Raw genomic sequence first — 55447 nt, 5'->3', positions numbered from 1 at the left:
CCGTCCTGCCAGAGGGGGACTTCCGACTGATTCCCGGTGGCTGGCACGACCTGCAAAACACCACACCAGAGGAGTTCGTCGATCTCGTCGAGACCTTCATCACAGACCGGATCAGCTCTGTCACGGTCAATGGGTGAGGCCTTCGTGAGGATGGCCATGCGTGGTGAGGCCGACCTACGACCGTGAGGACCTCGTCGACCGTCGGCGACCACATCCTCCGCATGGACGGACGAGAACTGATGGAGTTGGGTCCTCGGGTCAGTGGCCCTGAAAGGTGGCCTTTCCGGGGCCGTCGCGCAGGAAAGAAGCAATAGCGGCGGTGAGATCGTCGGTGACGAAGAGGGCGCCGGAGACGGCGGCAACCTCTGCGTCGGCTGCTCGTACACCCTCGCGTACGGCAGTGGTGACCAGACGCTTGGTGGCGGCGTGAGCGCATGTCGGGCCCGCAGCGAGCCGACGGACGTGCTCTCGCACCGCCTCCGCGAATCCCTCGTCGGGCAGGAGCTTGTTGACCACGTTCCAGCGTTCGAGGGCCCGAGCCGGGTAGCGCTCTCCCGAGTAGATGAGCTCCTTCGCCCGTGCGGGGCCGGCTCGTTCCGCCAGGCGTTGCGGCCCACCCATCGAGGGGGTGAGGCCGACCACGGTCTCGACCAGGCCGAACGAAGCGCCTTCGGCGGCGATCAGGAGGTCACAGGCCAGGGCCAGTTCGAAGGCGGCCGTGAGCGTCAGACCGTGAGCGGCGAAGACAGTGGGGACGGGCAACTCCTCGATGGTCTGCACGATGCGCAGCAGGCGCTCCCACAACGCGCCAGCCGTGACCACGGAATCGGGGCCCGCGGCGATCTCGGCGAACATTGAAACGTCCACCCCGGCCGATACGATCTTGCCACGCGCCTCGATCAGGACGGCCCGAGCGCGGCCGTCCCGGGCGGGATCCGTCAGCGCCACGAGTTCGCCGACCGTGCGTTCCCACGCGGCGAACACCTCCTCGTCGAAGAGGTTGAGCGGCGGATTGTCGAGGACGACGACGGCCACATCGGCGTCCCGTTCCATGCGTACTGCGGACATGTGTCTGAGCCTGTTCATAGGAAGAGGTCGGTTTCGAGATTCTCCTCGGTGGCTCCGTCGTGGAGGTAGCGCGACAGATCGGAGACACCTGCGGCACGCAGCACGTCCTCGTCGACGTAGCACTGCCCGTTGACTTCCGCCGTGGGAAGAGTGAGGACCACGGCCGCCGCGTCGGCCATGATCTCCGGTCGGCGGGACGCTCGCATCCCGCCGTCGCCGCCCACGATGTTCTGTACGGCGGCGGTGGCGACCAGCGTCCGTGGCCACAGGCAGCCGGCGCCGATGCCCTGATCCCGGTACTGCTCGGCCACACCGAGCGTCAGCATGGTCATCGCGTACTTGCTGACGGTGTAGGGCGCGTGGCGGGCCAGCCAGCGGCGGTCGAGGTTGAGCGGCGGCGAGAGGGTGAGGACGCGTGGCGCCGACGAGTTGAGGAGATGCGGCAGTGCGGCCGATGTGAGGGCGAAGGTGCCGCGTGCGTTGATGTCCTGCATCAAGTCGTAGCGCTTGAGCGGCAGTTCGCCGATGCCGGTGAGGGCGATCGCCGAGGCGTTGTTGACGACGATGTCGATCCCGCCGAAGCGGTCGACTGTCCTGGCCACCGCACCGGCGATGACATCGTCGTCGCGGATGTCCCCGACGATCGGCAGGACCTGACCGCCGGCGGCCTCGATTTCCGCGGCCGCGGTGTGGACCGTGCCCGGCAGCCGGGGGTCGGGGGCGGCGGTCTTGGCGATGAAGGCGATGTTCGCGCCGTCTCGCGCGGCTCGGACGGCGATGGCGAGGCCTATTCCGCGGCTGCCCCCGGACATCAACAGTGTGCGGCCGGCCAGAGAGCGGTGCGTGGACATGGTCATCCTTCTCTGCGATGGGGGTGACCGATCGCGAGGCTCGATTCGGCAGGGGAGTGAGCGGCTGGTTCTCGCCTGCTCGCCGCTCCGTTCCCAGACCGCCAGTTGGAGATCACCGACGTCCTGCGAACGTGGTTGAGGAGTCGAGCAGAGGGGCGCTTCTCACCTTGGTCGCGAGGTCGCGTCCTTCTCGGGTGCTCTCTCGCGGAGTTCGCGGCGCAGAATCTTGCCGGTGGCGGTCTTGGGCAGTTCGTCGACGATCTCGACCAGGCGCGGGTACTTGTAGGCGGCCATGTTGTCTTTGCCGTACTGGATGAGTTCTTCCGCCGTTGCCGTCGCCCCGGGGTGGAGAGAGACGAAGGCCTTGACGGTTTCGCCGCGGTAGGGGTCGGGAACTCCGACGACGGCTGCTTCCCGGATCGCCGGGTGGGTGTACAGCAGGTCTTCGACTTCTCGTGGCCACACCTTGTACCCGGAGGCGTTGATCATGTCCTTCTTACGGTCGACGAGGTAGAACCAGCCCTGTTCGTCCATGAAGCCCACGTCGCCGGTGCGCAGTTCGCCGCCCGGCAACGCGGCGGCCGACACCTCGGGCTGGTTCCAGTAGCCGGGGATGACCTGCGGCCCGCTGATCGCGATCTCGCCGACCTGGCCGACCGGGGCCTCCCGGCCGTCCTCGTCAAGGACGCGGGCAACGGTGCCGAAGACCGGCACACCGACGGACAGTGCCCCCGAGGCGGGGTCGACGGGTGCCGCGGTGTTCAGCGGCGTGGCGTGGGTGGGAGAGTTCGTCTCGGTCAAACCGTAGATGTTGTGGATATAGATCCCGGTCCTGGCCTGGAAGGCCTCGTTGACGGCGGGGGCGATCGGCGCGCCTCCGGAGTACACGATGCGCAGGGACGAGAAGTCCTCCGCCGGTCGGTCGGAGTCTTCGGCGAGCCGGGTGAGCGCGGTGATGGCAGCGACCGTGAAGGTCGGTCTGTGCTCGCGCAGAGCATCCAGCATGACGGCGGGATGGAAGCGGTGCGCGAGCACGAGCGGGCATGGCAAGAGCAGGGACAGCCCGACATGGCCGACCAGCCCGGTGATGTGGAACAGCGGGGCGATGCCGAGCACACTGTCGTGCGAGGTGAGCCCGAGCCAGTCGCGGAAGTTGTAACAGCCGTGCACCATCGTGCCGTGGGTGTTCATCGCACCCTTCGGCCGGCCGGTGGTCCCCGACGTGTAGGTCAGCACCGCGACGTCGTCCGGCTTCGGGGGTGCGACATCGGGGCTGCGCCCATCGTGGGCGGACACAATGGAAAGCAGGTCGAGAGTGCCCTCGGTGACGGGCAGGCGCGGCGTCTGCACCACACGCGTGTCGTCGCGGGTCTGCCAGTCCAGCTCCGAGGTGGTGATCACGGTGTCCACGCTCGTCCGCCCGGACGCGATGACGTCCCGCGCCACAGTTGGGTACAGGCTGTCCAGGCACAGCAGTGCCGTGGCACCTGAGTCGGAGAGCAGGAAGCCGAGTTCGCGGCCCTTGTTCATGGGGTTGATCGCGACCGCACTGCCGCCGGCCTTCCATGCGCCGAGCAGCCCGATGACGAATCCCGGGTTGTTCTGCACATAGACGGCCAGCCGCTCGCCCTGCTGGAAACCTTCCTCCAGCAGGGCGAGCGCCAGTGCGTCGGAGGCGTGGTCGAGCTGTCCGAGGGTGAACTCACCGTCGAAGTAGCGGAGCGCGACGTGGCCGGGTGCCCGTTCCACCGCGGCGCGGAACACCTCCAGCATGGTGTGACACTCGGGCTCGATGTCGGCCGGCTGGCCTTCGCGATAACGGGCAAGCCACGGGCGGCTGCGGTATCTGCTCACCTGAGAACTCGCTTTCTGCGTCGCATCGTTGCGGTGCCTCGCGTCACTGTCTGAACGCGGCCGGCCGACAGAGTGTCAGCCAAGAGGGGGCCGTAGGTTTCCCGAACGGGTTCGACGCGCAACCGGGTGGATCACGGGAACCCGACGCGTCGGCCGATCCTCAGTGATGGTGCTGCGCGTAGTGCTGGCTGAGCAGGTCCTTGCCATAGTCACCACCGTTCGGTGTGCGGACGATGGTGTGCACGTGGAAGGGCTCGGGCTCGTCGTTGTCCAGGAAGATGCCTGGGTGGTTGTCGTACTCGACGAGCAGGACCGGGCTGTGGAGACGGTAGTAGAAGGGGGCTCCCTCCTCCCACGTGCCGATCCAGCCCAGATGGGTCTCGTCGAGGTAGCGCTCGACCTGGGCCCGTCGATGCGCCCGCGGTCCATCCGGCAGGTTCGCCAGATACGGGTCGGCCAACGCCAGCAGCAGCTCGCGCTGCCCGGGCCGCAGGTTCTCCCCGGGCAGTCCGACGTACGGCAGGACGATGTTGTCCCGGCCCGCGGCACCCTTGTGCCGGCCGTCCACCACACCAGCCAGCTCGGGAGGGAGGTCGGCGGAGAGCATCGACCCGTAGAGCAGAGCACGGTCGCGCTGGGCGGCATCGAGCGAGTCCATCAGCTCCCGGGCCCGGCGCCGGTGCTCGGTGAACAGTTTGTCGCCGTCGAACTCCACCCCCACGAAGGCCGGTGTCAGCACGACCTGACCGCCGAGGAACAGACAGTGCAGGTCGACATGGTGTCCCTGGAGCTGCCAGCCCCACGGGCCCTCCGGGGACGGTTCACCGAAGACGGTGAACCAATAGCAGTACTCGGTCAGGGTGTCAGGGTAGGCCCCGACGAGCTCCCCGAGCGCAGCGTTCAGCTTCATCGCCTCACGCGCCTGCTCGTAGCCGGCTGAACTCAGCGACGCCTCCATGATCGCCAGCGCGGCCTTGCGCTGGCCGTCGGTGACTTCCGTGAGCAGCAGCCCGTGCTCGGGGAAGGTGAGCATCGCGTTGCTCCACATCTGCCACTCAGCTGCGTCCACCGGCAGTGCCGCCTTGGGCCGCTGCCGCGCGTCAAGACCGGCGAGGTACGCGTGGGCGGCCTCGGCGGCCTCGGCCCCCCGCGCACCCTCGTCGCCGAGCAGGAACAGCCCTTGCACCGGCCGTCCGTCCGTGGTGATGCCGGTGAACGGCTCGGCGGCCGTGCGCTCCACCGGGGGCAGTTCGGCGCCACCGACCAGTTGGAGCATTGCGCCGACTCCGGCCTCGTCGGTGAAGTCGACCGTGCCGCGCTTGAGCGGAAGTACCGGTGGCCGCGGCCGGTAACCGCGATACAGCCCCGTCATGACGCCGGGACGAGCTTGTGGTCGGCCGTGGTGACGCCGACGTGATCCTCACCGTTGACGCGGAACTCCACTCCGCGGTCCCAGGGGCGCTCGGCCTCCGGTGCCGGGGCGAGGATCGTCAGGTGCTTCTCCACCGAGTCGCCGCCGTTGTACTGCCGATGGGGAACTCCGGCGGGGAGGATGACCAGGGTGTCCGGCCCCACCGTATGCTTTTCCAGCGCCACCTCGACCGTCAGCTCACCTTCGAGGACGAAGTAGTACTGGTCGAACTCATGGACGTGGGTACCCGGACCGGCGCTGCCGGGGCTCAACTCGGCGTAACTGATTGCAGTGTTCGACGAGCCGGACGCGGGGTCGGCGAGCGGCAGGATCTTGAACCCGGGCATCGGCTCGGCGATGCAGGTCAGGTCGACCGATTCGACAAAGCCGGGCCGGTCGTTGCGCCGCTCGGCCGGAACGTCCTCCGGGGAGTCGACGAGCAGCGCGATCTGGGCTCCCGGTGTGGGCGCCGGGACGATGATCTCAAAGTGGGTCTCGGTGTCCGGCCCGTCGTTCCAGTTGCAGTGAGCCAGCCCCGCCGGGATGAACACGAGGGTCCCGGCGTCGATCTTGTGCGTCTCGTCTCCGAGCCGCACGTTCATCGATCCGCGGACCAGGTAGTACAGCTGGTCACTGTGGTGGTAGTGCAGGCCGGGCCCGCAACCGCCGGACTCGATGTGGCTGGCGACGATCAGCGCGCTCTCGAGGTGCGAGACGAACTGTGCCCGGTAACCGGGGAACCCGGTGTCGAAGGTCTTGGCCTCGTCGAACGGGCGTATGTACTGCATACGAGCCATATGTGGCCTCCGGGGTGGCCGAAAGAATCGGGGTGAGGACCGCAGCACGTCACGAGCCGGAAACGGCGGGCGGCTCAGGCCGGTGCGCAGGGCGAGTACGGTCTGCGTCCTAACATAGCTTCTGAAATGTCATAAGAGCAACGGGTGTCGACTGCGTTACAAGCCCTCGTCCGCCGACGCTCGCCCAAGGGGCTCCCGCGGAGACATGCCGGCTTGCTCCGTACGCGCTTGGGAGCTGGGAAAACACCCTTCTCGTCCCTCTGCTGAGGGTGGACCCGGCGTTCGGCGTCGGACTGCAACCGTCCTTGGGTTGATCGGTTGACAAGGGCATCCGTGCAGTGGATATTGCAGAAACAAGGCTGAAATTTCTCTGGGTGGGGACGCCCGGGAGGACCTACATGACCACGACAGAAGAAGAAGCCATGGCAACGTCTGGAGTCGCTCCGCTCCTGGACGCAGAGGCGGAACGGAGCAGGCAACTCGTTGCCCCGTTGATCGCCAAGCTGGACGAGCTGGCGCCGGCGCTGGAGCAGGAGGCACCGGGTAACGAGCAGGCGGGCAAGCTTAGCGAACGAACCCTCGAGCTGCTCCGCGAAGCGAACATCCCGTCGCTGCTCATACCGGAGTCCCTGGGTGGGCTCGGGATGTTCCCGAGGGATGCACTGGCGGTCCTGGAGCGCCTCGGCCGCATTGATGGCGCGATCAGCTGGATCGGCGGAATCTGGTCGATTTCCGGCCTGACGCTGCCCTACTACGAGGTGGATGTAGCGCGCCAGCTTCTGGGAGGAGGCCAGCCACTGTTCGGTTCGTCCGGCGCACCGAGCGGGCGCGCGATGCCGGTCGAGGGCGGCTTCCGTCTGTCAGGCGCCTGGTCCTTCGGCAGCGGCGACCTCCAGGCGGACTACGTCCTCTGCAACGCCGTCCAGCTGGATTCCGACAGCCGGCCAGCCAAGGACCCCCTGGGCAACCCTCTTATGCGCATGTACACGGTGCGGGGCTCGGACATCAAGCCGCAGGGCAACTGGGACACCCTCGGGCTGCGCGCCACGGGAAGCATCGACTTCGCCGTTGAGGACGTCTTCGTTCCCGACAACCTCGCCATCGACATCCTCGGTGATCTGGCGATCCCCGGCCGGCAACAGGCGGGCGGGTTCATGATCGGCATTTTCATGCTGCACACCGCCTTCGGGCTCGGCGCGAGCCGGCGCCTGCTCGACGAACTGACCGCCTTCGCGCACCGCCCGAGCTCGCGGGGCACGCAGTTGGCCGACAACGTCGTGTTCCGGGCCGAGATGGCGCGGCAGGAGGTGGCTGTGCGCAGCGCACGTGCGTACGTGTACGAGGCATGGGACGCAACCGACGCGCTGTTGAAGGCGGGCCGGCCGGTCACCCGCCGGAGCCTGACGGAGCTGCGAGCCGCGATGGTCCACCTGCACCAGGTCGCCCGCGATGCGGCCGAGTTCGTCTTTGCGAAGGCCAGCGGTACGTCGCTGCGCGCCGGCAGCCTCCAGCGCTGGGTGCGCGACACCCTCTCGGGATGCCAGCACATCATCGTCCAGGACTCGGTCTACCCCGACGTGGCGTGGGAGCTGATGGGCGCCCCCGACAACATGGTGTGGGGTCCCTACAGCCTCTTGTCGATCGGATGACTGGCGGGCGCCGTCCACCGGGCCCGACACGAACCGACCGGGCTGCCCCCGGAACCCATGCGTTCACAGCCGTCCGCCGCACCCGATCGGCGCACGTGAACGGCGGTGCACGCAAGTCCACCGAGTGTGTCCCTCGTCGGTGACACCCCGATCTGCGTCATCGACGAGGTCGGTCGATCGTCCTGCGGGATGACGAGAACAGGAGATAAACATGTTTGAAGCCCCCGGCGCCGCATTCCGCCGCGGCGTCGTCAACGCCGGTGAGTTCACCCTGGACTACGCGGAGGCAGGCCCCGTCGGTCCACGGGCAACCATCGTCTCGCTGCCCGGTTCGGCGGGTCTGGAGATGTCCACGGCGAAGGACCTCCTCGCTGCCGAGTACCGGGTCATCGAGATCAACCCCCCGGGTTGGGGCGGCAAGACGGACCTGAACCGCCCCATGGCGCAGAGCGAACTGGGCACGCTCCTCGCAGAGGCCGCCACCAAGCTCGTCGACGGGCCCTTCGTCGTGCTCGGCACGTCGATGGGCGGCATCAACGCCCTCTACCTCGCCGCCCAGGAGAAGGAGCGTGTACTGGGGGTCGTACTTGACGCATCGATGGGACCCTCGACCGCCGAGGACCTCATTGCACCGCCGGTCGACCCGGGCGCGGAGATCCCCTTGCCGCCGACGCACCCGAAGAAGCCCTGGGCCGACAGAGACTACCTGGCCGCTCAGATGGCCAACAGGTTTGCCATGTTCCGCTGGACCGCCCCGGACTTCCCGGCCGCCACCGCCATCGCAGCGCTGCGGGAGCACGCGACCCCGGTACTGGCACTGCTCGGGGAGGACGACGAATTCCTGCATCCCACTCAGGAGAAGACCTTCCGCGAGGTCCTTCCGCAGGCCGACTTCCGAATCGTTCCCGAGGGCACGCACGACCTTCAGAACACCGTGCCTGACGTGTTCGTCGCGCTCGTCCGGACCTTCGTATCGGGGCTCGGTACCCGGCCGGGGACGCCGAACGCCGACTGACACAGTACTTACACTCCAGCAGCAGTTCGGTTTCGTCAGGCCGGGTGCGCATCCGGCGGGTGAGGTTGCTGACCAGGAAGGTCATCTTGCGGCCGCACAGGTCGGATGTGCGTCCGCCGAGCAGCGGGCTGCCAAAGGTGAGCGCGTCGGGACGACCCATTGACGAATCCGCCGACGCGGCGGCCAGGGGCCGAAGAGCGACGTGCGCAAGGCCGATGCGACCCCGCTTCGACGAGCGAGCGGTTCGACCGCTGACGTTGCCGCGGGCAGCGGATCACCAGGATCTTGACCCCCCAGCCGGGATCCGAGTGCCGGCCGTCACCAGTCGCCGCCGGGGCTTGTGACGAGAACAGATCTAAAGATATTTCAGTAGAGAAGGCCATTGGAGAACCTCATGACGAAAACGGAGCCCCGTCCCGACGCAGCGAGCAGCATGCCTCTGCGCTCCGCGTTCCGCGAGGTGATGGCGGGCGTGTGCGCTCCGGTGTCCGTGGTCACCGCGATGGCCGACGGCCTGCCGAACGGCACAACCGTCAGCGCCTTCGCCTCCCTCTCCATGGACCCGCCTATGGTGCTCGTCTCACTCGACCGCTCCTCGAACCTGCTGGAGGTGATTCGTGAAACCCGCACCTTCGGACTCAACGTTCTCAGCAGTAGCCAGTCGGCCCTGGCCCTGAGGTTCGCTCGCAAGGGCGTGGAGAAGTTCGCGGGCGTCGAGTGGTATGCGGATTCCGGTGTCCCGCGGCTGCCTGGGGCAGGAGGATTCCTGGCCTGCGACGTCACAGACCTCGTGACGGGCGGGGACCACGTCATCGTCCTCGGCCTCGTCCGCGCCGCCGACTCGGAGGTCAGCCCGCCGTTGACCTATCACGCCCGAGTCTTCGGAACCCACGCATCGCTCGTCGAGACGTCGGCGTGAGTCGACCGAGTAGGGCTTCGGTGCGGTCGTTGTGCCGCGAGAGCTGTGTGACCGCAGCGGGCATGGCCACGGGTCTGGAGCGTATTCCTTCGGCAACCCTCCCTTGAAAGGAACGAACACATGAAGCTCGCCACAGTGCGCGTGGACGGACGGACCGAAGCGGTCCGGGTGGACGACACGGCGGCCGTCGAGTTGGGCTTTCCCGATGTCGGCACCCTTCTGCGACACGAGGACTGGCAGCAGAGGGCGGAGGAAGCCACCGGCGCACTGCACGACACAGCGGCGCTGGACTACGCGCCGTTGGTACCGCGGCCCTCGAAGATCATCTGTGTGGGCCTCAACTACCGCGCCCACATTCTTGAGGTCGGTCAGTCGCTTCCCGAGTACCCGACGCTGTTCGCCAAGTTCGCGCCGGCGCTGATCGGCGCCTTCGACGACATCCGCCTCCCGGATGTGGCCGAGCAGATGGACTGGGAGGCCGAGCTCTGCGTAGTCGTGGGCGCCAACGCGTACCTGGTGAACGAGACCCGGGCGAAGTCGGCGATCGCCGGATACACGGTGGCCAACGACGTCTCCGCGCGCGACTGGCAGATGCGTACTACGGAGTGGCTGCAGGGCAAGACCTTCGCCCGCACCACTCCCGTCGGCCCCTGCCTCGTGACCCCCGACGAGGCCGGTCCGGCCCATGAGATCACCTGTGAAGTAGGCGGCAAGACGATGCAGAAGGCCACCACCGGTGACCTCGTCTTCGGACCGGCGGAACTCGTCTCCTACATCTCGACCATCCTGCCACTCGAGCCCGGTGACCTGATCATGACGGGTACACCGAGCGGCGTCGGCTTCGCGCTGTCGCCACAGCGCTTCCTCACCGACGGCGAAGAGGTCGTCACCCGGATCAGCGGCGTCGGCGAATGCCGCAACACCTGCAGGCGTGCCTGACGGCTGTCGGGCAGGCGCGGGCCAAACTGGTTCCGGCCGGCCCGCTGCTCGGCACAGATGTCCTTCATCTGTCCGCAGCTGCCGAACCCGAGGCGCTCTGCGAGTCGCCGACCGCCAGGCACTTCACGGAGTCGTGACATTTCTTGTCCGTGGTCCTAGCCTGGCGTGCAGCAAGTTCCACCTGTCGGATCGGCCGATGAACCACCGGGCCCGACCGGGTTGGGGCGCCGACCGGCAGAGAGGCTGGGCCATGGCGGGCGTGTGGAGGACGAGCACGGGGGGCGCTTCGTCGACGACGGCGTATCACACGCTGCGCGATCGCATCCTGACCTGCGAGCTTGGTCCCGGCGACCGGCTCACCGAGCGGCAGATCACTGCGGAGCTCGGATTGGGTCTGTTTCCCGTCCGCGACGCAATGAACCGGCTCGTACAGGACGGCCTGGTGCAGGTGAGACCCCGAACCGGCTACCGAGTCGCCCCACTCACCATGAAGGCGGTCGACGACCTGTTCGGCGTCTGGACACTGCTCGGTCCGGAGATAACCCGGCTCGGCGTCACCCGAGCCGGGGCCGAGCAAATGGACGCGCTGAGGCGGCTGACGGCCGAACTGGACCAGGTCCTCGGCATGGCCCCCGCCCATGACCGCATCAGACAATCTCTGGCCCTGGCCGACGAGATGTTCCATCTCCTCGCGCTCGCGAGCGACAACCCACGGTTGCTGGAGGTCTACCGGTCGCTGGAGGACACGATGATGCGGGCATGGTCCGTCCTCCTCCTGGCCGCCTCTGACCAGGGCGTGCTGCAGACCGCGCGCATCAGCTGGCAGCAGGCCGTCGACCGCCGTGACGGTACCTTGGCCGCAGAGGTCACCCGTAGGTTCGTCGAGACGTCTCGTGCCCTTGCCGTACGTGTCCTTCAGAAACCGCACGAGCACCGGGATGTGGTCGTACCGCTGCGACCGTGATCCCGGGACATCTTGGCCGGATGATCCCAGCAGGTCCCACTCAGTTCGCGGTAGTCTGGGAACAGTGGTATTTCACAGGGTTGGACGAGCTACAGGAGCGAGCCATCGTGTCAGTCCCCGCGACACAACACACGTCCTTGGGTGAGGCCGCCTACCAGCGGTTGCGCTCCGACATCGTGTCCTGTCGACTGGCCCCGGGCGAGCGGCTCACGGAGCGTGCGCTCTGCGACGGCACCGGGTTCGGGATGGCGCCCATCCGCGATGCGCTGACCCGCCTCGACCACGAGGGCCTCGTACGTACGTTGCCGCGCAAGGGCTACCAGGTCGCGCCGCTCACCCTGAAGTCGGTCGACGATCTCTTCGCCATCTGGCAGATCGTCGGCCCTGCGATCGCTCTCCAGGGCGTGCGTGAGGCGAACACCGACCAGCGACAACGAGCGGTGGCCGCGCTCACGGCGATGATCGAGCTGCGCAAGTCGGGGCCCACGGACGGTCGCGATCGCATCCTGCGGATGACCGAGCTCGACGCCGAGTTGTTCGACCTCTTCGCGGCCGCCACTGACAACGCCCACCTCATCGCCATCAACGCGCGCATTCGGAGCGAGATGGCTCGGGTATGGGTCCTGGTGTCCGAGGCAGACGTCCCCCTGCCCGCCCTTGACGCCGACGACGAGTGGATCGACATCGTGCGCCGTGGAGATGGCGCGGCGGCATCGGCACGCGTCCAAGCCGTCAGCGCCGAGGCTCACGGTCGCATCCTTCGGATTCTCAGCCGCTGGCCGTCAATCGTCTCCAACGAGATCACCTCATTGCGCAGCTGAGCACACGGCCGTTAGGCCGGCAATTCCCCCGTCAGGATGGTCGGGAGCTAGGGTCTGTTGCGAAAGCGGATCTTGTTCGTTGATGATCATGTCGCATGGGGCGTGGGGATCTGACGAATGGCCAGTGGGCCCGACTTGAGCCGTTGTTGCCTCGAGGCATCAAGTCGGGCCGTCCGCCGGTATGGACGCGGCGGCAGTCGATAGACGGCATACGGTGGCGGACGCGAACCGGTGCCCCCTGGCGTGACGTGCCGGAACGCTACGGGCCGTGGGAGCGGTCCTATGACCTGTTCCGGCGCTGGCAGCGCGATGGCACCTGGGCCCGGGTCGTCACTCAGCTGCAGGCCGAGGCCGATGCCAAGGGCCTGATCACCTGGACCGTGAAACGTACGTCGCCCGCCGCGCCAGCTAGGGCAAAGGCCCCCGCGATGCACAACGGTGCCTCAAGCGCAACATCTGCAGCCAGGTCTTCAATATTCTCGAACGAACGTACCGGTCGAATGCGGAAGAACTCCTTCAAGTGGCTTGGCACACAGAGCAACTTCGGAGGTGACTCAGGGCTGGACGGAGTTCCCTCGGTCGTAGGCGGCGAGGCCCGGCCGGTAGGACTTGTCGTCGAGGAACTGCTCCAGGCCGGCCTTGCGGCCGCTCTCGCGGTCGAGGAACTGCGACGGCTCCAGCTTGGCGTAGAGATAGTCGTCGGCCAGTTCCCAGGGCGTCAGGCGGGACTTGCGGAAACCGATTGCACGCCATCACCCCCCTGCCCGTGCCCGCGCTGCGCGCGCTGGCACGGGCGGGTTTCAGGCTGCCGCCCGCGCTCGCCAACAACGGGTGGCGAGAGCCACGCGCGCCTCCGCCGGCTGGTCACGCGTTTCTTCAACGCCGACTGCATGGCCGCGGCCGTACCGCTGGTCGAGCGGACGGCGCGCGAGATGCTGACCGGCCTGCGAGAGCGCTATGAGTCAGGTCGACCTCGCCGCCCATACGCGCGGCTCCTGCCCTGCCGGGTGATGATGCGGCTCCTCGGTATCACGAACGTGCCCGACACCGTGCTGGTCGATTTGGAGCGACGCGGCACTGGAGCTGATCTACGGCCGGCCACCGGCCGACCGGCAGGCCCAGCCCTGACCGCGCGCCACCACGACGAGCTCATTCCCTCGCCGGAGGCGGCGCCCCCTCCGTGACGCACATCTGCTCGCGGAACGAGGTCGCACCGACCCGGTACATCGGGTCGGTGCGCCCCTGGACACCGTTGGAGTTTCCGGCTGTCACCCGGTATGGACGTAGGGACACGGCGGCCCTTGTCCGGGTCTCACATGTGGACGACTGGTGCGGCGTCGGGGTCCTGCTCAGGTACTCCGCGCCGGTAGAGGACGATGCTGACAACCAGGCCGACGGCGAAGAAGGCCGCGGACCACCAGTAGGCGGTGGAGTAACCCTCCAGGCTGGCTTGGGCGAGAACGGCGGGGTCCTTGGGGTTTCGGCCGTCGAGGTAGGTGGTGACGGCGCTGGTGGAGAGGGTGTTGAGCAGGGCGGTGCCGAGGGAGCCGCCGACCTGCTGCATGGTGTTGACGGCCGCGGAGGCGACGCCGGCGTCGTGTGCGTCCACGCCGGCGGTGGCCAGGCTCATGGCGGGGGCCATCACCAGGCCGAGGCCGAGGCCCGCGACGACCAGCGGCGGCATGATGTCCGTGGCGTAGCTGCTGCTCAGGTCGAGGCCGGTCAGCCAGACCATGCCGGAGGCGGCCAGCCCCATGCCCAGGGGCACGATCACCTTCGGCCCGATGCGGGGGATCAGCATGGTGGTGGCGAGGGTGGAGGCGAGCATGAGGCCGGCGACCATGGGCAGGAAGGCAAGCCCGGTCTTGATGGGGGTGTAGCCCAGGTTCTGCTGGAGGAAGTAGGTGAGGAAGAGGAAGACACCGAACATGCCGGCGCCGGTGATCAGGACGGAGATGAAGGACGCGCCGCGGTTGCGGTCGAGCAGGACGCGCAGGGGCAGCAGGGGGTGCGTGGTGCGGGTCTGCCACCAGGTGAACACGGCGAGCAGCAGGGTCCCGGCGACCAGGAAGCCCCAGGTGGCCGGCGAACTCCAGTCGTGGGACTCGGCGTTGGAGAAGCCGTAGACGAGGCTGAACAGGCCGCCACCGACGAGGATCGCGCCGGGGATGTCGATGGTGGCGGTCTTGTCGCGAGTGGTGCGCTGGAGCAGGAGGGCGCCGCCCACGAAGGCCACGACGGCGAAGGCGAGGTTGACGTAGAGGGTCCAGCGCCAGTCGAGGTACTCGGTGAGCACGCCGCCGAGGAGGAGTCCGATGGCACCGCCGGCACCGGCGATGGCGCCGTACACACCGAAGGCCTTGGCGCGTTCCTTGGCATCGGTGAACGTCGTGGTCAGCAGGGACAGAGCGGCCGGTGCGAGCAGCGCGCCGAACAGACCCTGCGCGGCACGCGCGACGATGAGCATGTCGAAGCCGGTTGCCGCGCCGCCTAGGGCGGAGGCTCCGGCGAAGCCGACCAGGCCGACGAGGAAGGTCATCTTGCGGCCGAACAGGTCGGCTATACGGCCGCCGAGCAGCAGCAGACTGCCGAAGGCGAGGGCGTAGGCGGTGACGACCCACTGCCGGTCGCCGTCGGAGAAGCCCAGGTCCTTCTGGGCGGAGGGCAGGGCGATGTTCACGATGGTCGCGTCCAGGACGACCATCAGCTGGGCCACGCCGATGACGGCGAGGATCCACCAGCGGTGGCGAGGCGGTGCATCACGAGTCGGGAGGGCGGACACGGTGGCCGTGTGCGCTGCGTCCACGAGGGGTTCGGGCATGACGAGAACTCCAGACGAGTGGAACAGATCAAGAGGGTTTGGTGGTGCGGTGCGGGACGGCTGCGTCGTTGGAGCTCGTCACACGATCCGGCCGGCCTCCGGGCGCCGACGGTGACCGGTCGGCGACGGGAGGTGGCGCGGGGGAGGGGAGGATCAGGCCGCCCGGAACTCCGGGCGGTCGGCCGCCGTATGACGACGGCAGGAAAAGCCACAGGAACGCGTGGCTGCCCACGGTTGCTGACCTGACTCCTCCAGCAGTCGGCGTCGGGCTTCCCAGGCCGAGCCGGAGGAGTAGGTCTGCCAGTACCGCGCCTGGCGGTTGAGGTGGCTGATCAGCGGCATGAGGTCGGTCGCGGCGGAGGCGCCAGGGATGCCCTGGCGGTCTTCTCCCCACTGGTCCCCGAAGGACTGCCGTAGCACGCTGACGATGAGCTGGCGCAGTTGCTCCTCGGACAGGACGGCACCGGGCGCGCCGGCCATCGCGTGGGACTGCGCGTCGATCATGGCGGCCGTCAGAGCCGTCGAGTGTTCGTCGCATCCCGCCGTCGTCGCGTCCAGGAGGCCTCGCAGACGGCGCGCGCCGTCGTGGTCCACCAGGCCGTTGCTCAGGCTTTCGTCGAGCCCCAACAGATGGGCGACGTACGACCAGTACTGGTAGAGGGAGCGCTCTTCGTCAGAGCTGATGTCGATACCGACGGTTGCCAGGGACTCGAACGCGACGAGGGTGAAGCCGAGCCAGGTGCGGACCATGTCGAGATGGCCGACCGGCAGGCCCCGCACGCCCCTGTTCCAGTCCGCGAGAGCCGTGGCCCTCATCCGGGCATGCACCAGCCTGGCCTCGACGGTGGCCACGTAACCGGGGCCTCCGCGCAACAGCCCTCCCGGCTGGATGGTCCGCCGCGCCCACATCCCGGTCTCCGCGAGTCGTACTGCCACATCCGCAGGCCCGCCTGTGCCGGTCAGTGCTCGTGCCACGGCCGGAGACCGGTAGATGTAGGCGAGCGCACTGGTGATCGAGCAGAGTTCGAACCACATGGGGGGTACGGACAGGCTGACTGCATCGCCCCTGTGGAGCATCAGGGGGTCGACATGGGAAGGCGTGGCCTCCAGCTGCTTGAGCAGCGCGGCGATGGCTATGGGGGGCCGTGGGCCGAGAGCCGTAAGGCCGCGCCTGAGCCCGGTAGCGAGGGCGTGCCGAGCTGGGGTGCCATACCGGTCCAGTTCGACGACGGCAGCGTCGGCGAGGGGGTCCCCGACGGTGAGCAGGGCCGCCACGCGGTCGACGTCGACACCGTGGCGATGGCGCTCCGCGTCCAGGTCGACCAGGCGTTGGGACGTCCTGCCAGGTTTGTGGTTCGCGGTCATGGGGGCCTCTCGCTTTCGAGCAGGTGCGGCGGTCCGGGCCGCCAGGTGCAGGGGGAGGAGATGCTCGTGCGCCGATCGGCGCCTGTCCTGGGCAAGCGGCTTTCCGGGCCGCCGCCAGACGTCACCGGCATGGTCTGACACTTGTCAGATTAGCCTGGTTCTGACAGGTGTCAAGTAAACTGCTCGGGACATGAGGTGGCCGCAGGCTTCGTCCGCCCCGCCGCGTGCTTCGCAGGCACGAGGAGAACAGTCCTGGAGGTAACGGTGAGAGCAGGGGCCGAATCAGCTCGACGGCCGGGGCGCCCCGGCGCGGACACGCCCGCGATGCCGGGCGAGGCGAGCGTCTTGCAGCGCGGGCTTGAGGCCTTCGCGGAGCTGGGCTACGAGCGTGCTTCCGCCCGGGAACTGGCCCGTCGCCTGGGCGTCAGCCACAACTTCATCAATGACCGGTACGGATCCAAGGCGGCGTTCTGGCGTGCTGTGGTGGATCACGCACTGGGTGCGTATCTGGTGAGCCTGCCCCGGGTCAGTGCCTCGCTCGACGACGCCGAGCAGTTGCGGCAGACCATCACGGGCTTCTACCAGGCCGCGATCGACGCGCCGCTGGTGGGACTGATCTTCGTCAACGAGTTCTCGCTGGAGAGCGAGCGGCTGGACTACCTGTACGAGCACTACATCGTTCCGATCCTGCAGCTCATGATGCCGAACATCGAGCGACTCGTCGCTGCTGGACGTATGGCGCCGATTTCGATGGATGTGCTGTTCTTTACAGTCGTCCCTCCCGTATCGGGAATGGTGGAAGTGCCGCTGGCGCGGCGCCTGGGCAGGCCCGAGCCTGCTTCGCCGGAACAGCTCACGAACACGGCGCGGTCACTGGCGGCCATCGTGGTCGGCGGACTGCTTGCGACAGGTGCGGCGAATGGCCGCTGAGGCCGGGCCCGCAGTCGGGGCGGCAGGCGACGATGGGTGCTCCCCGCGGTACGGGGAACCCGGCGCGCCTCTTGGGCCAGGGCACCGGTGTACGGGACGGCATGCCGCGCCTTGCGACGTACGACAGCCGTGGGCGGTATGGGTACAGACCAAGTGGTCAGGGGTTCCTGGCTGCCCCCAGTCCCCAGGTGCCTTCGGGGCGGGCGTAGCACTATGGACGTATCCGGTCAGGCCAACACCCAAGGCGGCGTCGGCAGGCAGAAGTCCCCGGAAACCCCGGCGGAAGCGAGACAGCGATGGAGCAGCGACGGGTACCCGGCGCCGAGCGGCCGATCCCATCCAACCGCGTATCGGCTGACGATGGCGCGGCCCGTGCTGTCGTCGATCAGAGGGGCATCGTGACAGGCTGGAGTGAGGGCGCCCGGCGGTTGCTGGGCTACCCACCGGCCGAGATCGTCGGCATGGCCGCCGCCTGCCTTCTGGACCAGGATCTCTCCTCCGAGACGCTGCGTGAGATCCAGGCTCTCCAGAGGTGGAGCGGCCGGGCACGGCTGCGGCACCGGGACGGGCACGGGGTGGAGGTCGGCCTTCTCACCCATCGCCGGACCGGGACGGACAAGGGCCCGGACTGGTTCGTGGTCTCCTCCCTCGCCGGGACGGCTACACCGGAGGACGAACCGCTCTCGACGTGGATCTTCGATCAGTCGCCCTGCTGCTCGATGGGTCTGTTCGACCTGCATCTGCGCCTGCGCCGGGTCAACAGCTACGCCGAGAGGGCCCTGGGTCTCACCGAGGCCGAGATGCGCGGGCTACGGCTCTCGGAGTTCGACCTCCACCCGGACCTCGAACGGGCGGAGCGGGCCATGGAACGAGCGTTGGGGACAGACGAGCCGCAGTATCTGGAGACCTACTCGCAGGCCCCCGGTGAGAGCCGTGAGCATGCTTGGTCCACCATCACGTTCCCCGTGCGGGACGGGAACGGCGCCGCATGCGGTGTGGGGGTGATCAGCCACGACATGACCGAGCAGTACTGGGCGCGCAAGCGACTGCAACTGCTCAACGACGCCAGCGTCCGCATCGGCAGCAGCCTGGACGTGGCCCGCACGGCCCAGGAACTGGCGGCCGTGGCCGTCCCGGAGTTCGCCGACCTCGCCACCGTCGACCTGCTCCCCGACTTGGCCTCGGCCGCCGAGACTGCTCGGCCGAGCGCGGTCCGTCTGCGTCGAGTGGCCCACCAGGCAGTACTTCCGGACGTTCTGGTGGCCGTACCCCTTGGTGAAGTGGAGATCTACCGTCCAGACTCCCTGACGGCCAAGTGCCTGGCCACCGGCCGGGCCGTACTTCGCGCAGTGTACGACCCCTCTGACGCCGACTGGCCCGTAGGGCACTCGCGCCGGGATGCCGAGGCCTGCGCGTCCGGAGTCCACTCCCTCATGGCCGTTCCCCTTCGTGCTCGCGACAGCACCTTCGGCATCGCCGTCTTCATCCGCCACCGGCGGCCGGAGGCCTTCACCGAGGACGACCTGCTGCTGGCCGAGGAGATCACGAGCCGGGCCGCCGTGTTCATAGACAACGCCCGCCGGTACACCCACGAGCGCGACACCGCGGCGACGCTGCAGACGACCCTGCTCCCACAGCGGCTCCCGCGGCAGGCCGCCGTGGAGGTTGCGTTCCGGTACCTGCCCGCCGGGGCGCTCACCGGAGTGGGGGGCGACTGGTTCGACCTCATCCAGCTGTCCAGCGCGCGGGTCGCGCTCGTCGTCGGTGACGTGGTCGGGCACGGGATCCACGCGGCTGCCACCATGGGACGGCTGCGCACCGCCGTCCGTACCCTTGCCGACGTCGACCTTCCGCCCGAGGAACTGCTCACCCGCCTTGACGATCTGGTCGTCCGGCTGGCGGAGGAAGCGGATACCGACAGCGCGTCGTCTACGAACCAGGCCGCCGAGACCGCCGGAGGGCTCGGCGCCACCTGTCTGTACGTCGTATACGATCCGGTTTCGCAAACGTGCACACTGGCCAGCGCGGGCCACCCCATGCCGGCTGTTGTCACTCCTGATGGCACCGTGGACATCCTGGACGCGCCAGTCGGCCCCCCGTTGGGCTTGGGCGGTCTGCCATTCGAAGCCATCAGGGTCACGCTGCCGGAGGGCAGTGTCCTGGCCCTCTACACCGACGGGCTGATCGGATCTCGTCACGAGGACATCGACCAGGGGCAGGCGCGGCTGCGCAAGGCGCTGACCCGGCCTGTCGACGACCTGGAGGAACTCTGTGAAACGGTGGTCGGGGCACTTCCACCCGAGCACCGTCTTGACGACATCGCCTTGCTCGTCGCCCGGACACATGGGCTCGATGCCCGGCAGGTTGCCTCCTGGGAGCTGGCCGCCGACCCCGCTGTCGTGGCCGAGGCCCGCAGGCTCGTGGCCGCCCAGCTCATGGCATGGGGCCTGGACGAGGCATCCTTCGTCACTGAACTGCTGGTCAGCGAACTGGTCACCAATGCCATCCGCCACGCCGTCCCGCCCATCCGGCTACGGCTGATTCACGACCGCCACCTCATCTGCGAGGTCTCCGACGCCAGCCACACCGCCCCCCACCTGCGCCGGGCCCGCACCTATGACGAAGGCGGCCGCGGCCTGCTGCTGGTGGCCCAGCTTACCCGCGGCTGGGGCGCCCGCTACTCCGACACCGGCAAGACCATCTGGGCCGAACAGGCTCTGGCTGTGTGACTTCTGCTGCTGGTGCGTCAGTTCCTCGTCGGGGCCCGAAGCTGGAACCGTTGCGCTGTCTGATGGCGAACGGGCGGTGTTGGAGCGGTGGACGTGGCGGGCGTCGTCGGCCCAGGCGCTTGCCCTGCGCGCGCGGATCGTGCTGGCGTGCGCGGGCCCGGAGATCCCGCCGATCGTCGCGGTCGCCCGAGAGTTGCGGGTGGCCGCCGACACCGTCCGCAAGTGGCGGCGCCGGTTCCTGGCGGAGCGGCTCGCCTGGCGTTGACGACGTCCACTGCCGCGGGCCGGTTCAGGGTGATGATGGGCGATCGCGCTTTCCCTGCAGAAGATCAGGGGGGGTATTACCTGAGCGGCACTCATCCGACTTCCTTGGGTGACGCTGACTCGGGATATGTGTGCGACGGGCTACCGGAACGGCGGGCCCGCAGCCAAGTCCCGACCGGACAGCGTCTCTGGCCCGCGTCCTGGTCGAAGAAGGACATCAGGACTCACTGGCGCCCGACGCTGTTCGAGAGCGAGCCGGCGCTCGCCCTCCGCTCGGGGGCGCGGTCTTGCGTCAGCGCGTCGGAACACTTCCGGAGCAGCCTGGCCAGGGTCTGCTGTTCATGCCCGCTCAGCTCGGTGAACATCAACTGCTCGACCTCGTCGGCGCGCTCCTCGCACTGACGCAGGCATTCTTGTCCGTGCTCCGTCAGGAAGATCCGACGTTGCTTCCGGTGATGAGGCGACGCCTCCCGCCGGATCAGTCCCTTGCGTTCCAGGGCGCCCACCATCTCGTTCATGGCTTGCGCCGAAATGAAGGACATGCGGGCGAGCTCGGCCGATGTGGTTCCCGGCCTCACTAGCAGCGAGCTGAGCGCGGCGTATTGCGGTGTCGTGAGGCCCACCTCGCTCGTCGCTTGATCCAGGTGGGAGCGCACCGCGAGTTCCAGCCGCTTGACCAGATAGGTCACGCGGGGACGTACCGCCTTCGGCGCCTCAGTGGGAGAATCCATGGTTGACATAATATCAGGATCCTTGATACAGGTTGAGTGTCAAGGATCCTGATACGGGAGTCCGGAGAGCCGTGAGCAGTCACTGAACCGGGGCTTCCGTCTCGGCAAGATTGCAAGCGGCCGACGGTTGATGCGTCATGTCCGGCCGTGGATGTCCGCGACTCTGATCAGTGCCCAGAGCGCCGCGGCCGAATGCGCCGGGTTGTCAGCCTCGGTCCTGTAGCTGTTTCGCCCCAGCTCGTTTCGACAGCAACGGAGTTCTCCATGACCGGTACCCCTGAAACCCCGCTGATGCTGGACCCCGGCACGACGGCGATCCTCAACATCCACCATCAGAGGGACATCCTGTCGACCGACGTACCCGCCGGCGTCTTCTTCGGGAAGGCGGCCAACCGCCAGCAGTTCGTCAAGAACACGGCACGCGTGCTGGACCTTGCACGAGAGCACGGGGCGATGGTCGCCTACGTCCGGGCCGCCTTCCGGCCCGGACACCCCGAGCTGATCCCCAACTCCCCGATGTTCCAGGCATTGCGTGCTGCCAGGGCCCTGCAGGAGGGTACGCCCGGTGCCGAGATCATTCCCGACCTCGCCCCGCAGGCGGAGGAGCCGGTCGTCACGCACACGCGTCTGTCGGGATTCCAGGGCACCGCACTCGACCTGATGCTCCGTGCGCGGGGCATCGTCAACGTCGTCGTGACGGGTGTGGCCACCAACCTGGCCGTCGAGAGCACCGCACGTGACGCGGTCGAGCGGGGCTACCGGACCGTGCTCGTGGCGGACGCCTGCGCCGCCGTCGCCGCGGCGCACAACGCGACGCTGGCCACGTTCCAGTTGCTGGGCTGGACGCTGAACTCGACCGACCTCGCTGCCGCCTTCGACCGTGACTGACCAGACCAACAGAGGAGTCCGAGCCATGACTGCAGAACTGACCGACACCACTCAGGACCTCCCGGGCGGTGACACCGTGCGTGTGGAGATCGACGACAACAGCATCGGCTGGGTGTACTTCAATCGTCCTGACAAGCGCAACGCCATGAACCCCGCGCTCAACGTCGAGATGTTCGACGTGCTCGACGCCCTCGAGGCGGATGACCGGGTCAAGGTGGTCGTCCTGACTGGCACGGGAGACGCCTGGTCGGCCGGCATGGACCTCAAGGAGTACTTCCGGGAAACCGACGGCAAGCCGCGATGGGTGCAGAACCGTGTCCGGCGCCAAGGCACCAACTGGCAGCACCACAAGCTCATCAGCTACCCCAAGCCCACCATCGCCATGGTGAACGGATGGTGCTTCGGCGGTGCCTTCGTCCCTTTGGTGTCATGCGACCTCGCGATCGCCTCCGTCGACGCTCAGTTCGGCCTGTCCGAAGTGAACTGGGGCGTCACCCCGGGCAACCTGGTCACGCGGGCGTTGGCCGAAGTGATCCCGACGCGTGACGCGATGTACTACATCATGACGGGTGAGCCGTTCGACGGCCGGAAGGCCGAGCAACTGCGATTGGTCAACGAAGCCGTTCCGGCGGACCAACTGCGGGCGCGGACCATCGAACTGGCCGGCAGGCTCAGCAGCCTCAGCCAGTGGGTTGTACGCGGCGCCAAGGTTGGCTTCCGGCACGCGCGACTCATGTCGTGGGAGGCCGCGGAGGACTTCCTCTACGCGAAGCACGATCAGGCGATCCTCTACGACGAGCAGGCCCGCACCAAGGGCATGCAGGGATTCCTGGACGACAAGGCGTACCGCCCGGGGCTGGGGACCTACGAGCGCGAGTAAGCCGTGTCATGGAGTACCACCCGCTTGGTATTTGGTGCTCACATGTCACGTGCGAGCCGGTCGCGTCGAGTGGACCGCCTCGCCGGTCCCGGCCGGATCCGCCGGGACGACAAGACCGTCCGCCATGCCTGCCTGGCCCTGGCCCGTCACGGACTCGTCGCGCCGGAGGGTGGCGCGCGGGACGGTGACAAGACGACCCCGTCACCGACCTCACCGCACTCGGCCTGGTCCCCCCTTCAGGGAGGAAGCTCGATGACCTGGCTGGACCCACCGGCCGACACGTGGTTCGGCCCGGAGAAGCCTGCGCGTCGAGCGGATACGCGACGGCGACGAACGGACCCCCGGGATCCGATGTCTTAACCGGACTCCGGCTCCGGAGCGTCGATCCCGGTGGTACGGAACCGGCTGCGATAGCTGCCCGGGGAGACCCCGAGGTTGCGGCGGAAGATCCGTCTCATCGTCTCCGGGGAGCCGAAGCCGGCACGCTGTGCGACGGACTCCTGGCTCTCATCACCAGTCACCAGGAGAAGCTTGGCCGCCTCCAGCCGGGCCTGCTCCACGTAGCGGGCCGGGGTCATGCCCACCTCGTCACGGAACATCCGCGCCAGGTGGCGTTCACTCACGGCGGCGCGAGCGGCCATCGCGGTAGTCGAGTGGTCCGCGGCGGGTTCGAGGACCACCGCGTCCAGGACCTGGCGCAGACCGCGCGTCGTGGGCGCGCCTGTCTGCGACCAGACGCTGAACTGGGCCTGGCCGCCCGGACGTTGCAGAAAGACGACCATCCACCGGGCGACCCTGCGCGCGACATCGGTGCCGTAGTCGTTCTCGACGATGGCCAGGGCCAGGTCGGTGCCCGCGCTGATGCCGGCGCCGGTGACGAAGGGGCCGTCCTGGACGAAGAGCGCGTCCGGATCGACCTTGACGCGGAGGTACACCAGGGCGAGCCGCGCGCAGTGTGCCCAGTGGGTCGTCGCCCGGCGTCCGTCGAGCAGTCCGAGGGCGGCCAGCACGAATGCTCCCGTACAGACGGAGGCGATCCGTGACGCCCGCGGCGCCAGCTCGCGGACCGCCGCCAGGGCCTCGGGGACCGTGTCCGGGGTCAGCTCCTCCGGTATGTCGTGCGTGCCCGGGGCGAAGGTGAAGTCGGCCGGCACGCCTCCCGGCACCAGGAGGGTGTCGATGGAGTCGGGAGCGTCGGCCAGCGGCATGTCCGCACTCAGCCGGGTGAAAGCGGTCGTCCCGACCGGCTGCCCCGTGGGTGAGACCAGCAGCACGCGGTAGCGGGCCCCGAAGTCGTTGGCCCGGGCGAAGATCTCCAGCGGCGCCGCCACGTCCTGCAGCGTCACCTTGTCGTACAGCACGAAGACCATCGTGCGCTCGGTACCGCTGTCCGCGGCCGCGATGCTCCGGTTCATGGTGGGGCCTCCTCCCGGGGAGTGCGGGGCTTCCCCTCGTGTCCGTAATCGTGGCTGGTATGTCCGTTGCGGCCCTTGGCCCCCGTCCATCCGGGCGAGAAGGTGGAACCGAGCAATCGCCCCGGTAATCCGGGATCCGAATTGAAGGAATATTAACCCGGTCAGGTCCTGACTGGTCCAGCATTCAGATCGATTTCGCAGCCATTCATGGCCTCACTAAGGGGCTTGGGTGGCTTTTCTTGTGTTTAGAGTGCGGGGCTGCGAACGTCAACTCAGGAAATCATTTGTTCAGTCATGGTTAATGCGCCTGAAACGAAGTGGCCGGAATCTGTTGGTGTCTCACCGCGCCATGCCGACACAATCGGTACCGAAGGTATCCGCAGGTCCAGGGCCCTGCCAGGAGCTATGCGGCAACAGACGCCGAAGCAGCATGAATATCCACGGCAGAGTCGAAACTCTCGAATTATCTGGGCCAGTCTCTGCCTGCCTGTGTTCGGGGCAACTAATTCCGCCGACCCTGAGAACTCGGCGCCAGAGGAGTGTATTGGCCATGCGCCAGCTAGATGCTTTGTCAATCAGCATCGGTGTACTCGGAGGAGTCGCCACGCTGATGACCGCAACCGTCCTCACCATTCCGGTCTGGGTCATCTTCATCGCCTGGGCCTCTTTCTTCATCCTTGGAGCCGGCACCGACGGCATGCTGAGGTCGATCGCCTCCAACCTCACCGGCATCGTCATCGCCTCGTCGACCCTGCTGGTCATCCATGGGCTGGGCGGTGGCACCGCCGTCGCTGCCGTCGCCGTGGGTGTCGGCAGCGCAGCCATGGTGCAGGCGTCGAAGATTCCCCTTCTCTCGAAGATCCCAGCCATCGTGTGGGGCTTCGCCTCCACGGTGGGCACAGTGTCCGCCACCGGCCACGGCATCACCACCGCATCCCTCAACAACCCGGCGCTCGTCGCGGCGCTGGCCATGGTCCTGGGCGCGGTGTTCGGCATCGCCTCGGAGTACTGGGGAGCCGCGATGACCACACGCCGGGCTGCCGAAGCGGCCCCGGAAGGACAGTCGTGAAACTACAGCACCACCTGGGGGGCCTGGAGAACCTCGGCCCCGTCACCTACGAACCCCGCGTCTTCGTCGAGGACTGGGAGCAGCGCATCTTCGGCATCCATGTCGCGATGATGGGTCTGAGTGCCCACCTCGGCGACGCAGTGCCGCAGTACCCGATCGACGACGTGCCCACCGCCTTCTCCTCCGTCTGGACCTGGGCGGACCTGCGCAAGGGAGCCGAGGCGATGCACCCCTTCGCCTACTTCCAGTACCGCTACTACGAGAAGTGGCTCGGCGGCATCAGCGGGTTCTTCGTCTCCCAGGGCTACATCACCGAGGCGGAGCTGGAGGCGAAGGCCGCGGAGTACCTTCAGGATCTGGGACGCGGACTTCCCGAGGGCGGGGATGAACGCATCGACGACCAGGTCATCCACTACCTGCGCAAGGGCGACTCCCCCCGCCAGGGTCCGGCCGAGTCCCCGGCTTTCATCGTCGGCGACCGGGTGACCGTCAAGGACGTACCGCCCACCGAACACACCCGGCTGCCGGGCAACCTACGCGGCCGCACCGGCACCGTGGAGCGCGTCTTCGAAGGCAACTACGGCTACTTCTGTTCCACCGGCCCCGACGGCATCGGAGAGCCCATGCCCGTCTACGCCGTCCGCTTCGAACCCACCGACGTCTGGGGAGAACTCGCCGAACCCGGCGCCGTGCTCTGCGGCGAGCTCTACCAGGCCTACCTCACCCCCGCTACGGAGGAACAGAAGTGACCGTACAGTTCGGTTACCCCGAGGACCGCGAAGCCACCAGCGCCGCCCGCGTGCGGGCGCTGGAAGCCCTGCTCATCGAGAAGGGGGTGATCACCGACGCCACCGTCGACAAGGTGCTCGGCTACTTCGAGACCGACATGACGCCCCTCAACGGGGCCAAGATCGTCGCCCGTGCCTGGACCGACCCGGAGTTCGCCGAACGGCTCGTCAAGGACACGCCGGCCGCCGTCGCGGAACTCGACCTCCCCGTCGGCATGGACGGTGCCGAAGGCGAGCACCTGCAGGCCGTGGCCAACACCCCCGGCGTGCACAACCTGGTGATCTGCACCCTGTGTTCGTGCTTCCCCTGGCCCGTGCTCGGCCTGCCGCCGTACTGGTACAAGGACCCGACCTTCCGCGCCCGCGCGGCCCGGGAGCCGCGTGTGGTGCTCAAGGAGATGGGTCTCGACCTCGACTCGTCCGTCGAACTGCGGGTGTGGGACAGCAGCGGTCATTCGCGCTGGTTCGTCGTTCCTCAGCGGCCCGCGGGAACCGACGGCATGACCGAGGCGGAACTCGCTGCCCTGGTCACCACCGAATCGATGATCGGCATCGCCGAGGTCCCCGCACCCGCCGCCTGAGCCGCAGCCCCGCACCGCAGAAACCACCACCAGAGAAGGGGGATCCCATGGAGGCCGTCGCCACCACCGCACCCCTGCACGAAAGCTGCGTCACCGACACGAACGCACCCTCCTTCGACGCAGATTGGCAGCGCCGGGCGTTCGGCGTCGCCGTGGCTCTGTCGGAGTTCGGCCACTACCCCTGGGACGCGTTCCAGCAAGAACTCATCGCCGGCATCGGCAGATGGGAGTCCGCCCCCGCGGCCGAGCAGGGCAGCTGGCAGTACTACGAGCACTGGCTCGCCGCGCTGGAACGTGTACTGGTCGATCACGGTCTGCTCGCCGAGGAGGAGGTGTGTGCCCTGCGCGGGGCGTGACCCGCTCCAAGGCCCACACCACCAGGACGTCCGCCCCGTCCGCCAGGGCCACACCCGCGAGTGGCTCTGCCGGCGGGTGCGGCCCGTCCTCCCGCTGCTGACCGACGGCACCACACGCTGGTGCCCCTGCCAAGGATGTGATGTATGACCACGACGACCATCACCGCCGGCCGATGGACCCGCGCCGAACAGCTGCGCATCACGGGCATCGTCGGCGTCATCGCCGCCCTGCACGTCATCGGATGGAGCCTGTACCTCTTCTACGCCAGCAGCCCGGCCGGAGCCGGGGCCTTCGCCGGAGCAGGAACCCTCGCCTACACCCTCGGGATGCGGCACGCCTTCGACGCCGACCACATCGCCGCCATCGACGACACCACCCGGCTGATGATGCAAAGCGGGCGCAGACCCGTCGGCGTGGGCTTCTTCTTCGCCATGGGTCACTCCACCGTGGTCCTGATCCTCGCCCTCGTCGTCGCGCTCGCCGCGGGCGCCGCCGGGTCGGGGATCGGCACTTTCCGCCACGTCGGCGGCCTGGTCTCGCAGATCGTCGCCATGGTGTTTCTGCTGCTCGTCGCCGTACTCAACCTCATGGTGCTGACCGGCATCGTCGGCCTGTGGCGGCGTATGACGCAGGGCCGGCTTGACCAGGGCGAGCTCGAGCAGCAGTTGCTCAACCGGGGCCTGATGAACCGCATTCTCGGCCGTCGCGCCCGGGGGCTGATCCGTTCGTCCTGGCACATGTACCCGGTCGGCATCCTCTTCGGCCTCGGCCTGGAAACCGCCAGCGAGATCACCCTGCTCGCCCTGTCCGCCAGTGCGGCCACCCACGGCTCCGGCCTGCCGACGCTCGCCGTCCTCTCCCTCCCGCTGCTCTTCGCCGCGGGAATGAGCGCCTTCGACACCGCCGACAGCATGCTGATGACACGTCTGTACTCGTGGGCGTACCGCAGCCCCGCCCGCAGGCTCTACTACAACATCGCCACGACCGGCATGACCGTGGCCGTGGCCGCGTTCATCGCCAGTGTCTACGTCGCGGGGCTCGTCTCCGACGCCACCGGAGCCGGGGGGCTCCTTGCCGCCTACGCCTCCCTCGCCGACCACTTCGAACTGCTCGGCTACATCGTCGTCGCCGTCTTCGCGGTCTCCTGGCTCTCCGCCGCCGCTATCTGGCGCTACCGCGGATTCGCCGAGAGGTACGGCGCCCGGCAGGATGCGGTGCGGGCCGATGAGACAGCCCAACGGTCCTGAGCGGTAAGTCAGCGCGCAACACGGCCAATTCTGGCCCCTATTGCGACCCGCGGTGCCCGGTTGCCCCGCCGGTCCACCAGTCACGGAACGTCACAGATCACTGGTTCTGACACAGCTTCTAAACTTGTTCTTTTTCTTCCGGCCTCGAACGGTGTCTCGAACTGAGTCGCTCGCCTGGGGATTCGCCGGATGTGGGGGCGGCCTTCGTCTGATCATGTGCTCCGACCAAGGTGCACTGACCAAGACGAAGGCCGTGAGGGTGAGTTTGCTGCCTGATGCTGTCCGGAGGGAAGCGTCCGCGGAGGCGTCACGCTTCCGGGGCGAGTTCTACGAGTGTCTGACCGCTCGGCGCGACGAGTTGTTCGAGCTGATGGACGCGGTGTTGTGTGCGGACGGTGCGGTGAAGTCCCCGGTGGATCTGACGCTGCTGCCCGAGCATCGTCGTGGGCACGGAGCGATGTACGGCGGCCTGAACCACGGCCGGATCGACGTCGGTCGGCTGCGGGCGGCGCTGGCCGGCCTGTCACTGCCGCGTTTCGACGGCGGGCGCCTGGTCCTGGCGGTCGATGTCTCGCCATGGCTGCGTTCGGACGCGCCGTGCTCAGCGGAGCGGCTGTTCTGCCACGTCTACGGCCGTGCAAAGACGGCGTCGCAGTTCATTCCGGGCTGGCCCTACTCCTTCGTCGCCGTGCTGGAGCCGGGCGCCACGTACTGGACCGCGGTTTTGGACGCGATCCGGCTGGGACCGGTGGACGACGCGACCGCGGTCACCGCCGCCCAGCTACGGGGAGTCGTGGAGCGGCTCATCACCGCGGGCCAGTGGCAGGCCGGGGACCCGCATATCGTGATCGTCAGCGACGCCGGGTATGACGTCACCCGCCTGGCGTGGGTCCTGCGTGACCTACCCGTCGAGCTGGTCGGCAGGGTCCGGTCCGACCGCGTCATGCGGCTGCCGAAGCCGCCCCGCCAGCCAGGGACGAACGGCCGACCGCCCAAGCACGGCCCCGAGTTCCGCTTCAACAAGCCGGAGACCTGGCCCGAGCCCGCTATCACCACGGTCACCGACACCACCAACTACGGCAAGGCCGAAACGCAGGCATGGGACCGGGTCCATCCCCGGCTCACCCACCGCTCGGCCTGGCTCGACCACCACGGCGAACTCCCCTTGGTCGAGGGCACGTTGATCCGTCTGAAAGTCGAGCACCTGTCGAAGGACCGGGACGCTCCGCCAGTGTGACTGTGGTCCTCGAAGACCGGCGCCACCCCGCACGATCCGTTTCTGGCAGGCATTTCTCCGTCGCTTCGATCTGGAGCACACCTTCCGCTTCGCGAAGCAGACCCTCGGCTGGACCACCCCGAAGCTCCGTACTCCCGAGGCGGCGGACCGCTGGACCTGGATCCTGATCGTCGCTCACACCCAGCTCCGGCTCGTCCGACCGCTCGCCACGGACCTCCGCCGGCCCTGGGAGAAACCCACCGCCTCGGACCGGCTCAGCCCGGCCCGGGTCCGCCGGGGGTTCAGGAACATCCGCGCTCACCTCGCCTGCCCGGCCCACGTTCCCAAACCCCGCGGCGCCGGCCCCGGACGCCCGCCCGGCGCCAAGGACAGACACCGGGCACCCCGCTACGACGTCGGCAAAACCGTCAAACGCCCCGAGACCCTCAAGGCCATCGGCAAGCCCGGAAGATCTTGGTAGATAAAGAACAAGCTAAGCCGGGAACTGTCTGGCACCAAGCCGCCGGCGTGGCCGCTTCGAGCCGCAACCCTGAGAGTTCCGCTGCGTACGCTGCCCGCCCGAGGACGGTCCGGCACCGCACGGCGAGGGCCCGCTACCGGTGCGCCGCAGCGGGCCCTCTGAGGGTCGCAGAAGACCGCGGGGGACGGACATCAACTGCGTTGCTTGTACAACGCGAGCAGGCCCTGCGAGGTCACGCTCACCAGCGCAGGCCCAACTCATCCAGAGCCTCACGACGTTCCGGACTACACGGCGGCGTACGCAGCCGTCGGGCGCTCCGTGAGAGCCCGGATAGCGTCATCTTCACGTGCATCGGCCACAGCGCACCCATCCGAGCGAGGTTCCTCAGCTTTCGCCGGACCGGGCGTAGCGGCACCGAGTCCGTGACCGCAGCCTCGCGCAGACGACACCGACACCACCACCCCTCTGCCCCGCCCCGCCTGATGTGAAGATTCGGGGGTAAACGGGTCGAAGCATGTTGGGGTACGGGGGTAAGGCGGACCGGCATGGAACAAACCGCAGGCGATGAAGACGGACCCTCGTTGCTGGAGAACGTCATCACGGTGTCCGAAGCGTTCGAGGGCGGCGAGGGCATCGCCGCTGCCCGTGACCTCGCCCGCACCTTCCTCACCGATGTGCAGGCCGTGCACGGGCTGCCGGTGTCCGGACGGGTGATGGGCATGGTGCAGCTCGTGGTCAGTGAGCTGGTGACCAACGCCCGCAAGTACGCGCCCGGCCCCTGCCTGCTCACCCTGGAGATCAACGGCGGCGCCATCGAGGTGACCGTGTGGGACAGCAATCCCACCCCGCCGGCGGTCCTCGGGCCCGACCCGACCCGCATCGGCCAGCACGGTCTGGAGATCGTGATGGCCGTCGGTCGGAGCTTCGCCGTCCATCGCGAACCGGTGGGCAAGCGGATCACCACGGCGATCGTGCTGGCCGACGATCCCGGCGGGGACGCTGCCGGCCGTCTGCTGTGACCGGGTGGGACGACCTCGGGCGGCGGTCACGCACCGGCCGCCGGCCCGTCCGCGAGTACCACGATGCCGTTCCCGTCCGGCGCCTCCGCCACCGTGTGCCCGCACTGGACCAGCAGGCCCGCCACCGCGGCCTGCACCACCACCCGCATCCCGCCGCTGGACGCCCCACGCCCTCACCGACGCTAGACCGCGTCCACTTCCTGTCGCCGCCGCCAACGGCCCCACGCTGTTGCGGAGTTGGCGGCAGACGCTCAAGGCTTTCCGAACCTGGGTTCGGTGATGGGCTGCGCCGCAAACAGCCGGTTGCCGTGAACACGGCGAGCCCGGCCGCCGTAAGTCGTAGAACCGGAGGCCTTCCGGTGCCCTGACGACCCTTGGCCTCCGCCGCTCCAGTTCGAACTGGAGCGGCGGCTGCTGTGCGAGGTGCTGACGATGCAGAGGGTGACAGGTGAAGCACAGCGGGCGCGCTGACGGAAGATCCGTGGTGTGCAAGTCCAGGATGCGTCCAGTTGACCTTGTGTCAGGGTCGAACGGAGATCCAACCCCCCACAAGCACAGGAGCACTCTTTTGACGTCGACGAAGTCTGTGATGAAGAAGCTGCCCGAGGTCACGCTGGCGTTCTGGATCATGAAGATCGCCGCGACGACCCTGGGCGAGACGGCGGGCGACCTGTTCTCCCAGACGCTCAAGTTCGGCTATTTCCTCACCACGATCGCCCTGTTCCTGATCTTCGTGGTGACGCTGGTGGTGCAGCTGCGGTCCTCGCGGTACAACCCGTTCTTCTACTGGACCGTGATCCTGTCGACCAGCATGGCCGGCACGACGATGTCCGACTTCATGAACCGCGACGCCAGCGACAAGTACCTCTCGGGTGGCACCACTTCGCTGGGCTGGGGCCCGCAGGGCCTCGGCCTCGGCTATCCGGAGGGAGCCGCGATCCTCATCTCCATCCTCCTGGCGATCTTCCTCGTGTGGAAGATCAGCGGGATGACCTTCCAGATCCGCGACATTGTCACCTTCAGGGGCGAGGCCCTGTTCTGGGCGGCGATCCTCGTCTCCAACACCCTTGGTACGTCGATGGGTGACTTCCTGTCCGACAGCTCCGGACTCGGCTACCTGGGCGGTGCGGCGCTGGTGTCCAGCGTGCTGGCCGTGCTGGTCGTCCTGATGAAAGCGCCGGCCGTCCCGAACGTCCTCCTGTTCTGGATCGCCTTCGTCCTCACCCGCCCCCTCGGCGCCACCGCCGGCGACTTCCTCACCAAGCCGGTCGCCAAGGGCGGACTGGACCTCGGCACCGCCGGCTCCTCGGCCGTGCTGCTCGCGGTCCTGTTCGGCCTGATGGCCTACGCCCACATCCAGGAGCGCAAGGCCCTCACACCTAGCCTTGAGACTGTCGGTCCGGAGGCCGCGGCGGCCCGCCAGGAAGCAAGTCAACGGTAAGAAGGCCACCGGCACGCCCGGCATCCGCTATAACGATGCCCCGCCCGAGGACGGACGGCACTGCCCCGACTGCCGTACCGACCTCGCCCGCCACCGCCAGGCCTGTTCAAAGCCTTTTTCGGCCGCGGCAGCTGAAAGGGCCGATCAGGCTGCCCGCACGCAGGCGGTCCGTGCCGATCGCGTCGGCACGGACCGCCTGGACTGTACGGCCTGACGCACTGGAAGGTGTGCGAGGCTGGCAGCCGGTGAGAGCGGGGCTGCGGACTGGGCGGTGAGGACGGGATGCGCGAGGCGTATCGCAAGGAACTGGAGTCGATCACTCAGGCGCTGGTGGAGATGGCGAACCTGGTCGGTTCGGCCATGGGCCGGGCCACCGGCGCCCTGCTGGACGCCGACCTGATGCAGGCGCAGAGCGTCACCTCCACCGAGGAGCAGGTCGAAGCGCTGCAGCGGGAGTTGGAGGAGCGGGCGAACGCGGTGCTGGCCCGCCAGCAGCCGGTCGCCACGGACCTGCGGACGGTGGTCACCTCACTGCGGATGAGCGCGGACCTGGAACGCTGCGGGGTTCTGGCGCAGCATGTGGCCACGGTGGCCCGGCGGCGCCATCCCCAGCACGCGGTGCCGGATGATCTGCGCCGCACGCTGTTGGAGATGGGCCAGCTCGCCCAGCGGCTGATGGCCCAGGCCGCCGAGGTGCTCATCACCCAGGACATCGAGGCGGCCCTGCAGATGGAACGCGACGACGACCGGATGGACGAGCTGCACCGCATGATCTTCCATCATCTGATGGACGAGCGCTGGCACCACGGCGTCGAGACGGCCGTCGACGTCACCCTGGTCGGCCGCTACTACGAACGCTTCGCCGACCACGCCGTGTCCATCGCCCGCCGCCTGGTCTACCTCGTCACGGGAGAGAGCGCCGACGACTACCTCCCCGACACTCCACTGCTCCCCTGACCTGATCCGCAGCACATCGCCCGCATCCCTCCCCCCGGCATCCCCTCAGTGCCAGACCAGCGGGCCGGGGCCGGTCCACTCGATCAGAGGTGAGGTGGCGATCTCGTCCTCCTCGCCCAGGTCCAGGCCGCCCCGCCGCAGGAAGACGATCATGTCCCACAGGCCGTAGGCGCGGCCGACTTGGACACCGTGGATGCACACCAGCCGGCCGCCCTCAGCATGGGGCGGCCCCACTCTGACGGGACACCAACTCGGCACGTCAAAACGAGTACCCGCGTGCACGCGGGGACATGGCCCCGTCGGCGCCATCGGTGATGAGGATCGTTGACCCACCTGCTGGTCGGGACCTGGACAGACCTGCTCACTCGATCTCCCCAGGCTCACGGGCTGACCCGTTCGGTATGACCTCATAGCGAGCGAGGGCCGCAACCGGCGACGATGCGTTGCATGACTATCGACGACGGCCTCGTTCCTGTCCGTTCGACGCACCCGATGCCTGTGGTGTTCGCGGCCGGGTCGGTCATCGGCGTGCTCGGCGGGATGATCGGGCTGGGCGGCGCGGAGTTCCGCCTGCCACTGCTGATCGGCCTCTTCGGGTTCGCGGCGCTGTCGGGGGTCATCCTGAACAAGGCGATGAGCCTGGTCGTGGTGCTCACCGCGCTGCCCGCCCGGCTCGCTGCGGTGCCGGCCTCGCAGGTGGCCGAGCACTGGTCGGTCGCGGTCAACCTGCTCGCCGGGAGCCTGTTGGGCGCCTGGGCGGGGGCGAGCTGGGCGGTGCGGATGCGCTCCGCCACCCTGTACAAGGTGCTGGCCGCGCTGATGGTGCTGATGGCCGCTGCCCTGTTGGTCACCCACACCATCACTTTCGGCGCGCTCGACCTGGTGTCCTGGTCACGGGTTCCGGCCGGGGTGGCGGCGGGGTTCGGCATCGGGGTGGTCGCGGCGATTATGGGCGTGGCCGGGGGAGAGCTGCTGATCCCGACGATCGTGCTGCTGTTCGCCCTCGACATCAAGACCGCCGGGAGCCTGTCCCTGCTGGTGTCGCTGCCCACCATGCTGGTCGCCTTCGCCCGCTACAGCCGCGACGGCAGCTTCGCTGTCCTTCGCGCCAACCTGCGCTTCACCGCCGTGATGGCTGCGGGCTCCATCGCCGGCGCGGTGCTGGGCGGCTTGCTCCTGGGGGTGTTCCCCGACATGGTCCTCATCCCCGCATTGGCGGTGATCCTCCTCCTCTCCGCCGTCAAGCTCGCCCGACACGACTGAACCCACGGGTGGGCGCGTTGATATGGGGCAGCTGGTGGCCCAGCCCGGAGGCGGTCTTTGTGACGTGTCGGATGGGTGAGCACGGGTGCCGCAGCCCTCCCCGAGACCGGCTGCGGCACCTCGTGCGGGGCCAGTGCGGTCGGCATGCGGTCGGGTGCGTGTTCAGGGGGAGAGGGCTTGGCGCAGGGTGTCCGTACACGGGCTGCCGGTGTCCGGACGGGTGATGGGCATGGTGCAGCTCGTGGTCAGCGAACTGGTCACCAACGCGCGCAAGTACGCGCCCGGCCCCTGCCTGCTCACCCTGGAGGTCAGCGGCGGCGCCATTGAAGTGACCGTGTGGGACAGCAATCCCACCCCGCCGGCGGTCCTCGGGCCCGACCCGACCCGCATCGGCCAGCACGGTCTGGAGATCGTGATGGCCGTCGGTCGGAGCTTCGCCGTCCATCGCGAACCGGTGGGCAAGCGGATCACCACGGCGATCGTGCTCGCCGACGACCCCGGCGGGGACGCCGCCGGCCGTCAGCCGTGACCAGGTGGGAGGACCTCGGGCGGCGGTCACGCACCGGCCGCCGGCCCGTCCGCGAGTACCACGATGCCGTTCCCGTCCGGTGCCTCCGCCACCGTGTGCCCGCACTGGGCCGGCAGGCCCGCCACCGCGGCCTGCACCACCACCCGCATCCCGTCGCTGGACGCCCCACGCTGATCTGCTGCCAGCGCGGTGAACCCGTGCGACGTCGTCCAGCTCACCAGCACGCCCGCGGGCGTCTCGCTCAGTCTCAGCCCCGGCGCGGCGTCGTCCGCCTCGACGATATGGAAGCCCGCCAGTTTCAGGGCATGGCGAACCCATCCAACGAGCTGGGGACGAACGGACGGCATCCGCCTCGCCTGCCCCGAAAGAATCGGATCATGTCATCGGCTGCTGCGGACCCAAGCGCATGCCCAACTCCTCCAGAGCCGCGCGACGTTCGGGACTCAGCTTGGCGGCCCTTCGCCGGGCGTTATCCAGAAACGACCCCAGCTTGATCTCCGCACCGTCCACGACCTCCACGTGCTTCCGAGCAGGCCGCAGGTGGCCCTCGCGGGCGTGGAACTGCCGGGCCGCGGCGAGGTTGGTCTCCCACCGGTCGGCCTGCGAGCGCGGTGCCGGTACCGCGGTCTCGCGTTTGTCGTCGGGGTCGATCCCGAGGGTCTGTAGAAGGTACTGCTGCGCGGGCATCAACCCGTCCCACGCGGCGCGTTGCGCCACGGTCCACGCCCCCAGGTCCTCGCCCTGGACGACGACGTCCCCGGCCCGGCCGGGTAGGGTGCCGCCGGCCTTCACGTGTGCGAGCGTGAGCCGGTACCGGCGCTGCCAGGCAATGTCCCACTCCGGGCACCACCCGGGATCGATCTCGTCCAGCGCCTCCCTGCGCTCCGTAGACAGCTCCCCGGCGTACGAGATGCCCGTCTCCCCGTTCGCGCGGCGTACGGCGTTCTCACGGGCCTTCTTGGCGGCAGCCCTGGCGTTTTTCAGGTAGACCTCCAGGGGATAGCCGTCGAACACAGTCGACGCCGACGGCAAGCAGTGCCCGAAGACGGCGGCGTAGGCGCGGGCGACGGCGAGGCCGGTCTCCCACGCGGAGGCGTGCACGGACCAGACCATGCCGAGCTGCTCCAGCTCCTTCACACGCGAGGCCTCCAGGGTGCCCTCCCGGTAGTACCTCCGCACGTCTGCCACCCACACCCCCAGCGGATGCCCGCTCACCGCTCCCCACTCCTCAGTGGGCGTTCAGGTATGCCTCATGCCGGTATGCGAGTTCTGTCGCTGTGTCAGTTTGAGGCCTTTCGGCGGATCACTGCGGTTCATCACGTCCTGACTTCCGGGCCTGCCCGCCCGTTTCGCTCGGCTTCGAACCTCGGAGTGCCGCATCAGAGAACCTTTGCCCCTTGGTTATGTGACGCGCCGTTCGGGTGCTGGTCCGGGCGGCGCGGTGTCGCCAGGCTGTGCGGGTGGCAGAACGAGTTCGCGTCCGCGAGATCGATGACGATGAGGGGCAGCGCCTGCTGCGGATCGTCCGCAGGGGCACCGGGTCGGTGGTGACCTGGCGGCGGGCCCAGATGGTGCTGCTGTCGGCGCAGGGTATGCAGGTTGGCAGGATCGCCGAGGTGACGTTCACCAGCGATGACCGGGTCCGGGACGTGATCCACAACTTCAACACCGACGGCTTCGATTCGCTCTATCCGAAGTACAAGGGCGGTCGGCCGAAGAAATTCACGTTGCCCGAGCGCCGGGAGATCAAGAAGATCGCCAAGTCCAAGCCGGCCGAGCACGGCCTGCCGTTCTCGACCTGGAGTCTGGCCAAGCTGGCCGACTTCCTGGTCGCCGAGGGGGTGGTCGACGACATCAGCCACGAGGGCCTGCGGGCCCTGCTCCGCGAGGAGGGCGTCTCGTTTCAACGCATAAAGACCTGGAAGACCTCCCGTGACCCGGACTACGCGGCCAAGAAGGCCCGGGTCGAGCATCTCTACGCGATCGCCGACGGCGAGGTCATACCCGAGGACGGCGAACCAGAAGTCGTCTTATGCCTCGACGAGTTCGGCCCGCTCAATCTCCAGCCCCACCCCGGGCGGCAATGGGCCGAGCGCGGCGGACGGCACAAGGACCCCGGCCGCTCGCCGAGGCCCCGCAGGCGCGCGACCTACACCCGCCCCCACGGCATCCGCCACCTCTTCGCCGCCTACGACCTGGGCAAGGACAAGCTCTACGGCCACATCAAGCCGACGAAGAACCGGAGCCGGTTCCTGGAGTTCTGCCGCTATCTGCGCAGCCTCTACCCGCCCCAGATCCGTATTGCGATCGTGCTCGACAACTTCTCCCCGCACCTGACCACGAAGAAGGACGCCCGGGTGGGTGACTGGGCAGCGGACAATAACGTCGAGTTCGCCTACACGCCGACCAACAGCTCCTGGCTCAACCGCATCGAGGCCCAGTTCACGGCCCTGCGCTACTTCGCTCTCGACGGCACCGACCATGCCAGCCACAAGGAACAGGGCAGCATGATCCGCCGCTACATCATCTGGCGGAACAAGCACGCCACCGACGAACGCCTACGCGAGGTCGTGAACAGAGCGAACGTTGCCTGATGCGGCAGGAGTACGTCTGGCGTAGAGATGGCACAGAACCGCCAGTGATCACCGGAACCCGATCTTCCGCCACACCCATGATTCCTCTGGGACGTGAGCCAGCGGAAGCCGTACCCCAGCGACCTTTCCGACGCCCGATGGGCCCTGATCGAGCCGACGTTGACGGCTTGGAGGAAAGCCCGGCTCGACCGCAGACCCACCGGGCAGCCGGCCAAGGTCGACCTGCGTGACGTATTCAACGCACTCCTCTACATCAACCGCACGGGAATCCCCTGGAAATATCTCCCGCACGACTTCCCGAACCACGGCACCGTCTATGCCTACTACGCCTCCTGGCGCGATGAGGGAATCCTCGCCCAGCTCAACTACGACCTCACTGGGCTCGCCCGCGTGAAGGAAGGACGCAAGCCCGAACCCACAGGGTCCGTCATCGACACCCAGAGCGTGAAGACCTCCACCAACGTGCCCCTGAACGGCCAGGGGACAGACGCCGCCAAGAAGATCGTCGGACGCAAGCGAGGCATACTCACCGACACGATCGGACTAATCCTCGCCGTGACCGTCAGCGCCGCGAGCCTCTCCGAGAACGCCGTAGGAATACGTCTTCTCGACCAAGCCAAGAAGACGTATCCAACCATTGCCAAGAGCTGGGTCGACACCGGATTCAAGAACGCCGTCATCGAGCACGGCGCACGGCTCGGAATCGACGTCGAAGTTGTCAACAGAAACCCCGGAGTTCGTGGATTTCACGTTGTCAAAAGGCGCTGGGTTGTCGAGCGAAGTCTGGGCTGGCTTATGTTGCATCGGCGCCTTTCTCGCGATTACGAGACCCTTCCCGCCAGCTCCGAGGCCATGATCCACGTCGCCTCGATCGACAACCTCGCCAAGCGCATAACGGACGAAACGACACCAACCTGGCGAGGGACTTACTAGAACAGAAAGGGCAATTCGCCTAGATCAAATGCCCTCTCAGGCGTGACGTACGTAAACGGCACCCTCAACTCAGCGCTGCCGGTCTCCCGCAGCCACCGCGTCGCCGCCTCGATCCCGCGCAACCAGTACGCCTTCTCCGGGTTGATGACGCGCAGCTGCACGAACTGCGTCAACACCGCAGGATCGCGCTCCTCACTGAACCGCAGCACCCCCAACGCCCGCGCCGACACCGGCACTTGGCCCTCGCCGTCGTCGTCCAGGCCGTCCCCTTCGTTACCCTCCACCTCGTCCGTGCTGTCCGCTTCCAGGCCCGGCCGGCTGTTACGCAGACGAGGGTCGGCGAGAGCCTCGACGGTCTCCGCATCGTGTGATCGCAACGCGGACAAGATCTTTGTGAGAATGGAATAGGCGTCTGAGGTGAGCATTTCGTTCGGATCTTCACCCTGCCCGAGAAACACCGGAACGATCAGTGTCGCGAGTTTCCCGCGCTCCGGATGCAGACGCAACGCACGCCCGACCATCTGCACGATATCCACCATACTGCCGCGCGCATCGGAGAAAAGCACCGCATCGCACTCGGCAGTATCGACACCTTCACCGAGAACCCGAACGGAACTCAATACGCGCAGTTCCGCGCGCACATTCCGGCCCGCATAATCGGGTCCTCCGAGGAAATCCGAAGCGAACTCATCGAGCACCCTCCTGCGTGGCCGGGGGCGTGCTCGCCATACAGCCACTCCGCCCACACCTGCCCTGCAGGCGGGTACCGGTCCGGGTCCTCCTCAGCGAGCCGGCGGGCCGTCGCCGGCACGGAAGCCGCCATGGCCTCCGCCTCCTGCACCCGGCTGTGAAAGGACAACACCCGCCGGAAACGCTCCGCGGCCGCAGCGTGCATCAGCCCGGTCTGCACCGCCGCCAACCGGGCGCCACGCACCGCGTCGGAACCAGGCTGCTCACTGGTCAACGCCGCGTACAGGTCGGGATCGCGGATATCGAGACACAGCACCTGATACGGCGCCACAATGCCCCGCCCGATCGCCTCCGACAACGTCAACCTGTACGCCACCGGCCCGAAGACCGGAGAGCCGTCCTCCATGGACGCCACCAGACGCGGCCGCTCACCCTCCGCCTCCCACACCCGCGCCGTCGCCGTCATATACAGCCGCCGCTCCGCAGGCAGCTGCGCCTGGTCGTGCACGGCCGCCCACGGCTTCAACCCATCCCCACTCGTGCGATGGGCTTCGTCCACGACCATCAGGCTCCACACACCCAGCCCAGCGGCATGCGCGCGCTGCAGGACGCCCATCCCGACCGACGCGTACGTGGCGAACACGGTGACCGTCTCCGGCCCGCAACGAGCACACACCGATCATCGCCCCGCCCCGGCCCGCCCGGCGCCAGGCGCCGGCCATCTGCGTCAGCAGATCCAAGGTCGGCACCAAAACGAGAACACGGCGAGCGGAAAGCGAGGCCAACCGCCGCGAACTGATCGACCTGGACACTCTCGCCGACCGCGTCCAGCCCTACACCCGCGCCTACGGGCTGAAGACCACCGCCACCGGGCACGACCTGATCCGCAACCTCGTCGAGCAGACCGGCGCGAACCTGTACCGCCAGGACGTCGCCCGTGCCAGCAAGGAAGGCTTCGACGAAGCCGTCCCTCTCCTGGCCGCAAACCCCAAACTCGCCTCGTACATCGCCCAGCAGGATGCGGCACGGGAGGCCCTCACCGAACAGCTGCTGTCCCTCCGCCAGGCCGATCTGACCCCCAGCCTCCAGAAGATCGTCCGTTGATCATCATGGATGCGCACGATCTCGTCGAAGCCCTGCCCGGCCCAGGGAATGAGCAGGCCGCGGTAGCGCCCTGCCACTTCGCGAAGTAGCCGTAGACCGTGTTCCAGTGCGGGAAGCCGTGCGGGAGATAGCGCCACTGGACCCCGGTGCGGTCCACGTACAAGATCGCTTCCATGATGTCGCGCAGGTCGAGCTCGGCGGGCCGGCCGAAGCCCAGTGCCCGGCCGTGGCGCTCGTAGCGCCAGGCGGCCAGGATCGGCTCGATCAACTCCCAGCGGGCATCGGACAGATCACTCGGATACGGGCGACGGTCAGCCATGACCTGGAGATGCCGCCGCTCGGGGGCGCGCGCCCAGGCGTGCACCCTTCTTTGCGGAAGCACAGCACAGATTAGGGCGTCCTGGAACGAGACAGGCGTAAGTCGGCTCTCACCCCAGAGGCCACACCATCAGCCTCGTCACCACGGTCAGCAGTGCAGACTCCCCAGCACCAGATCACCTGTGGGCGCAAAAATACAGATAACACCGCATTGCAGTGGAAACCGACCTCTTCACTTTGACGGTGTCAGAAAAATCTATTGCTGCCAAATCGTGGCGAGGCCGGGATAGCGTCACGCTTGCGCGACACCACCGGTGCCTATGTACGAAGACGGACGACGAAGGTGGTATGAACCCGTGTTTCTCACTGACGGACGGCGGCTGCGGAAACGTACCCGTTGATCCATCAGAGGTCTGAACTGCGGCCCACGCTCAGGCCGATCAGTTTTCACACGGCCATCGACGAGATTTTTCTGAAAATCTAACGAACCCGTGACACCTATCTATATGAAAGAGTCCAGCATGGCCATGCATGTCATTATCGGTGCCGGCTCCATTGGTAGCAATGTCGCCCGACTGCTCGCCGGCCGCGGTGAAAGCGTTCGCATTGTCACGCGCAGCGGCTCGGGCCCAAAGTATCCGCAGGTGGAACGGGTCGCCGCGGATGCTTCCGACCCGGACCGCTTGACCGAACTGACTCTCGATGCAAAGGTGATCTACCACTGTGCGAATCCGCCTTCCTACACAATGTGGGAACGGCTGCTGCCGCCCATACAGACTGCGGTCATCGCTGCCGCGAAAGCAAACGGGGCGGTGCTGGCAATCACTGGCAGTATGTACGCTTACGGCCCGCAGCCCGGCGGTGTGATGAACGAATGCACCCCCATGGCCGCCACTGGGTCTAAAGGTCGTCTCCGTAAACGGCTGTGGGAGCAGGCCCTTAACTCCGGAGTCCGCACTGTGGAGGTTCGCGGGTGCGACTACATCGGCAGGGACGCGAATGGCGTATTTTCCATAGTCATTGAGCCAGCAATGAAGGCGGGCCGAGCAGCCTGGGTGCCTGCCGATCTGGACGCTCCACATACCTTTACCTTCAACGGAGACATGGCTCGGGCCCTGGTCACGCTTGGAAACGATGAGCGTGCGTGGGGTCAGGCGTGGCATGTGCCGTCTCCACCGGCCATCAGCATCCGTGAACTGGCGCGGCGCTACGCCGCCGCCGCAGGCCAGCGCCCGGTCAAGCTGATCCCATTGCCACGCGCGGCAATGCGTACAGCTGGGCTTTTGGTACCGGCAGCCCGTGAAATGGCTGAAATGGACTATCAGTGGTACTCGCCGTTCCTCATGGACGCCTCAAAAACAGCTGACACCTTCGGTCTCACCGCCACCGACCTGGACATCGTTATCAATGATCAGGTGAGCGCGGCGGCGGCTTGACCCCGCCTCCCGGGTTCGACAGCAAACAGCGATTCCGGCACCGTGCTTCGTCATGACACGTCCGGTGAATTGGCCCTTATCGCATTCGAGTGAATCCTGCGATGAGGCCCCCACCATCTGTGCTGTGTCGTGTAAGGCATCCCTCTTCGGCAGTAATAAACAACGACAGGAGTAGCCATGATCTACCACATCAACCGCGCGAAGGCCAAGGCTGAAGTCACCCCCGAGCAAATCGAGGCTGCCTTGGAAAGTTGGCGCAACCAAGGACGGTCCAACCCGGCCGTGAAGTCTTTCATGGTTGGCCGCGATCTCGGCGGGGAATTCGACTACAGCTGTGTCTTCGTCGTTGAGGACCTCGACGGCCTCTACGAGTACCTGACCCACCCCGCGACTATCGGGACTGACCATCTGGGCCTGGCGCTGCTCGAACGCCTCGACATCTTCGACATCAGCGACGACGATGACCCTGACCTGTACGCGAAAATCGAAGAACTGCACCGCCGCCGCAGCGCCCTGAACCCGGAGATTCCCGGCATGCTTTCGGACGTCCCAGAATTTCGCGGCGCCGGCGCGAACGACTGATCAGCACGTCAGGACCGGCAGGTATACGTAGCAAGGCACACGGCACCTGCCGGTCCTGACGTAATCACCCCTCGATAACTTTTACGATGGTTACGGCACCGGCTCGGTGAGGGCCATGGCCGGACATTCCGATGCGGCCGGGCCGGGATCGAATGACATGCAATCCTTGAGAAGGAGTAGTTCCGTGCACCTAATTGACGCGGTAGATCGCCTTTGTGACGCCATCAATTCGCATTCAGCGCAACGAGTCGCCGACTGCTTCACTGCCGACTACGCGACGGAGGTGCCGCACCGTCCTGCAGAAAGTTTTACCGGGCGGGAGCAAGTGCTGACGAACTGGTCCTTGATATTTACCCGAGTGCCCGATCTGAAAGCAAGAGTTCTACGGACAGCAATTTCGGGGTCCGAGGTGTGGTCCGAATGGGAAATGAGTGGAACTTCTCCTGGGGGACTACCCGCCCTCTTGGCCGGACCTGTAGTAATGACCGTCCGCGACGATCGCATAAATTGGACTCGCTTCTATGTGAGTCCGGTCTCGTCCGTCTCATCCCATCCTGGCAAGGAGTGACGTCATGACGGTCCCGCGTTTCGATGAACTTCCCGTCTTCCTTCAACGTGACGGGCTGCTACCCGCCCCGGCGCTGCTCGCAGCGAGAGACCAGGCGCGCCTGACCCGAACCACGACGGTGTTCGGACAGGAGGCATGGCTGGTCACTGCCGCCGAGGACGTACGTACTGTCCTGGGTGATTCTTCGCTGTTCACCACGGGCGACTCGGTACCGATGTTCCGCAGCGGCGACCCGGACATCCTCGACATGCCCGGGGCGCTGCTGTTCATGGACCCGCCCGAGCACACGATCCTTCGTAAGATGCTGGCCCCCAGGTTCACCAGCCGAGCGCTCGCACGCTGGCAACCGCGGATCGTGGAGATCATCGAGGAACATCTCGACGCGTTGGAGCAGGCGGGCCCGCCTGCCGACCTGATGAGTCACTTCACCTGGCAGGTCCCCTCTCAGGTCATCTGCGAGATGCTCGGCGCTCCGCTGGACGAGCGCGAACGGGTCCAGAAGCTGCTCGACGCCAGCTTCGACTTCACGATTTCGGAAGCCGAACGGGCCACCGCGAACGAGGGGATCAACACCTATATCCACGAACTCGCCCTGCGGGCGCGCGCCAACCCCAGTGCCGGCCTGCTCAGCGAACTGGTCGTCGAACACGGCGATGAACTGACACCGAAGAACCTCGCCGCCATCGGAGCCACCCTGCTGCAGGCCGGCCACGAGACGACGGCGGACATGATGGCATCGTCTGTGGTCGCGTTGCTCGCAAACCCGGACCAACTGGCGCAGCTGCGTGCGGACCCGACCCTGATCGACAAGGCCGTGGAGGAGTTGCTGCGCTACCTCTCGGTGGTGCAGATCAACCCACCACGTCGCGCCACCCGGGACACGATCGTCGGCGGCCAGCCCATCAGCAGCGGCGATCTACTGCTGGTCGCGCTGCCCGCCGCCAACCACGACGCCGCTCTCGTCGACAGGCCCGGCCGACTGGATATCACCCGGAATACCTCCCATCACCTCGCCTTCGGGCACGGCATCCACCATTGTCTGGGAGCACCTCTGGCACGCCTCGAGCTCACCCTCGGGCTGCCCATGCTGCTGAACCGCTTCCCCGAGCTTGCACTGGCCGTGGAGCCGAACGCGCTGAGGTTCAAGGTCGGTTCGGTGGTACACGGGCTGCGGGAGGTTCCGGTGACATGGTGAGTCGGCGGATGGAGGCCGAGCAACTCGACCCGACCCGGCCCAGGTGACGGCGCTCCTCGACGAGCATCCCCGCCTAGGAGTCGAGTGTGTACTTCGGGAACTGCACATCGCCTCCTCCACCTACTACCGGTGGCGCCGGGCCGAGCGTGAACCGTGCGAACGGCGGCGCCGCGACGTCGAACTGACCGAGCGGATCAAGGAGATCCACACGGAATCCGGTGGCGTCTAGGGCTCACCGCGCGTGGACGCCGTCCTCAAGCGGGACGGCGTCCACGTCGGGCGCAAGCGCGTCGAGCGGCTGAGGCGCGAGGCTGACATCGCGGGCGTGAACCCGAAGCGGAAGGGCTTCACGCGCCGCGACCCGAAGGCCACGTCGGCCCCGGACCTGGTGGAGCGGGACTTCACCGCGAAGGCGCCGAACCCGCTGTGGGTCACCGACCTCACGATGATCCCGACCGGCGAGGGGCCGTTGTGGCTCTCCGTGATCCGGGACGCCTCCTCCCGCCGGGTGGTCGCGTCGGAGACCTCCGCCCGAGCGGACGCCGACTTGGTCCTGACCATGCTGGGACCAGGCACAGCGCGACGCGATCCGAGATGTGGATGACGATCACGTCGTCGACCTGAAGACCCAGCTCAGAAGCGGTCGCCCCCTCAAAACCAGCAGAACCAGAACCTAACGAAGCACTACTGACGCACCACCAGGGGCAGGCCGGCTGCAGTGGCCGCCACCATGCGCTTCAGTGTCGGGTGGAACGGCGGGATAGCTCCCGCGATTCCCGGCTCGCGTGTCAACGATGATCGGCAGTTTTAGACCGTCACTCGCGCGCGTAAAGTTTACGCAGTGCCTCGGGCGGGCGGGTTCGGATACGGGTGCACTGCCCGGACCCGAAAGGGGGCTGACGTGGGCCGGGTGAGCCTGTGCGGACTCACTGGGCAAGGACGACGGAACCGAGGGGGCTCTGGACTGCCCTGTCGGCCGCGGTGGCCTGTGAAGAGCTCCACTTCCAGTTTCCGACCCCACCTACCCCAGCACTCGCCCGAGGAAACCGCGCAGGCAAACCGCGACGACGTCCAGGTGGCTCTCCAGCAGGAAGTGGCCGCCGTTGACCAGGTGCACCTCCGCATCCTTGGCGTCGCGGGCGAAGGCCCTCGCACCCGCCGGGCCGAAGATTTCGTCATTGCGGCCCCAAACGGCGAGCACCGGGACCTCGCTGGTGCGCAGGAATTCGTGCAGCAGCGGGTAGAGAGGGCGGTTGTTCTGGTAGTCGCGGAATAGCGCCAGCTGGACCTGGTCGTTGCCCTCGCGGGAGACGAGGGCGAAGTCGTGCTCCCAGGTGTCCGGGCTTACCAGGCTCGGGTCGGGCACGCCGTGCACGTACTGCCAGCGGATGGCATCGATGCTCAGCGCGGCGCGGACGGCGGGTTCGGTGTCGGGACCAGGGTTCGCCCCATAGGCCCACACGTCGGCCCAGAACGACTCGACGAATCCGTCCTCGTAGCCGTTGCCGTTCTGTGTGGCGAGGGCGGAGATCCGTTCGGGGTGCCTGAGCGCGAGGCGCCAACCGACGGGGGCGCCGTAGTCTTGGACGTAGAGGGCGTAGCGGTCCAGGCCCAATTGGTCGAGCAGTCCGGAGGTGAGTTCGGCGAGGGCGTCGAAGGTGTAGGTGAACTCCCCTGCCAGGGGGCGTCGGAGTAGCCGAAGCCGAGGTGGTCCGGTGCTATGACGTGGTAGTCGTGGGCCAGTAGCGGGATGAGCTCGCGGAACATGAACGAGCTGGTTGGGTAGCCGTGCAGCAGGACGATACGGGGGGCGTCGGCGGGGCCTGCTTCGCGGTAGAAAATCTCATGACCATCGATGGTGGCGGTTCGGTGGCGCACCGAGTTCATATCTAACCCCTTAGAGTGACTAATGTGGTTAGTTGTCATGCAAGCTAACCTGTCAAACACTTCGATCCGGTTAGGGTGAAGGGGGAGCTCGATGGACACGCTGCTGGACCTGCTCAACAGCAGGCCGCTGGTCAACGGCGAGGAGCAGGACGCGCTCGACCCGGTCGGAGGCAGACACTGGGCGCGGGAACACGGCGGCGAAGGCAGCCCCGCGGAACTGGCACTGCTCCGCAGGACGCGGGACCTCCTGCAGGACATAGTGCGCGGAGAGCGCTCGCCCGCCGCATTGAGCCCTCTGCTGGAAGGGGTCCACCAGATCCCGGAGATCACTTCGAATGGTCTTCAGTGGATCGTCAAGACTCCTCCGCACGCTCGATTGGCCGTCGAGGCGGTTCTCGCCTGGGCCGCCACCGAGAAACGACTGCCCGGCCGGCTACGCCCCTGCGCCAACGCCGAGTGCCGGCTGTTCCTCCTCGACCGTAGCCGCGCCAACCGCGCCCGCTGGTGCTCGATGGCCGTCTGTGGCAACCGCGAAAAGGCACGCCGCCACTACGAACGCACCCACTGACCCTGTTCTCGTCCCGACCTCTGACGATGCCCCGCATGTGATCGTCCGTCGGAGGATTCCGGTGAGGTGAACACGGCCTCCGCCTGATCCTGCGCTCCACCCAACGAGGCACCTGACCCGGCACGAAGGCCGTGGGGAATGAGGCTGGTGCGTTACGTTGCCCAGCGAGAAGCGTGCGCGGTGGCGTCACACGTCAGCAACGACACGAGCCCCGGATTGATGTGGCCGGAGCTCGCCAGCGTATCCCCAAGGGACCAGACGGGCCGGCACGCGACGCCGGGCTCAACGACAACCGATGTCGCGCGGCGAGCACGGGCAGGTAGGCGGCGACACAACTGGGATATCGCAGCCACCGCTGCGTCCTTCACGGCCGTGCTCGGGAAGCCGAAAGACAGACCAGGCGCAACCAGGGCGCCGCAGATGCGGGAGACCCCCTGCGGGTGGACACGCCCTGCACGTATGCCTGCGCGAGACGTGAGCCTTCGGGAACTGCCGAAGGTCGACCGGGCTCCGAACGGCGGGACCGGCACGGATAGCGCCGCAGGCTGTTTGAGGCATCTTGTTACAGGGGGTGCTCTGTGGGAGCAGGCGGGGCAGCTCAGGCGTGCTGCCCCGCCTGCCCCCACACGACTACCAGGGAACTTCGCCGTTCTCGTCCTGGAACGTTCCTGTCGGGCCATCAGCATCGAGGGTGGCCAGACGCACGACGACCCTGGCACTCTCCTCCGGCGCCCTTCCGACTCCGAATGCCGCGGTCATATCGGTCGCGGTGGTGCCCGGCTCGACTGCATTGAACTTGATGCCTGGCTGGGACTTGGCGTACTGGACTGTCAGCATGGTGGCTGCGGACTTGGACGCGGAGTAAAGCGCCAACGGCAAGTTGAACTCAGGTCGCTCCGGATTGGTCACTGCCCAGAAGGATCCGGCGCTGCTGGAAACGGTGACCACAGTGGGGTTTGAGGACTTGCGCAGCAGAGGAAGCGCCGCTTCCGTGACGCGCACGATTCCCACCGCGTTGGTGTTGAAGGCCCGGAGTGCCGTGGGACCGTCGGTGACTCCGTGCCCCAGGATGCCCGCGTTGTTCACCAGAACGTCGAGCCGGCCCTCGGCCGAGTCGATGGCCGCCAGAGCGCTGCTCACCGATGCGTCGTCGGTCACGTCGAGCTGCACGAACCGTGCGCCCAGCGCCGCCGCGGCTTTCTCGCCTCGCTCGACGTCACGAGCGCCGATGTAGACCATGTGGCCCAACGCAAGAAGCTGTCTGGCCGTCTCGAACCCGATGCCCTTGTTGGCCCCGGTGATCAGCGTGATGGTCATGCGTACTCCTACGAGTCAGTTGGCCCGGCTGGACCGTTGGCGATGTTGGGACGGTTCTGTGAACTGCTGGCGCTTTTCCGGAACTCAGCCGGTCAGTTGCCGGCGAAGTTCGCCGGCGTCGTGCAGGGCGGTCATGTGCACGAATCGTCCGTTTCGAACCTGGTAGATGGCGTACTCAGTGATCTCGAACGAGGCGCCGGTTGGAGTCACGCCGAGCCATTCCTTCACCGGGGTACCCGTGTTGGCGAGTCGCGCGGCCAGACGGTCACCGTCGAAGAGCAGCTCTTTGAGCTCCCAGTGGAGGTCCGGAACGGCGTCCACGTCATGCTTTTGAACGGCGATGAGGTCGTCGCGGGTAGCCGGTTCGCCGTTCAGGGTGGTCCGGTCGTCGATGAACTCGTCCATGCCGTCGAACTGGTGGGCGTTGAGCGCCTCGATATAGCGCAGGTAGAAAGCGCGCAGGTCTCTGTCGGACACAAGGTGATCTTTCTGTGGGGCGGATCCGGATTGGTACTGCAACGGGATGCTGATGAGATGTGACGATCAACGAGATGGCTCAGCACTCAGCGGGCGTTGGCGTTGCCGGAGCGGCAGTCGGAGTGGCAGCCGACGCCATCCGAAGAGGCCGCGGCCACGATCTCGTTGCTTCGGGCGCACTGGGCCGCGTAGGACGCACGCACGCGGCCGGGAGTGCACCCGTCGCGACGATGGAACCGGTTGCGCACCACCGGCCGTCGTTCAGGCTCGGGTGTAGCCGCCGTCGGCGAAGAGTTCGGCGCCGGTGACGAACGACGAGGCGTCCGAAGCCAGGAAGAGGGCGGCGTCGGCGATTTCCTCGGCGTCGGCCAGCCGCCCCAGGGGCACGACGGCCTCGGCGAACTGGTCGACGTCCGGCCCCGCGGCGCGCAGCAGGGCAGGGGTCCGCGTGGGGCCCGGGCTGAGCACGTTGACCCGGAAGCGGCGCTCCCGTGACTGCCGGGCCCAGTTGTGCACGAGGTTGCTCAACGCCGCCTTCGAGGCGCTGTAGACCTCGAGTTGCTCGTTGGGCCGCACGCTGTTGCTCGAGCCGACGACCAGGATGGAGGCGTTCTCCGCGAGCAGCGGAAGCGCCTTCTGAACGGTGAAGAGTGGGCCCTTGACGTTGACGGCGAGCGTCAGGTCGACGTTTGCCTCGGTGTGGGCGCCGAGCGCGGCGTCCGCGACGATTCCCGCGTTGGCCACCAGCACGTCGATGCGTCCGGCCTCCTCGCGGACTCGCGCGTAGAGCGCGTCCAGGTCGGCCAGGACCGAGACGTCGGATCGTACGCCGGTGGCCGTAGGGCCCATCTCCTTGACTGCCGCTTCGAGGCGGTCGATGTCCCGGCCGGTCACGAAGACCTGTGCGCCCTCCCGGACGAAGCGGTGGGCGATGGCCAGCCCGATCCCGCTGGTCCCTCCGGTGATCACGGCCACCTTCTCTTGCAGCACGCCTGGCATGTCGAACCCCTCCAGTTGTGGAATGGATCGTCCATAACGTAGGCGGTTATGGACGATCGAGTCAAGAATGGATAGGCTGGGACCATGCCGAGACCACGCGCATTCGACGAACGCCAAGTCCTGGAGCGGGCCCGGGAACAGTTCTGGGCGACGGGCTATGCGGGAACCCGGATGGACGACATCGCCCAGGCGACCGGCCTGGGCAAGGGCAGCTTGTACGGCGCATTCGGCGACAAGGGCAAGCTGTTCCACCGTGTGTTCGGCGACTGGTGCACCGCAGTTGTTGAGGTGGCCGAAGCGCGGCTGGCGGGTGGCCCGGACGCAGAGGCCTTGGCCCGGCTGTCGGGATACGTGCACCTGATGGCGGAGAACACCGCCTCCGACACCGAGCGCCGCGGGTGCCTGTTGGCCAAGGGCGCGGCGGAACTGGCCCAGCACGATCCGACGGTCGCCGGACGGTCGGCCGAGACCATGACGGCACTGCTGAACCTGCTGCGGACGGAGATCAGCGCCGCCCAGCGCCACGGCGACATCGATAGCGCTGCGGATCCGGAGCGGTTGGCGGCACTGCTGCTGACGGTGGTCCGCGGTATCGAGGCGGTAGGCAAGGCCGGCCTTGACCAGGAGACACTGCGGCACATTGCAGACACCGCACTGGCGGTCCTGCCCACGGCCGAGGGGCAGAAGCGCCTCGCAACCGGGCGCAGTCCGGCCCGCGAGAATCAACTTGGTGCCATCACATGATCCGCCGGTCACGGCCCAGCCATGCCTGATCATTGCTCTTGTGGTTGGCCGGGGTGAGTTGACGGATGTGGCGTGGGGGTGGATAGGTCCGCTGCTGCGCGCCGTCAACGAGGGCGACCTGCCTCTGCAGACCGATCCGGGGCTAATGGCCCGCCACCTCACCACCTTCGCCTACGGCATCGCCGGACAAGCCGCGAGCGGTGTCGCCCGCGACGAACTCGGGGAGATATCCGACGCCGCACTACGCAACTGGCCACTCGTCTGAGGCGCGCCCGGAGTTTTGTGTTTTTCGGCCCCCGGGAAAGGGGTTTGACGCCCTCTGGGTACCAGGTGTCTGCGCGAGGTCCAACGCACACGGAGGTGACGGCTTCACACAGCCGCTGCTTCCGGCGGTCTGCTTGGTACGGCCGTCGGCATGGCAGACTGGGCGATGAGGCACCCCACAGGGACCGACGGATCGGCGATACGGCTCAGAGTGACGTCGAGGAATGCCTCGACCGCTCGCGCCGGATCGCCAGGGTGCGCCGTAAGCGCCGGCGCGTACTGCGCGCCGTAGATCGACGCGTAACGGTCGAGGCACTGGCGGAACAGGGCGTCCTTGGTGCCGAAGGTGCCGTAGAGGGAGCCGCGGCCGAGACCGGTGGCGGACCCGAGGGCGTCGAGTGAGGCGTCGGCGTATCCCTTCCCGGCAGCTGCGGGGTTTCTTACGTGCTCCCGCAGCGTGTTGGGAGGCCGCCCTCGAAGGACTCGACGCCGCAGCCCGCAAGGGCAACCACGGCGGCCGGCCCCGGTCATCACGACGACGGGACCGTCGAGGACATCCAGCCCGACCTGCTCATCCCCACCGGCCGTCGCAAAAAACAGAGCCCCAGCCTCTCCAGCACCTACCGGGCACTGGCCGAGCACGAGAAAGACCTCGGCGTACCCGGAGGCTGTCGAAACGGCGCCCACGGACTTTGCCACCCTCTAGCAGCGCAACCACAGTCTCAAGTAGCTACTCAGCGCTACGCGCCACCTGGTGGTAGCTATACGAGAACAGAGCCGATACGGGGCGAGCGGCATACAGCCCTTTCCCGGCCCGGTCCGACCCGTTCCGCGCCCCGGTGAGTTCACTCAGTTCAAGCGGCTCCGTATCGCCCGAAGCACGCCCCGGCCGCCCAGCGGCGGCCGGCCACCCGGTGCTGCCGGTAGGGCAACTGCCAGGAGGCGGACTTCGGCCCTCGCCCTTTTGTGGACGCGCGGGCTGTGCGCGCCGTTGCCGCACGAGCGGCGCTTGTTATGCCACCGCCCGGACGCGCGTCACATCTGGACGCACCTCACACCGCCCCGGCTTCAATGGCGTCCGCGCTTCCCGGGATTCGCCGGTGGATGTCCGCGAGCATGTTGCGCATCGCAAGGCGGAAGAGCTCAGTCTCGTGCTCCCCGAGGAACCCGGTGTGTCCGAACACCTCAAGGATGACCATGCCGTGCATGCGCCCCCATGCCTCCATGAGCAGGGCGATCGCGGGCGGGGGGAGGACTCCCGGCCCGTCCGGGGGCAGCTGGTCCAGGTAGGCCCGGAACTGGGGCGAGAGCGGGGGCATGTCGGCCGCCGCGAGCTGCTCCAGGCTGAAGCCGCCGAAGAGCTCACGCTGGAAGATCGTGCTCATCCGGCGGGCGGCCATGGTGGAGGCGCCGTCGGCCGGGGCCGCGTAGCCCCGCAGCGGTGTCCCGAACAGGAGCTTGAACCGCTCTGGATGGTTGACGGCCCAGCCCCGGTAGCCCTCGGCCGCGTCCAGCAGACGCGACACGAACGGCCGGTCCGCCACCGGGTCCGCTGCAGTGCCCCCAGCGCCCGCAGCCGAGTCGGCGGCCGAGTCGACGGCGGCCTGGACGGCGGCGAACAGGTCCTCGTACCCCTTGGCGACGAGCATCGTGACGAGGGCATGCCGGTTGGGGAAGTAGTGGTAGAGCGCCTGCACGGTCATGCCGAGGCTGCGCGCGACGGCCCGCAGGGACAGCCCCTCAGGACCGTGCTCGGTGATGTGCAGTTCGGCGGCGTCCAGGATCTCCCGCACCGCTGTGGCCCGCCGCCGCTCCCGCAGCGTGGGCGGAGCAGATGAGGCGGATCGAGCGGCCGCGACGGAGGGAGCAGACGGCGCGGACGGAGCCGGCGGTGCGGCGGTCTTCGGCCGTTCGGGTACGGGCATGGGTCCAGCCTACGGTGCATCTCTGGCACCTGAATATAAACCGAGTACTGTCAGGTAAATCGAGCACTGTCAGGTAAATCTCGCACTGCCAACTTCCCCACGGCCCCCATAGCGTCGTCGCGTCCCCGCAGACACATTGACCGCAAGGAGATTTGGCGTGTTCGAACGCATAGCCGAGCTGGCGATCCGCCGGGCCCGGCTGGTACTCATCGTCGCCGTCGTAGCGACAGCTCTCATGGGTGCCCTCGGTAGCGGCGCATTCACCAAGCTGCTGGGCGGCGGTTTCGATGACCCGGCTTCCCAGTCCACCCGGGCACGCGATCTCATCGATAAGAAATTCGGTGGCGAGACCAACGTCGTGCTGCTGGTCCGCGCCGGCGACGGCCGGGCCGACACCCCCTCTGCCGAGCAGAACGGCAAGGCACTGGTCGCGAGCCTGAAGAAGGAGAAGACACTCACGAACGTCATCTCCTACTGGGACACGCGGAGCGCCCAACTCCTGTCCAAGGACCGCCACGAGGCCATGATCCTCGCCCACGTCAAGGGCGACCCGACCCAGCAGCAGAAGAACGCCACGAGCCTGCTCGACGACTACGACGGCACGTACAACAAAGCCCTCACGGTACGGGCCGGCGGGGTGGCCGCCGTCGGCAACGACATGTCGACGCAGGTGGTCGAGGATCTTGAACTGGCTGAGCTGATCGCGATCCCGCTGACCCTCATCCTGCTGCTGTTCGTTTTCGGCAGCGTGGTCGCCGCGCTGCTGCCGCTGGTCATCGCCGTCATCGCCATCCTGGGCTCGTTCGCCGAACTGTCCCTGCTCGCCGACGTCACCAGCGTCTCGAACACGGCGACCAACCTCACCACGGCTCTCGGTCTGGGACTGGGCATCGACTACGGCCTGTTGATGATCAGCCGGTTCAGGGAACAGCTCGCGACCGGCGCGAGCGTGGAGGACGCCGTCCGCCGGACGGTGCACACCGCCGGCCGCACCGTCGCGTTCTCCGCCTCCACCGTGGCCGCCGCACTCGCGGCGCTTCTCGTCTTCCCGCAGTATTTCCTGCGCTCGTTCGGCTTCGCCGGGGTCGGCGTCGTCGCCATCGCGGCCGTCAGCGCGCTGTTCGTCATGCCGCCGCTGCTCGTCCTCCTGGGGCACCGGGTCAACAAGGGGCAGATGCCCTGGGCGAAGACCGCGAACGTCACCACGCGCGTCTCCATATGGGCGCGGCTGGCGCGTACCGTCATGCGGCGGCCCGCGCTGACCGCGCTGCCCGTCCTCGCGGTCCTGCTGGTGGCGGCGAGCCCGCTGCTCGGCATCACCTTCGGCACCCCGGACGAACGCGTGCTGCCCAAGGACGCCGAGAGCCGCCAGGTCTCCGCGACGCTCCAGAAGAACTTCAACGGCAACGACAACGCCGCCCTCCAGATCGTCATCGGCCAGAACGTGGACAAAGCCCCGCTGGACAAGTACGCCGATCAACTGTCCCAGCTCAAGGGCGTGGTACGGGTCGAGACCAGCACCGGAACCTACACCCACGGGCAGGAATCGGCGGCCGGTCCCGGCAGCGCCAACCTCAGCCGCCCCGACGGCCAACGGATCAGCGTCGTTAGCTCCTTGACGCCGAAGTCCGACGCGGCACAGAACCTGGTCAGCGACGTACAGGCGCTCATCCCGCCCCCCGGCACCCACCCGCTGGTGGGCGGCATCGACGCCGAACTGGTCGACGCCAAGCACTCCATCAGCGGCCAACTCCTGCTCGCCATCGGCCTGGTCGTCCTGACCACGTTCGTCCTGCTCTTCCTGTTCACCGGCAGTGTCGTGCAGCCGCTGCGCGCCCTGGCCCTGAACGGGATCACCCTGGTGGCGACGCTCGGCATCATGACCTGGATCTTCCAGGACGGCCATCTCTCCTCCCTGCTCGGCTTCACGGCGCAGCCGATGGAGATGTCGATGACCGTGCTGATGTTCTGCATCGTCTTCGGTCTGTCGATGGACTACGAGGTGTTCGTCACCAGCCGGATCAAGGAACTCCACGACCAGGGCGAGGACACCGAGTCCGCCGTCACCAACGGCCTCGGGCACACCGGGCGCATCGTCACCGCCGCCGCCTGCCTGCTCGCGGTGAGCTTCTTCGCCTTCGGTACGTCCAAGCTCAGCTTCATGCAGATGTTTGGCCTGGGCAGCGGGCTGGCCATCCTCATCGACGCCGTCGCCATCCGCGGTGTCCTCGTCCCGGCCGCGATGCGCCTGCTCGGCGGCTCGGCCTGGTACGCGCCCAGCTTCCTGCGCAGGTTCCACAGCCGGTTCGGCCTCAGCGAAAGCGCGCCCGAGCCCGTTGCCGCGCCCGAACCCGCAGTCTCACGTAATTGACTCCAACCCACAGCGTCCTGCCGGGCGCGGAGTCCGGCCGGGGTGACACCGCCCAGCGGGCCGCGAGCGTGTTGACGAGGCAGCGCCCCTGGCAGTTCTCGGCGTGCGGATGATCCAGGGCGCACGGACCGGCGGGGCGGGCGGCACAGGGCAGTTGGCGTACGGCCGCGTACACCGGGTCGGCCGCCAGCTCGTCCGGGGACACATTGCCCAGGT

The 55447-nt window shown here is 67.5% G+C and carries 55 protein-coding genes and 4 pseudogenes (1 of these 59 cut by a window edge); 36 read left to right on the top strand and 23 right to left on the bottom strand.

What is annotated here, in order from left to right; translation table 11 throughout:
- Nucleotides 1-137 carry the 3' end of a bifunctional 3-(3-hydroxy-phenyl)propionate/3-hydroxycinnamic acid hydroxylase gene (locus ACWCQ1_RS41985; protein WP_451028852.1) on the top strand. Its footprint begins 2203 nt before the window's first position, so the window shows 137 of its 2340 coding nt (coding positions 2204-2340); its start codon lies off the left edge, out of view; the stop codon is at nt 135-137.
- 121 nt (nt 138-258) lie between these two features.
- Here ACWCQ1_RS41985 and ACWCQ1_RS41980 read toward each other — a convergent pair whose 3' ends face one another.
- From ACWCQ1_RS41980 to ACWCQ1_RS41960, 5 genes are all read right to left on the bottom strand, one after another.
- On the bottom strand, nt 259-1068 hold the full coding sequence (locus tag ACWCQ1_RS41980; RefSeq protein ID WP_451028851.1) for an enoyl-CoA hydratase/isomerase family protein: 810 nt from the start codon (nt 1066-1068) through the stop codon (nt 259-261).
- Between the two features lie 14 nt (nt 1069-1082).
- Nucleotides 1083-1919 (bottom strand): SDR family oxidoreductase, encoded by an 837-nt coding sequence (locus ACWCQ1_RS41975; RefSeq protein ID WP_451028850.1) that lies wholly within the window; start codon nt 1917-1919, stop codon nt 1083-1085.
- A 162-nt stretch (nt 1920-2081) separates the two neighbouring features.
- Entirely contained in the window at nt 2082-3692 is a 1611-nt protein-coding gene (locus ACWCQ1_RS41970) for a class I adenylate-forming enzyme family protein (protein ID WP_451028849.1), read from the bottom strand.
- A 241-nt stretch (nt 3693-3933) separates the two neighbouring features.
- Nucleotides 3934-5145, bottom strand: coding sequence for a DUF3500 domain-containing protein (locus ACWCQ1_RS41965; RefSeq protein WP_451028848.1), 1212 nt, complete (start codon nt 5143-5145; stop codon nt 3934-3936).
- Complete coding sequence (locus tag ACWCQ1_RS41960; RefSeq protein ID WP_451028847.1) at nt 5142-5981, bottom strand: cupin domain-containing protein; 840 nt, start codon at nt 5979-5981, stop codon at nt 5142-5144. The genes ACWCQ1_RS41965 and ACWCQ1_RS41960 overlap by 4 nt, the downstream gene beginning before the upstream one ends.
- A 398-nt stretch (nt 5982-6379) precedes the next feature.
- Here ACWCQ1_RS41960 and ACWCQ1_RS41955 point away from each other — a divergent pair, with 398 nt between their 5' ends.
- From ACWCQ1_RS41955 to ACWCQ1_RS41925, 7 genes are all read left to right on the top strand, one after another.
- On the top strand, nt 6380-7630 hold the full coding sequence (locus tag ACWCQ1_RS41955) for an acyl-CoA dehydrogenase family protein (protein ID WP_451028846.1): 1251 nt from the start codon (nt 6380-6382) through the stop codon (nt 7628-7630).
- Nucleotides 7631-7841: 211 nt separating this feature from the next.
- Nucleotides 7842-8645 (top strand): alpha/beta fold hydrolase, encoded by an 804-nt coding sequence (locus ACWCQ1_RS41950; RefSeq protein ID WP_451028845.1) that lies wholly within the window; start codon nt 7842-7844, stop codon nt 8643-8645.
- A 394-nt stretch (nt 8646-9039) separates the two neighbouring features.
- Nucleotides 9040-9564, top strand: a complete 525-nt coding sequence (locus tag ACWCQ1_RS41945; protein ID WP_451028844.1) for a flavin reductase family protein — start codon at nt 9040-9042, stop codon at nt 9562-9564.
- A gap of 120 nt (nt 9565-9684) precedes the next feature.
- A complete protein-coding gene (locus tag ACWCQ1_RS41940; RefSeq protein WP_451028843.1) occupies nt 9685-10503 on the top strand; it encodes a fumarylacetoacetate hydrolase family protein in 819 nt (272 codons plus the stop codon).
- Nucleotides 10504-10699: 196 nt separating this feature from the next.
- Nucleotides 10700-11467, top strand: coding sequence for a GntR family transcriptional regulator (locus ACWCQ1_RS41935; RefSeq protein WP_451028842.1), 768 nt, complete (start codon nt 10700-10702; stop codon nt 11465-11467).
- A gap of 137 nt (nt 11468-11604) precedes the next feature.
- A complete protein-coding gene (locus tag ACWCQ1_RS41930) occupies nt 11605-12288 on the top strand; it encodes a GntR family transcriptional regulator (protein WP_451028841.1) in 684 nt (227 codons plus the stop codon).
- Nucleotides 12289-12383: 95 nt separating this feature from the next.
- Nucleotides 12384-13472: a transposase gene (locus ACWCQ1_RS41925; protein WP_451028840.1), complete on the top strand. Its 1089-nt coding sequence runs from the start codon at nt 12384-12386 to the stop codon at nt 13470-13472.
- A gap of 128 nt (nt 13473-13600) precedes the next feature.
- Here ACWCQ1_RS41925 and ACWCQ1_RS41920 read toward each other — a convergent pair whose 3' ends face one another.
- Both ACWCQ1_RS41920 and ACWCQ1_RS41915 read right to left on the bottom strand, forming a co-directional pair.
- Complete coding sequence (locus tag ACWCQ1_RS41920; protein WP_451028839.1) at nt 13601-15109, bottom strand: MFS transporter; 1509 nt, start codon at nt 15107-15109, stop codon at nt 13601-13603.
- A 153-nt stretch (nt 15110-15262) separates the two neighbouring features.
- Nucleotides 15263-16474 carry an oxygenase MpaB family protein gene (locus ACWCQ1_RS41915; RefSeq protein ID WP_451028838.1) on the bottom strand — a complete coding sequence of 404 codons (1212 nt, stop codon included), beginning with the start codon at nt 16472-16474 and terminating at the stop codon, nt 15263-15265.
- A 324-nt stretch (nt 16475-16798) separates the two neighbouring features.
- On the opposite strand from ACWCQ1_RS41915, the gene ACWCQ1_RS41910 reads away from it, so the two are divergent.
- The 3 genes from ACWCQ1_RS41910 to ACWCQ1_RS41900 all read left to right on the top strand — a co-directional run bounded on the left by ACWCQ1_RS41910 (nt 16799) and on the right by ACWCQ1_RS41900 (nt 20398).
- Nucleotides 16799-17404 carry a TetR/AcrR family transcriptional regulator gene (locus ACWCQ1_RS41910; protein ID WP_451028837.1) on the top strand — a complete coding sequence of 202 codons (606 nt, stop codon included), beginning with the start codon at nt 16799-16801 and terminating at the stop codon, nt 17402-17404.
- Between the two features lie 296 nt (nt 17405-17700).
- Entirely contained in the window at nt 17701-20133 is a 2433-nt protein-coding gene (locus ACWCQ1_RS41905) for a SpoIIE family protein phosphatase (RefSeq protein WP_451028836.1), read from the top strand.
- Between the two features lie 76 nt (nt 20134-20209).
- Nucleotides 20210-20398 (top strand): hypothetical protein, encoded by a 189-nt coding sequence (locus ACWCQ1_RS41900; protein ID WP_451028835.1) that lies wholly within the window; start codon nt 20210-20212, stop codon nt 20396-20398.
- A 223-nt stretch (nt 20399-20621) separates the two neighbouring features.
- On the opposite strand, the gene ACWCQ1_RS41895 is transcribed toward ACWCQ1_RS41900, so the two are convergent.
- Nucleotides 20622-21086, bottom strand: a complete 465-nt coding sequence (locus ACWCQ1_RS41895) for a MarR family winged helix-turn-helix transcriptional regulator (protein ID WP_451028834.1) — start codon at nt 21084-21086, stop codon at nt 20622-20624.
- A gap of 306 nt (nt 21087-21392) precedes the next feature.
- On the opposite strand from ACWCQ1_RS41895, the gene ACWCQ1_RS41890 reads away from it, so the two are divergent.
- Together ACWCQ1_RS41890 and ACWCQ1_RS41885 are read left to right on the top strand one after the other, a co-directional pair.
- Nucleotides 21393-22016, top strand: a complete 624-nt coding sequence (locus tag ACWCQ1_RS41890) for a cysteine hydrolase family protein (protein ID WP_451028833.1) — start codon at nt 21393-21395, stop codon at nt 22014-22016.
- 82 nt (nt 22017-22098) lie between these two features.
- Entirely contained in the window at nt 22099-22896 is a 798-nt protein-coding gene (locus ACWCQ1_RS41885) for a p-hydroxycinnamoyl CoA hydratase/lyase (RefSeq protein WP_451028832.1), read from the top strand.
- A gap of 356 nt (nt 22897-23252) precedes the next feature.
- Here the strand turns inward: ACWCQ1_RS41885 and ACWCQ1_RS41880 are convergent, their stop codons facing one another.
- A complete protein-coding gene (locus ACWCQ1_RS41880; protein WP_451028831.1) occupies nt 23253-24311 on the bottom strand; it encodes a GlxA family transcriptional regulator in 1059 nt (352 codons plus the stop codon).
- Nucleotides 24312-24861: 550 nt separating this feature from the next.
- Here ACWCQ1_RS41880 and ACWCQ1_RS41875 point away from each other — a divergent pair.
- From ACWCQ1_RS41875 to ACWCQ1_RS41845, 7 genes and pseudogenes are all read left to right on the top strand, one after another.
- On the top strand, nt 24862-25380 hold the full coding sequence (locus ACWCQ1_RS41875) for a DUF1097 domain-containing protein (protein WP_451028830.1): 519 nt from the start codon (nt 24862-24864) through the stop codon (nt 25378-25380).
- On the top strand, nt 25377-26129 hold the full coding sequence (gene nthB, locus ACWCQ1_RS41870; RefSeq protein ID WP_451028829.1) for a nitrile hydratase subunit beta: 753 nt from the start codon (nt 25377-25379) through the stop codon (nt 26127-26129). Before ACWCQ1_RS41875 ends, nthB begins: the two co-directional genes overlap by 4 nt.
- Nucleotides 26126-26749, top strand: a complete 624-nt coding sequence (nthA, locus tag ACWCQ1_RS41865; RefSeq protein ID WP_451028828.1) for a nitrile hydratase subunit alpha — start codon at nt 26126-26128, stop codon at nt 26747-26749. Before nthB ends, nthA begins: the two co-directional genes overlap by 4 nt.
- Before the next feature lie 47 nt (nt 26750-26796).
- Nucleotides 26797-27105: a nitrile hydratase accessory protein gene (locus ACWCQ1_RS41860; RefSeq protein WP_451028827.1), complete on the top strand. Its 309-nt coding sequence runs from the start codon at nt 26797-26799 to the stop codon at nt 27103-27105.
- Between the two features lie 144 nt (nt 27106-27249).
- Nucleotides 27250-28353, top strand: coding sequence for a HoxN/HupN/NixA family nickel/cobalt transporter (locus ACWCQ1_RS41855; protein ID WP_451028826.1), 1104 nt, complete (start codon nt 27250-27252; stop codon nt 28351-28353).
- Between the two features lie 259 nt (nt 28354-28612).
- Nucleotides 28613-30050 (top strand): annotated as a pseudogene (locus tag ACWCQ1_RS41850) (NF041680 family putative transposase).
- Nucleotides 30051-30595: 545 nt separating this feature from the next.
- Nucleotides 30596-31069, top strand: coding sequence for an ATP-binding protein (locus ACWCQ1_RS41845; RefSeq protein ID WP_451028825.1), 474 nt, complete (start codon nt 30596-30598; stop codon nt 31067-31069).
- 26 nt (nt 31070-31095) lie between these two features.
- On the opposite strand, the gene ACWCQ1_RS41840 is transcribed toward ACWCQ1_RS41845, so the two are convergent.
- Complete coding sequence (locus ACWCQ1_RS41840) at nt 31096-31218, bottom strand: hypothetical protein (RefSeq protein ID WP_451028824.1); 123 nt, start codon at nt 31216-31218, stop codon at nt 31096-31098.
- Nucleotides 31219-31658: 440 nt separating this feature from the next.
- On the opposite strand from ACWCQ1_RS41840, the gene ACWCQ1_RS41835 reads away from it, so the two are divergent.
- Both ACWCQ1_RS41835 and phoU read left to right on the top strand, forming a co-directional pair.
- Nucleotides 31659-32510 (top strand): COG4705 family protein, encoded by an 852-nt coding sequence (locus tag ACWCQ1_RS41835; RefSeq protein ID WP_451028823.1) that lies wholly within the window; start codon nt 31659-31661, stop codon nt 32508-32510.
- A gap of 282 nt (nt 32511-32792) precedes the next feature.
- The gene (gene phoU, locus ACWCQ1_RS41830) at nt 32793-33467 is read left to right on the top strand and encodes a phosphate signaling complex protein PhoU (protein ID WP_451028822.1); all 675 of its coding nucleotides are present in this window, start codon (nt 32793-32795) and stop codon (nt 33465-33467) included.
- Between the two features lie 45 nt (nt 33468-33512).
- Here phoU and ACWCQ1_RS41825 read toward each other — a convergent pair whose 3' ends face one another.
- On the bottom strand, nt 33513-33668 hold the full coding sequence (locus ACWCQ1_RS41825; protein ID WP_451028821.1) for a hypothetical protein: 156 nt from the start codon (nt 33666-33668) through the stop codon (nt 33513-33515).
- Nucleotides 33669-33914: 246 nt separating this feature from the next.
- On the opposite strand from ACWCQ1_RS41825, the gene ACWCQ1_RS41820 reads away from it, so the two are divergent.
- Nucleotides 33915-34730: a sulfite exporter TauE/SafE family protein gene (locus tag ACWCQ1_RS41820; protein ID WP_133047927.1), complete on the top strand. Its 816-nt coding sequence runs from the start codon at nt 33915-33917 to the stop codon at nt 34728-34730.
- Nucleotides 34731-34884: 154 nt separating this feature from the next.
- Nucleotides 34885-35259, top strand: a complete 375-nt coding sequence (locus ACWCQ1_RS41815; protein WP_451028820.1) for an ATP-binding protein — start codon at nt 34885-34887, stop codon at nt 35257-35259.
- A gap of 26 nt (nt 35260-35285) precedes the next feature.
- Here ACWCQ1_RS41815 and ACWCQ1_RS41810 read toward each other — a convergent pair whose 3' ends face one another.
- Both ACWCQ1_RS41810 and ACWCQ1_RS41805 read right to left on the bottom strand, forming a co-directional pair.
- On the bottom strand, nt 35286-35606 hold the full coding sequence (locus tag ACWCQ1_RS41810) for a hypothetical protein (RefSeq protein ID WP_451028819.1): 321 nt from the start codon (nt 35604-35606) through the stop codon (nt 35286-35288).
- 28 nt (nt 35607-35634) lie between these two features.
- Nucleotides 35635-36474 (bottom strand): helicase associated domain-containing protein, encoded by an 840-nt coding sequence (locus ACWCQ1_RS41805; RefSeq protein ID WP_451028818.1) that lies wholly within the window; start codon nt 36472-36474, stop codon nt 35635-35637.
- Between the two features lie 245 nt (nt 36475-36719).
- Between ACWCQ1_RS41805 and ACWCQ1_RS41800 the strand changes: the two genes are divergently transcribed.
- On the top strand, nt 36720-37853 hold the full coding sequence (locus ACWCQ1_RS41800) for an IS630 family transposase (protein WP_451028817.1): 1134 nt from the start codon (nt 36720-36722) through the stop codon (nt 37851-37853).
- Between the two features lie 93 nt (nt 37854-37946).
- A complete protein-coding gene (locus tag ACWCQ1_RS41795) occupies nt 37947-38786 on the top strand; it encodes an IS5 family transposase (protein ID WP_451028816.1) in 840 nt (279 codons plus the stop codon).
- Here the strand turns inward: ACWCQ1_RS41795 and ACWCQ1_RS41790 are convergent.
- From ACWCQ1_RS41790 to ACWCQ1_RS41780, 3 genes and pseudogenes are all read right to left on the bottom strand, one after another.
- The gene (locus tag ACWCQ1_RS41790) at nt 38783-39427 is read right to left on the bottom strand and encodes a helicase-related protein (protein ID WP_451028815.1); all 645 of its coding nucleotides are present in this window, start codon (nt 39425-39427) and stop codon (nt 38783-38785) included. The two genes, ACWCQ1_RS41795 and ACWCQ1_RS41790, sit on opposite strands and share 4 nt — an antisense overlap.
- Nucleotides 39403-40119 (bottom strand): hypothetical protein, encoded by a 717-nt coding sequence (locus ACWCQ1_RS41785; RefSeq protein WP_451028814.1) that lies wholly within the window; start codon nt 40117-40119, stop codon nt 39403-39405. The genes ACWCQ1_RS41790 and ACWCQ1_RS41785 overlap by 25 nt, the downstream gene beginning before the upstream one ends.
- 531 nt (nt 40120-40650) lie before the next feature.
- Nucleotides 40651-40899, bottom strand: a pseudogene (locus ACWCQ1_RS41780) (transposase); the annotation flags it as partial.
- A gap of 520 nt (nt 40900-41419) precedes the next feature.
- Between ACWCQ1_RS41780 and ACWCQ1_RS41775 the strand changes: the two are divergent.
- From ACWCQ1_RS41775 to ACWCQ1_RS41750, 6 genes are all read left to right on the top strand, one after another.
- Complete coding sequence (locus ACWCQ1_RS41775) at nt 41420-42334, top strand: NAD-dependent epimerase/dehydratase family protein (RefSeq protein WP_451028813.1); 915 nt, start codon at nt 41420-41422, stop codon at nt 42332-42334.
- A 177-nt stretch (nt 42335-42511) separates the two neighbouring features.
- A complete protein-coding gene (locus ACWCQ1_RS41770; RefSeq protein ID WP_073900753.1) occupies nt 42512-42916 on the top strand; it encodes a Dabb family protein in 405 nt (134 codons plus the stop codon).
- 115 nt (nt 42917-43031) lie between these two features.
- Nucleotides 43032-43484 carry a nuclear transport factor 2 family protein gene (locus ACWCQ1_RS41765; RefSeq protein WP_451028812.1) on the top strand — a complete coding sequence of 151 codons (453 nt, stop codon included), beginning with the start codon at nt 43032-43034 and terminating at the stop codon, nt 43482-43484.
- Between the two features lie 4 nt (nt 43485-43488).
- Entirely contained in the window at nt 43489-44679 is a 1191-nt protein-coding gene (locus ACWCQ1_RS41760) for a cytochrome P450 (RefSeq protein WP_451028811.1), read from the top strand.
- Between the two features lie 43 nt (nt 44680-44722).
- Nucleotides 44723-44908 (top strand): hypothetical protein, encoded by a 186-nt coding sequence (locus tag ACWCQ1_RS41755; protein WP_451028810.1) that lies wholly within the window; start codon nt 44723-44725, stop codon nt 44906-44908.
- A 12-nt stretch (nt 44909-44920) separates the two neighbouring features.
- Nucleotides 44921-45283 carry a DDE-type integrase/transposase/recombinase gene (locus ACWCQ1_RS41750; protein ID WP_451028809.1) on the top strand — a complete coding sequence of 121 codons (363 nt, stop codon included), beginning with the start codon at nt 44921-44923 and terminating at the stop codon, nt 45281-45283.
- Between the two features lie 417 nt (nt 45284-45700).
- Here the strand turns inward: ACWCQ1_RS41750 and ACWCQ1_RS41745 are convergent.
- Nucleotides 45701-46446, bottom strand: a pseudogene (locus ACWCQ1_RS41745) (alpha/beta fold hydrolase).
- Nucleotides 46447-46657: 211 nt separating this feature from the next.
- Between ACWCQ1_RS41745 and ACWCQ1_RS41740 the strand changes: the two are divergent.
- Nucleotides 46658-47134 (top strand): CGNR zinc finger domain-containing protein, encoded by a 477-nt coding sequence (locus tag ACWCQ1_RS41740; RefSeq protein WP_451028808.1) that lies wholly within the window; start codon nt 46658-46660, stop codon nt 47132-47134.
- Between the two features lie 630 nt (nt 47135-47764).
- Here the strand turns inward: ACWCQ1_RS41740 and ACWCQ1_RS41735 are convergent.
- The 3 genes from ACWCQ1_RS41735 to ACWCQ1_RS41725 form a co-directional block, all read right to left on the bottom strand.
- Complete coding sequence (locus ACWCQ1_RS41735) at nt 47765-48451, bottom strand: SDR family NAD(P)-dependent oxidoreductase (protein WP_133047932.1); 687 nt, start codon at nt 48449-48451, stop codon at nt 47765-47767.
- A gap of 84 nt (nt 48452-48535) precedes the next feature.
- Nucleotides 48536-48928: an ester cyclase gene (locus ACWCQ1_RS41730; RefSeq protein WP_133047933.1), complete on the bottom strand. Its 393-nt coding sequence runs from the start codon at nt 48926-48928 to the stop codon at nt 48536-48538.
- Between the two features lie 261 nt (nt 48929-49189).
- Nucleotides 49190-49927 carry an SDR family NAD(P)-dependent oxidoreductase gene (locus ACWCQ1_RS41725; RefSeq protein WP_451028807.1) on the bottom strand — a complete coding sequence of 246 codons (738 nt, stop codon included), beginning with the start codon at nt 49925-49927 and terminating at the stop codon, nt 49190-49192.
- A gap of 84 nt (nt 49928-50011) precedes the next feature.
- Between ACWCQ1_RS41725 and ACWCQ1_RS41720 the strand changes: the two genes are divergently transcribed.
- Both ACWCQ1_RS41720 and ACWCQ1_RS41715 read left to right on the top strand, forming a co-directional pair.
- Entirely contained in the window at nt 50012-50671 is a 660-nt protein-coding gene (locus tag ACWCQ1_RS41720) for a TetR/AcrR family transcriptional regulator (RefSeq protein WP_133047935.1), read from the top strand.
- Nucleotides 50672-50729: 58 nt separating this feature from the next.
- Entirely contained in the window at nt 50730-50936 is a 207-nt protein-coding gene (locus ACWCQ1_RS41715) for a hypothetical protein (RefSeq protein WP_451028806.1), read from the top strand.
- 104 nt (nt 50937-51040) lie between these two features.
- Here the strand turns inward: ACWCQ1_RS41715 and ACWCQ1_RS41710 are convergent, their stop codons facing one another.
- Together ACWCQ1_RS41710 and ACWCQ1_RS41705 are read right to left on the bottom strand one after the other, a co-directional pair.
- Nucleotides 51041-51634, bottom strand: a complete 594-nt coding sequence (locus ACWCQ1_RS41710; RefSeq protein ID WP_451028805.1) for a TetR/AcrR family transcriptional regulator — start codon at nt 51632-51634, stop codon at nt 51041-51043.
- A 353-nt stretch (nt 51635-51987) separates the two neighbouring features.
- A complete protein-coding gene (locus ACWCQ1_RS41705; RefSeq protein ID WP_451028804.1) occupies nt 51988-52860 on the bottom strand; it encodes a TetR/AcrR family transcriptional regulator in 873 nt (290 codons plus the stop codon).
- Between the two features lie 157 nt (nt 52861-53017).
- Between ACWCQ1_RS41705 and ACWCQ1_RS41700 the strand changes: the two genes are divergently transcribed.
- Nucleotides 53018-55231 (top strand): MMPL family transporter, encoded by a 2214-nt coding sequence (locus ACWCQ1_RS41700; RefSeq protein WP_451028803.1) that lies wholly within the window; start codon nt 53018-53020, stop codon nt 55229-55231.
- On the opposite strand, the pseudogene ACWCQ1_RS41695 reads toward ACWCQ1_RS41700, so the two are convergent.
- Nucleotides 55173-55447 (bottom strand): annotated as a pseudogene (locus ACWCQ1_RS41695) (hypothetical protein); the annotation flags it as partial. The gene ACWCQ1_RS41700 and the pseudogene ACWCQ1_RS41695 overlap by 59 nt on opposite strands.

This window comes from Streptomyces sp. NPDC002144 (genome assembly GCF_053593695.1).
This window is presented reverse-complemented; position numbering and strand designations above follow the sequence as displayed.

Bases quoted from the DNA above. Each gene is read 5' to 3' on its own strand.
- ACWCQ1_RS41980 (WP_451028851.1), bottom strand. From the start codon at position 1,068: ATGTCCGCAGTACGCATGGAACGGGACGCCGATGTGGCCGTCGTCGTC.
- ACWCQ1_RS41975 (WP_451028850.1), bottom strand. From the start codon at position 1,919: ATGTCCACGCACCGCTCTCTGGCCGGCCGCACACTGTTGATGTCCGGG.
- ACWCQ1_RS41970 (WP_451028849.1), bottom strand. From the start codon at position 3,692: ATGCTGGAGGTGTTCCGCGCCGCGGTGGAACGGGCACCCGGCCACGTC.
- ACWCQ1_RS41965 (WP_451028848.1), bottom strand. From the start codon at position 5,145: ATGACGGGGCTGTATCGCGGTTACCGGCCGCGGCCACCGGTACTTCCG.
- ACWCQ1_RS41960 (WP_451028847.1), bottom strand. From the start codon at position 5,981: ATGGCTCGTATGCAGTACATACGCCCGTTCGACGAGGCCAAGACCTTC.
- ACWCQ1_RS41955 (WP_451028846.1), top strand. From the start codon at position 6,380: ATGACCACGACAGAAGAAGAAGCCATGGCAACGTCTGGAGTCGCTCCG.
- ACWCQ1_RS41950 (WP_451028845.1), top strand. From the start codon at position 7,842: ATGTTTGAAGCCCCCGGCGCCGCATTCCGCCGCGGCGTCGTCAACGCC.
- ACWCQ1_RS41945 (WP_451028844.1), top strand. From the start codon at position 9,040: ATGACGAAAACGGAGCCCCGTCCCGACGCAGCGAGCAGCATGCCTCTG.
- ACWCQ1_RS41940 (WP_451028843.1), top strand. From the start codon at position 9,685: ATGAAGCTCGCCACAGTGCGCGTGGACGGACGGACCGAAGCGGTCCGG.
- ACWCQ1_RS41935 (WP_451028842.1), top strand. From the start codon at position 10,700: ATGAACCACCGGGCCCGACCGGGTTGGGGCGCCGACCGGCAGAGAGGC.
- ACWCQ1_RS41925 (WP_451028840.1), top strand. From the start codon at position 12,384: ATGGGGCGTGGGGATCTGACGAATGGCCAGTGGGCCCGACTTGAGCCG.
- ACWCQ1_RS41920 (WP_451028839.1), bottom strand. From the start codon at position 15,109: ATGCCCGAACCCCTCGTGGACGCAGCGCACACGGCCACCGTGTCCGCC.
- ACWCQ1_RS41915 (WP_451028838.1), bottom strand. From the start codon at position 16,474: ATGACCGCGAACCACAAACCTGGCAGGACGTCCCAACGCCTGGTCGAC.
- ACWCQ1_RS41910 (WP_451028837.1), top strand. From the start codon at position 16,799: ATGCCGGGCGAGGCGAGCGTCTTGCAGCGCGGGCTTGAGGCCTTCGCG.
- ACWCQ1_RS41905 (WP_451028836.1), top strand. From the start codon at position 17,701: ATGGAGCAGCGACGGGTACCCGGCGCCGAGCGGCCGATCCCATCCAAC.
- ACWCQ1_RS41890 (WP_451028833.1), top strand. From the start codon at position 21,393: ATGACCGGTACCCCTGAAACCCCGCTGATGCTGGACCCCGGCACGACG.
- ACWCQ1_RS41880 (WP_451028831.1), bottom strand. From the start codon at position 24,311: ATGAACCGGAGCATCGCGGCCGCGGACAGCGGTACCGAGCGCACGATG.
- ACWCQ1_RS41875 (WP_451028830.1), top strand. From the start codon at position 24,862: ATGCGCCAGCTAGATGCTTTGTCAATCAGCATCGGTGTACTCGGAGGA.
- ACWCQ1_RS41860 (WP_451028827.1), top strand. From the start codon at position 26,797: ATGGAGGCCGTCGCCACCACCGCACCCCTGCACGAAAGCTGCGTCACC.
- ACWCQ1_RS41855 (WP_451028826.1), top strand. From the start codon at position 27,250: ATGACCACGACGACCATCACCGCCGGCCGATGGACCCGCGCCGAACAG.
- ACWCQ1_RS41845 (WP_451028825.1), top strand. From the start codon at position 30,596: ATGGAACAAACCGCAGGCGATGAAGACGGACCCTCGTTGCTGGAGAAC.
- ACWCQ1_RS41840 (WP_451028824.1), bottom strand. From the start codon at position 31,218: ATGCGGGTGGTGGTGCAGGCCGCGGTGGCGGGCCTGCTGGTCCAGTGC.
- ACWCQ1_RS41835 (WP_451028823.1), top strand. From the start codon at position 31,659: ATGAAGAAGCTGCCCGAGGTCACGCTGGCGTTCTGGATCATGAAGATC.
- phoU (WP_451028822.1), top strand. From the start codon at position 32,793: ATGCGCGAGGCGTATCGCAAGGAACTGGAGTCGATCACTCAGGCGCTG.
- ACWCQ1_RS41820 (WP_133047927.1), top strand. From the start codon at position 33,915: ATGACTATCGACGACGGCCTCGTTCCTGTCCGTTCGACGCACCCGATG.
- ACWCQ1_RS41810 (WP_451028819.1), bottom strand. From the start codon at position 35,606: ATGCCGTCCGTTCGTCCCCAGCTCGTTGGATGGGTTCGCCATGCCCTG.
- ACWCQ1_RS41775 (WP_451028813.1), top strand. From the start codon at position 41,420: ATGGCCATGCATGTCATTATCGGTGCCGGCTCCATTGGTAGCAATGTC.
- ACWCQ1_RS41770 (WP_073900753.1), top strand. From the start codon at position 42,512: ATGATCTACCACATCAACCGCGCGAAGGCCAAGGCTGAAGTCACCCCC.
- ACWCQ1_RS41765 (WP_451028812.1), top strand. From the start codon at position 43,032: ATGGCCGGACATTCCGATGCGGCCGGGCCGGGATCGAATGACATGCAA.
- ACWCQ1_RS41760 (WP_451028811.1), top strand. From the start codon at position 43,489: ATGACGGTCCCGCGTTTCGATGAACTTCCCGTCTTCCTTCAACGTGAC.
- ACWCQ1_RS41740 (WP_451028808.1), top strand. From the start codon at position 46,658: ATGGACACGCTGCTGGACCTGCTCAACAGCAGGCCGCTGGTCAACGGC.
- ACWCQ1_RS41735 (WP_133047932.1), bottom strand. From the start codon at position 48,451: ATGACCATCACGCTGATCACCGGGGCCAACAAGGGCATCGGGTTCGAG.
- ACWCQ1_RS41725 (WP_451028807.1), bottom strand. From the start codon at position 49,927: ATGCCAGGCGTGCTGCAAGAGAAGGTGGCCGTGATCACCGGAGGGACC.
- ACWCQ1_RS41720 (WP_133047935.1), top strand. From the start codon at position 50,012: ATGCCGAGACCACGCGCATTCGACGAACGCCAAGTCCTGGAGCGGGCC.
- ACWCQ1_RS41705 (WP_451028804.1), bottom strand. From the start codon at position 52,860: ATGCCCGTACCCGAACGGCCGAAGACCGCCGCACCGCCGGCTCCGTCC.